49 protein-coding genes, 6 tRNA genes and 1 pseudogene (1 of these 56 running past the window's edge) are annotated in these 57671 nt (G+C 46.0%); 24 read left to right on the forward strand and 32 right to left on the reverse strand.

Annotation, left to right across the window (positions count from 1 at the left end):
- Window positions 1-2: 2 nt before the first annotated feature.
- The 13 genes from PY479_RS14260 to PY479_RS14320 form a co-directional block, all read right to left on the reverse strand.
- Window positions 3-75 (reverse strand) — tRNA-Lys (locus PY479_RS14260).
- Window positions 76-104: 29 nt separating this feature from the next.
- Window positions 105-180 (reverse strand) — tRNA-Lys (locus PY479_RS14265).
- A 36-nt stretch (window positions 181-216) separates the two neighbouring features.
- Window positions 217-292, reverse strand: a tRNA-Lys gene (locus tag PY479_RS14270).
- A 31-nt stretch (window positions 293-323) separates the two neighbouring features.
- A tRNA-Lys gene (locus PY479_RS14275) sits at window positions 324-399 on the reverse strand.
- 25 nt (window positions 400-424) lie between these two features.
- Window positions 425-500: transfer RNA gene (locus PY479_RS14280), tRNA-Lys, on the reverse strand.
- A gap of 150 nt (window positions 501-650) precedes the next feature.
- Entirely contained in the window at window positions 651-1403 is a 753-nt protein-coding gene (ybgF, locus tag PY479_RS14285) for a tol-pal system protein YbgF (protein WP_212596353.1), read from the reverse strand.
- A 12-nt stretch (window positions 1404-1415) separates the two neighbouring features.
- Entirely contained in the window at window positions 1416-1955 is a 540-nt protein-coding gene (pal, locus tag PY479_RS14290; RefSeq protein WP_212596352.1) for a peptidoglycan-associated lipoprotein Pal, read from the reverse strand.
- 23 nt (window positions 1956-1978) lie between these two features.
- Complete coding sequence (gene tolB, locus PY479_RS14295; protein WP_275484176.1) at window positions 1979-3304, reverse strand: Tol-Pal system beta propeller repeat protein TolB; 1326 nt, start codon at window positions 3302-3304, stop codon at window positions 1979-1981.
- A gap of 9 nt (window positions 3305-3313) precedes the next feature.
- The gene (gene tolA / locus PY479_RS14300) at window positions 3314-4276 is read right to left on the reverse strand and encodes a cell envelope integrity protein TolA (RefSeq protein ID WP_212596350.1); all 963 of its coding nucleotides are present in this window, start codon (window positions 4274-4276) and stop codon (window positions 3314-3316) included.
- Window positions 4277-4720 carry a protein TolR gene (gene tolR / locus PY479_RS14305; protein ID WP_189615354.1) on the reverse strand — a complete coding sequence of 148 codons (444 nt, stop codon included), beginning with the start codon at window positions 4718-4720 and terminating at the stop codon, window positions 4277-4279.
- Window positions 4717-5406 (reverse strand): protein TolQ, encoded by a 690-nt coding sequence (tolQ, locus tag PY479_RS14310; protein ID WP_212596349.1) that lies wholly within the window; start codon window positions 5404-5406, stop codon window positions 4717-4719. The genes tolR and tolQ overlap by 4 nt, the downstream gene beginning before the upstream one ends.
- Window positions 5396-5797, reverse strand: coding sequence for a tol-pal system-associated acyl-CoA thioesterase (ybgC, locus tag PY479_RS14315; protein ID WP_212596348.1), 402 nt, complete (start codon window positions 5795-5797; stop codon window positions 5396-5398). The genes tolQ and ybgC overlap by 11 nt, the downstream gene beginning before the upstream one ends.
- 1018 nt (window positions 5798-6815) lie before the next feature.
- The gene (locus PY479_RS14320; protein ID WP_275484177.1) at window positions 6816-7691 is read right to left on the reverse strand and encodes an OmpA family protein; all 876 of its coding nucleotides are present in this window, start codon (window positions 7689-7691) and stop codon (window positions 6816-6818) included.
- Between the two features lie 144 nt (window positions 7692-7835).
- Between PY479_RS14320 and rnt the strand changes: the two genes are divergently transcribed.
- A complete protein-coding gene (gene rnt / locus PY479_RS14325; protein ID WP_275484178.1) occupies window positions 7836-8504 on the forward strand; it encodes a ribonuclease T in 669 nt (222 codons plus the stop codon).
- Between the two features lie 54 nt (window positions 8505-8558).
- On the opposite strand, the gene PY479_RS14330 is transcribed toward rnt, so the two are convergent.
- The gene (locus tag PY479_RS14330) at window positions 8559-8993 is read right to left on the reverse strand and encodes a DUF4826 family protein (protein WP_212596345.1); all 435 of its coding nucleotides are present in this window, start codon (window positions 8991-8993) and stop codon (window positions 8559-8561) included.
- Between the two features lie 229 nt (window positions 8994-9222).
- Between PY479_RS14330 and PY479_RS14335 the strand changes: the two genes are divergently transcribed.
- Both PY479_RS14335 and PY479_RS14340 read left to right on the forward strand, forming a co-directional pair.
- Window positions 9223-10260, forward strand: a complete 1038-nt coding sequence (locus PY479_RS14335; RefSeq protein ID WP_275484179.1) for a Glu/Leu/Phe/Val dehydrogenase dimerization domain-containing protein — start codon at window positions 9223-9225, stop codon at window positions 10258-10260.
- Between the two features lie 185 nt (window positions 10261-10445).
- Window positions 10446-10778 carry a hypothetical protein gene (locus PY479_RS14340; protein WP_275484180.1) on the forward strand — a complete coding sequence of 111 codons (333 nt, stop codon included), beginning with the start codon at window positions 10446-10448 and terminating at the stop codon, window positions 10776-10778.
- Between the two features lie 38 nt (window positions 10779-10816).
- Here the strand turns inward: PY479_RS14340 and PY479_RS14345 are convergent, their stop codons facing one another.
- From PY479_RS14345 to ppsA, 3 genes are all read right to left on the reverse strand, one after another.
- Window positions 10817-11233, reverse strand: a complete 417-nt coding sequence (locus PY479_RS14345; RefSeq protein WP_212596342.1) for a MarR family transcriptional regulator — start codon at window positions 11231-11233, stop codon at window positions 10817-10819.
- Between the two features lie 202 nt (window positions 11234-11435).
- The gene (locus tag PY479_RS14350; RefSeq protein ID WP_275484181.1) at window positions 11436-14483 is read right to left on the reverse strand and encodes an FAD-binding and (Fe-S)-binding domain-containing protein; all 3048 of its coding nucleotides are present in this window, start codon (window positions 14481-14483) and stop codon (window positions 11436-11438) included.
- A gap of 98 nt (window positions 14484-14581) precedes the next feature.
- Window positions 14582-16951 carry a phosphoenolpyruvate synthase gene (gene ppsA, locus PY479_RS14355; RefSeq protein WP_212596340.1) on the reverse strand — a complete coding sequence of 790 codons (2370 nt, stop codon included), beginning with the start codon at window positions 16949-16951 and terminating at the stop codon, window positions 14582-14584.
- A gap of 123 nt (window positions 16952-17074) precedes the next feature.
- On the opposite strand from ppsA, the gene PY479_RS14360 reads away from it, so the two are divergent.
- From PY479_RS14360 to PY479_RS14370, 3 genes are all read left to right on the forward strand, one after another.
- Window positions 17075-17887, forward strand: a complete 813-nt coding sequence (locus PY479_RS14360; protein ID WP_212596339.1) for a pyruvate, water dikinase regulatory protein — start codon at window positions 17075-17077, stop codon at window positions 17885-17887.
- A 186-nt stretch (window positions 17888-18073) separates the two neighbouring features.
- A complete protein-coding gene (locus PY479_RS14365; protein ID WP_275484182.1) occupies window positions 18074-19138 on the forward strand; it encodes a 3-deoxy-7-phosphoheptulonate synthase in 1065 nt (354 codons plus the stop codon).
- Window positions 19139-19518: 380 nt separating this feature from the next.
- Complete coding sequence (locus tag PY479_RS14370) at window positions 19519-20184, forward strand: response regulator transcription factor (protein WP_275484183.1); 666 nt, start codon at window positions 19519-19521, stop codon at window positions 20182-20184.
- 56 nt (window positions 20185-20240) lie between these two features.
- Here the strand turns inward: PY479_RS14370 and fghA are convergent, their stop codons facing one another.
- Together fghA and PY479_RS14380 are read right to left on the reverse strand one after the other, a co-directional pair.
- Window positions 20241-21083, reverse strand: a complete 843-nt coding sequence (fghA, locus tag PY479_RS14375) for an S-formylglutathione hydrolase (RefSeq protein WP_275484199.1) — start codon at window positions 21081-21083, stop codon at window positions 20241-20243.
- 10 nt (window positions 21084-21093) lie between these two features.
- Window positions 21094-22218 carry an S-(hydroxymethyl)glutathione dehydrogenase/class III alcohol dehydrogenase gene (locus tag PY479_RS14380; protein ID WP_275484184.1) on the reverse strand — a complete coding sequence of 375 codons (1125 nt, stop codon included), beginning with the start codon at window positions 22216-22218 and terminating at the stop codon, window positions 21094-21096.
- Between the two features lie 111 nt (window positions 22219-22329).
- On the opposite strand from PY479_RS14380, the gene PY479_RS14385 reads away from it, so the two are divergent.
- Window positions 22330-23229: a LysR substrate-binding domain-containing protein gene (locus tag PY479_RS14385; protein ID WP_275484185.1), complete on the forward strand. Its 900-nt coding sequence runs from the start codon at window positions 22330-22332 to the stop codon at window positions 23227-23229.
- Between the two features lie 520 nt (window positions 23230-23749).
- Window positions 23750-24427 (forward strand): phosphatase PAP2 family protein, encoded by a 678-nt coding sequence (locus PY479_RS14390; RefSeq protein WP_275484186.1) that lies wholly within the window; start codon window positions 23750-23752, stop codon window positions 24425-24427.
- Here PY479_RS14390 and PY479_RS14395 read toward each other — a convergent pair.
- On the reverse strand, window positions 24414-27842 hold the full coding sequence (locus PY479_RS14395) for a PAS domain-containing hybrid sensor histidine kinase/response regulator (RefSeq protein WP_275484187.1): 3429 nt from the start codon (window positions 27840-27842) through the stop codon (window positions 24414-24416). The genes PY479_RS14390 and PY479_RS14395 overlap by 14 nt on opposite strands.
- Before the next feature lie 303 nt (window positions 27843-28145).
- Here PY479_RS14395 and acs point away from each other — a divergent pair, with 303 nt between their 5' ends.
- Both acs and PY479_RS14405 read left to right on the forward strand, forming a co-directional pair.
- Window positions 28146-30101: an acetate--CoA ligase gene (gene acs, locus PY479_RS14400; protein WP_275484188.1), complete on the forward strand. Its 1956-nt coding sequence runs from the start codon at window positions 28146-28148 to the stop codon at window positions 30099-30101.
- Window positions 30102-30243: 142 nt separating this feature from the next.
- On the forward strand, window positions 30244-32847 hold the full coding sequence (locus PY479_RS14405; RefSeq protein WP_275484189.1) for a PAS domain-containing protein: 2604 nt from the start codon (window positions 30244-30246) through the stop codon (window positions 32845-32847).
- A 15-nt stretch (window positions 32848-32862) separates the two neighbouring features.
- On the opposite strand, the gene PY479_RS14410 is transcribed toward PY479_RS14405, so the two are convergent.
- The 5 genes from PY479_RS14410 to speE all read right to left on the reverse strand — a co-directional run bounded on the left by PY479_RS14410 (window position 32863) and on the right by speE (window position 37813).
- Entirely contained in the window at window positions 32863-33210 is a 348-nt protein-coding gene (locus PY479_RS14410) for a DUF3802 family protein (protein WP_275484190.1), read from the reverse strand.
- Between the two features lie 162 nt (window positions 33211-33372).
- On the reverse strand, window positions 33373-34011 hold the full coding sequence (gene pdxH / locus PY479_RS14415; protein ID WP_275484191.1) for a pyridoxamine 5'-phosphate oxidase: 639 nt from the start codon (window positions 34009-34011) through the stop codon (window positions 33373-33375).
- A gap of 11 nt (window positions 34012-34022) precedes the next feature.
- The gene (locus PY479_RS14420; protein ID WP_212596576.1) at window positions 34023-34952 is read right to left on the reverse strand and encodes an adenosylmethionine decarboxylase; all 930 of its coding nucleotides are present in this window, start codon (window positions 34950-34952) and stop codon (window positions 34023-34025) included.
- 48 nt (window positions 34953-35000) lie between these two features.
- On the reverse strand, window positions 35001-36911 hold the full coding sequence (gene speA / locus PY479_RS14425; RefSeq protein WP_212596329.1) for a biosynthetic arginine decarboxylase: 1911 nt from the start codon (window positions 36909-36911) through the stop codon (window positions 35001-35003).
- Between the two features lie 26 nt (window positions 36912-36937).
- On the reverse strand, window positions 36938-37813 hold the full coding sequence (gene speE, locus PY479_RS14430; RefSeq protein ID WP_212596328.1) for a polyamine aminopropyltransferase: 876 nt from the start codon (window positions 37811-37813) through the stop codon (window positions 36938-36940).
- Window positions 37814-38485: 672 nt separating this feature from the next.
- On the opposite strand from speE, the gene PY479_RS14435 reads away from it, so the two are divergent.
- The 4 genes from PY479_RS14435 to PY479_RS14450 are packed head-to-tail and all read left to right on the forward strand — an operon-like array spanning window position 38486 to window position 41749.
- On the forward strand, window positions 38486-39316 hold the full coding sequence (locus tag PY479_RS14435) for a S1-like domain-containing RNA-binding protein (protein WP_212596327.1): 831 nt from the start codon (window positions 38486-38488) through the stop codon (window positions 39314-39316).
- Window positions 39317-39351: 35 nt separating this feature from the next.
- On the forward strand, window positions 39352-39978 hold the full coding sequence (locus PY479_RS14440) for a DUF480 domain-containing protein (RefSeq protein ID WP_275484192.1): 627 nt from the start codon (window positions 39352-39354) through the stop codon (window positions 39976-39978).
- A 35-nt stretch (window positions 39979-40013) separates the two neighbouring features.
- Window positions 40014-40853 (forward strand): ABC transporter permease subunit, encoded by an 840-nt coding sequence (locus PY479_RS14445; protein WP_275484193.1) that lies wholly within the window; start codon window positions 40014-40016, stop codon window positions 40851-40853.
- Complete coding sequence (locus PY479_RS14450) at window positions 40850-41749, forward strand: ABC transporter ATP-binding protein (RefSeq protein WP_275484194.1); 900 nt, start codon at window positions 40850-40852, stop codon at window positions 41747-41749. The genes PY479_RS14445 and PY479_RS14450 overlap by 4 nt, the downstream gene beginning before the upstream one ends.
- Window positions 41750-41758: 9 nt before the next feature.
- Here PY479_RS14450 and PY479_RS14455 read toward each other — a convergent pair.
- Both PY479_RS14455 and PY479_RS14460 read right to left on the reverse strand, forming a co-directional pair.
- Window positions 41759-43172, reverse strand: a pseudogene (locus PY479_RS14455) (MATE family efflux transporter).
- Window positions 43173-43239: 67 nt separating this feature from the next.
- Window positions 43240-44100, reverse strand: a complete 861-nt coding sequence (locus PY479_RS14460; protein WP_212596575.1) for an ion transporter — start codon at window positions 44098-44100, stop codon at window positions 43240-43242.
- Between the two features lie 134 nt (window positions 44101-44234).
- On the opposite strand from PY479_RS14460, the gene PY479_RS14465 reads away from it, so the two are divergent.
- The 3 genes from PY479_RS14465 (at window position 44235) to PY479_RS14475 (ending at window position 46854) form a co-directional block, all read left to right on the forward strand.
- Entirely contained in the window at window positions 44235-44729 is a 495-nt protein-coding gene (locus tag PY479_RS14465) for a L,D-transpeptidase family protein (protein WP_212596322.1), read from the forward strand.
- Window positions 44729-45307: a VOC family protein gene (locus PY479_RS14470; RefSeq protein ID WP_212596321.1), complete on the forward strand. Its 579-nt coding sequence runs from the start codon at window positions 44729-44731 to the stop codon at window positions 45305-45307. Before PY479_RS14465 ends, PY479_RS14470 begins: the two co-directional genes overlap by 1 nt.
- Window positions 45308-45573: 266 nt before the next feature.
- A complete protein-coding gene (locus tag PY479_RS14475; protein ID WP_275484195.1) occupies window positions 45574-46854 on the forward strand; it encodes an FAD/NAD(P)-binding oxidoreductase in 1281 nt (426 codons plus the stop codon).
- 86 nt (window positions 46855-46940) lie between these two features.
- On the opposite strand, the gene PY479_RS14480 is transcribed toward PY479_RS14475, so the two are convergent.
- The 3 genes from PY479_RS14480 to yejK all read right to left on the reverse strand — a co-directional run bounded on the left by PY479_RS14480 (window position 46941) and on the right by yejK (window position 50265).
- Window positions 46941-47762: a M23 family metallopeptidase gene (locus PY479_RS14480; protein ID WP_275484200.1), complete on the reverse strand. Its 822-nt coding sequence runs from the start codon at window positions 47760-47762 to the stop codon at window positions 46941-46943.
- 65 nt (window positions 47763-47827) lie between these two features.
- Window positions 47828-48712, reverse strand: coding sequence for a 6-carboxytetrahydropterin synthase (locus PY479_RS14485; protein WP_212596318.1), 885 nt, complete (start codon window positions 48710-48712; stop codon window positions 47828-47830).
- Window positions 48713-49236: 524 nt separating this feature from the next.
- Window positions 49237-50265 (reverse strand): nucleoid-associated protein YejK, encoded by a 1029-nt coding sequence (yejK, locus tag PY479_RS14490; protein ID WP_212596317.1) that lies wholly within the window; start codon window positions 50263-50265, stop codon window positions 49237-49239.
- A gap of 78 nt (window positions 50266-50343) precedes the next feature.
- On the opposite strand from yejK, the gene PY479_RS14495 reads away from it, so the two are divergent.
- The 3 genes from PY479_RS14495 (at window position 50344) to PY479_RS14505 (ending at window position 52640) form a co-directional block, all read left to right on the forward strand.
- On the forward strand, window positions 50344-50556 hold the full coding sequence (locus tag PY479_RS14495; RefSeq protein ID WP_212596316.1) for a YejL family protein: 213 nt from the start codon (window positions 50344-50346) through the stop codon (window positions 50554-50556).
- Window positions 50557-50631: 75 nt separating this feature from the next.
- Window positions 50632-52413: a DUF3413 domain-containing protein gene (locus tag PY479_RS14500; RefSeq protein WP_275484196.1), complete on the forward strand. Its 1782-nt coding sequence runs from the start codon at window positions 50632-50634 to the stop codon at window positions 52411-52413.
- A 150-nt stretch (window positions 52414-52563) separates the two neighbouring features.
- A tRNA-Pro gene (locus PY479_RS14505) sits at window positions 52564-52640 on the forward strand.
- Between the two features lie 42 nt (window positions 52641-52682).
- On the opposite strand, the gene PY479_RS14510 is transcribed toward PY479_RS14505, so the two are convergent.
- Entirely contained in the window at window positions 52683-52940 is a 258-nt protein-coding gene (locus tag PY479_RS14510; protein WP_212596314.1) for a hypothetical protein, read from the reverse strand.
- Between the two features lie 184 nt (window positions 52941-53124).
- Here PY479_RS14510 and PY479_RS14515 point away from each other — a divergent pair, with 184 nt between their 5' ends.
- A complete protein-coding gene (locus PY479_RS14515) occupies window positions 53125-53571 on the forward strand; it encodes a hypothetical protein (protein WP_212596313.1) in 447 nt (148 codons plus the stop codon).
- A gap of 40 nt (window positions 53572-53611) precedes the next feature.
- On the opposite strand, the gene nadE is transcribed toward PY479_RS14515, so the two are convergent.
- The gene (gene nadE, locus PY479_RS14520) at window positions 53612-54442 is read right to left on the reverse strand and encodes an ammonia-dependent NAD(+) synthetase (RefSeq protein ID WP_212596312.1); all 831 of its coding nucleotides are present in this window, start codon (window positions 54440-54442) and stop codon (window positions 53612-53614) included.
- Window positions 54443-54909: 467 nt separating this feature from the next.
- Here nadE and PY479_RS14525 point away from each other — a divergent pair, with 467 nt between their 5' ends.
- The 3 genes from PY479_RS14525 to PY479_RS14535 form a co-directional block, all read left to right on the forward strand.
- Window positions 54910-55584, forward strand: a complete 675-nt coding sequence (locus PY479_RS14525) for a response regulator (protein WP_212596311.1) — start codon at window positions 54910-54912, stop codon at window positions 55582-55584.
- Complete coding sequence (locus tag PY479_RS14530) at window positions 55575-56924, forward strand: sensor histidine kinase (protein ID WP_212596310.1); 1350 nt, start codon at window positions 55575-55577, stop codon at window positions 56922-56924. Before PY479_RS14525 ends, PY479_RS14530 begins: the two co-directional genes overlap by 10 nt.
- Before the next feature lie 300 nt (window positions 56925-57224).
- Window positions 57225-57671 carry the 5' portion of an HD-GYP domain-containing protein gene (locus PY479_RS14535; protein WP_212596309.1) on the forward strand. It continues 816 nt past the right edge of the window, so only the first 447 of its 1263 coding nucleotides appear in the window; it begins with the start codon at window positions 57225-57227; its stop codon lies off the right edge, out of view.

The raw sequence follows: 57671 nt of genomic DNA on the forward strand, positions 1-57671 counted from the left end.
GGTGGGTCGTATAGGATTCGAACCTATGACCAATTGGTTAAAAGCCAACTGCTCTACCGACTGAGCTAACGACCCAAAAATACGATACGCAATTAATATTTAGCTGGTGGGTCGTATAGGATTCGAACCTATGACCAATTGGTTAAAAGCCAACTGCTCTACCGACTGAGCTAACGACCCAACTTCGGAATATTAACTGTGTACCTGCTGATTTGATGGTGGGTCGTATAGGATTCGAACCTATGACCAATTGGTTAAAAGCCAACTGCTCTACCGACTGAGCTAACGACCCGCTACTGGATTTACAGCATGTATCAAATCAGTGGTGGGTCGTATAGGGCTCGAACCTATGACCAATTGATTAAGAGTCAACTGCTCTACCAACTGAGCTAACGACCCACTGCTTTGTTGTTGGTTAACTGAATGGTGGGTCGTATAGGATTTGAACCTATGACCAATTGGTTAAAAGCCAACTGCTCTACCGACTGAGCTAACGACCCTTTCAGTTAAAACACAGCGCAGTAAGCAAAAACTGCTGTCCCGCGCTGTGGGCGCCTATAATACCGCTTTCCGTTTCTCATGCAAGTCCAAATTCGGCTTTTTTTCCCGTTTGCCTGAAAAACAGTCTGGGTGAATGTTTTTTAGTTAAATCATGGTTTAATTGCCGCCAACTGCTGCTTTGCAATGCTTGCCGCAGCGCTGTTTGCATACTCTTTAACCACTTGTTGGTAACGGGATTTTGCAGTGGCTTTGTCATTGTTTTTTTCAGCAATCAGCCCCAGTTTGACTAGGCTGTCAGGCCGTTTATCAGACGCTTTGAAATTATTGACTACATTTTCAAAGGCCGTTTTGGCCTGCACATAATCTCCTTTATTATAAAGGAGTTGCCCAAGCCAGTAATTTGCATTGTCTGCAAAACCGGAATTAGGATACTGACTGATAAATTCCTTAAACGCCGGAATGGCGGCATCATACTGCCGCGCTTTTAACACCAGATCGACCGCACGTTGATAACTGTCGGTTTCCGATAAAGAGGAGCCGCTGCTCGCCGCTGCTGGTTGCGCTGGAACTGCATTAGCTACATTGCTCGTCTGCTGACTGCTAAGCTTGCTAATCTCATCATATAATTGCCGCTGACGTTGCAGCATTTGATTGATTTGATAGTTTTGCTGCTCTGTTGTTCCATGCAGATCTAACACTTCTTGCTGCAGTGCATCCAACCGTCGTTGCATATCAATCTCAGCTTCCTGCCTCGCTTTGATAATGCGCTCCAATCTTGCAATGCGGTCACTGTCACTGCCAGTAACACCGGTTCCCAAATCTTGTACCGGTGCAGGAGTTGCAGCCGTCGCGGCACAGAAGGGAAGCAACAGCGTTGCTGCTGCAATTAGCCTGATCTTCATTTACGCTTATCCTCAGTAAACCAATACTGCGCGACGATTCTTCGCTTCACCCTCTTCGGTGTGACTCATATCGGCAGGTTTTTCTTCACCATAGCTTACAATGCTCATCTGACTTGGCAATACGCCCAGACCTTGCAGATATTTGGCAACGGCTTTAGCTCGGCGCTCACCCAATGCGATATTGTATTCAGGCGTACCACGTTCGTCGGTGTGGCCTTCAATCAACACTTTTACGTTTGGATGACTCACTAGATAATCTGCATGAGCTTGCAGTATATCGGCAAAGTCTGCCCGGATTTCACTACGGTCAAAGTCAAAATAGATGATGCTATCTTTACGCAATTCTTCAAATTTCTGACGCTGTTGCTCTTCAGGGCTTAACATCTGAGAAGCGCCACCCATTTCCACGCCGCCATTAGCACCATATTGGCCACTACCTGAAGTAGTACCAGTACCGGCGGCTGTTTCGGAATCAGAAGTAGAGCTACAGGCGCCCAATGCCATTAGGGGCAGAGATATTGCCATAGCCTTAAGCAACTTTTGGAGTTCCATGATTAAATCCTTCTCTCATTCAATTATAAAAATGGGGACCAGGCTGGAGATTTAACTTCCCCCTGTCCCATCGGCAATCTAGCTTTAAATCGTCCGTCTACTGACACAGCCGCTAGCACCTGTTTATTGCCATAAGTTGTGCCATAAATCACCATAGTCCCGTTGGGAGCCACACTGGGTGATTCATCCAATCGGGTTGAGGTTAGGACCTGCATAAAACGGGTTTGTAGATCCATTCTGGCGATGTTGAACTTACCATTGGTACGATTGACAAAAATCAAACTGCGACCATCTGGCGTGACCTCGCCGCCTAAATTCCATTCACCATCAAATGTTAAACGAGTAATTTTTTTAGAAGCTAATTCAAACTGATATAGCTGTGGCCGCCCACCTCGTTCTGAGGTAAATACCAGCGATTTACCATCAGGAAACCATGATGGTTCGGTATCAATCGCGTAATGGTTTGTGATACGGGTTAACGCCCCAGTCGCGATATCGACAACGTAAATTTCTGGTTGTCCATCTTTTGATAAGGTGATCGCCAACTTACGTCCATCAGGTGAGAAACTCGGTGAACCGTTAATACCAGGGTAACTGGTGATCTTCTGACGAGTACGATTGTAGATATCCTGAATAAAGATCTCGGCTTTTTTGTTTTCAAAGCTGACATATGCCAATTTACGTCCATCAGGCGACCAAGCCGGTGACATCAACGGTTCTGGTGAACGCAGTAACATCTGCTCATTGTAACCGTCGTAATCAGCAATCATCAGTTGATAAGGATTTGGCTGGCTTCGGTCTATCACCACATAAGCAATACGTGTCAAAAACGCACCCCGAATACCGGTCAGTTTTTCATAGACGATATCGCTGATACGATGCCCATATTGGCGGAATTGTGCAGCACTAATCACCGTCTGGCGGCTATCTAACAGATAGTCGCTTTTAGGCTGTGGCCCTTTGGCCTGCATTTGGGCTTTGACTAAATCCACCAGATCAAAGCTCACCAGATACTGATCCTGACCATAAGGCTTGATGGTTCCCATCAATACCGCTTCTGCCGAAACATTACGCCAGTCGTCAATATTAAAATCACCGATCTGCCCAATGCTTCGTTGTCCGAGCCCGGTTTCATCCAACGGCTTAAAGGTACCGCTTCGCGTTAGATCAGACTCAACTACGTCAGATATTGAACTCGGTGGGGGTGTAACGCCTTGCCATACAAATGGGACGACCGCAATCGGCCTGGCTGCATCCACCCCTTCAGTAATCACAATGTCCAATGCCGCTCTTGCCGGTAATGTCAGCAGCGCTATTACAACCATCAGACCTTGAGCAAAATATTTCATGGGACTCCTCTAATTGAATTCCGGTCTAACTTCCAGGTTAATATCTTTCAGTAACTGATAGACATCCGGTTCTTGCGAAACTGGCAACCGCCCCGCTTTATTAATTGCGGCCTTAGCTGCACGGCAAACCACTGGATCGCCACCGGTCGTCTGCACACTGGTCACAAAGCCATCAGACGCGAGCTTAATTTCGACGTGACAACTCTTGCCGCGCATTGCTTCATCAAGTACCAGATTGCGCTGAATAGTAGATGTAATCATCGCTTTATATTTACTTAACTCGCTTTGTAACTGCTTGTTACGCGCCGCAGAAACGGCAGATTGTTCGGCAGCCATAGCGTCAGCCAGTTCCTGTTCTTGACGCCGACGTTCTGCTTCGGCCTTTGCTTTACGATCCGCTTCTGCTTTAGCCTTTCTGGCAGCGTCTTCACGAGCCTTGCGGTCGGCTTCGGCCTTTTTCGCCGCGACTTCTTCCGCTTTACGTTTTTCTTCAGCGGCTTTGGCGGCAGCTTCTGCCTGCTGACGTTGTTGTTCCTTGAGCTTACGATCAGCTTCAGCCTGTTGAGCCCGCTTTTGCTCTTGTTGCGCTTTTAGCTGTGCCGCTTTTGCCATATCGGCAGCTTGTTTGGCTTCAATTTCTTGCTGCTTACGCTCTTCAGCCAATTTCTGAATACGCGCCTGCTCTTGCTCACGGGCTTGTTTAGCCAAATCTGCTTGGCGTTCAAGTTCAGCCTGGCGTTCGTGTTCTTTACGCACAGCGGCTGCTTTATCCGCCTTCAATTTCTGCACATAATCATCAACTTTTTGTTGATCGACCACTACCGCTTGTACCGGCGGGGCTTTGGACTCTGACATCATGGTATCTGTTGGCTTCTTGTTGAAGTCTACATTCAATGCCAGTGCAGCAATCACACCGATATGCAATACCGCAGAAATAATCAGCGGTAGTTTAAAATCAGCTTGCCCGGCCACTTACTTCTTCTCCTCGTCCGGTGAATCTGTCATCAGACCCACTGAAGGCACGCCAGCCTTCTGCAACGTGACCATTAGCTGGATAACCTTCTCATACGGAATGGCTCTATCACCTTTGACGACAACAGGTCGATCTGGTTCCAGCTGAATGATTGCCGCCACCCGAGTCGCAACATCATCCAAATCTAGCGGTTCGTTACTTGGCGCACCACCGACATCCAGAAAGTATTCACCCTCAGCATCAATCGAGGCGATCACCGGCGGTTTGCTATCGGCAGGCAATGGCTCTGAAGTCGCTTGGGGCAAGTCTACTTTTACACCCTGTGACACAATCGGCGCGGTCACCATGAAAATGATTAGCAACACCAACATCACGTCGATGTAGGGAACCACGTTGATTTCAGCTACCGGGCGCCGGCGTTTACGCTGATATCCCTGATTCATGCGGGGTCCTTCTCGGTATATGCCTGGCGATGGAGAATATTAGAAAATTCCTCCATAAAGTTGGCGTAATGAGATTCCAACTTTTCTACCTTGGTGGAAAAACGGTTATAGGCGATGACCGCGGGGATCGCGGCAAACAAGCCCATGGCAGTCGCAATCAAGGCTTCTGCAATCCCGGGGGCGACCATTGCTAACGTAGCGTTTTGAACGGCACCAAGTGCAATGAAGGCATTCATGATCCCCCAAACGGTGCCAAACAAGCCGATATAAGGGCTCGTAGAGCCAATGGTTGCCAGTAATGGCAGATGTGTTTCCAGCTCTTCCAGTTCTTTTGATAACGCAATCCGCATGGCGCGATAGCTGCCATCCATCACTGCTTCTGGCGCTCGGCTACTGATTTTGCTAAGACGTGCGTATTCTTTGAACCCTGACACAAACATGATTTCCAGCCCAGTATTGCTGTCTTGGCGGGCGGCCAAATCATGATATAAGCGGTTGAGATCTACACCTGACCAGAATTTTTCTTCAAATTGTTCGGCCCTATGCTTTGCATCACTCAACACTTTTCGACGCTGTATGATAACGGCCCAAGAAACGATTGATAGCGATAACAAGGTGAGCATGACCAGTTTGACTAACAAACTTGCCTGTAAAAACAACCCTATAAAAGAAATATCAGCGTTCACCTATTTTAAACTCCTGCAAAATCGGTTCGGGAATAGCTTGTGGTTTCATCTTGCTCAACGAAACTGAAGCTATTTTAATTGAAGCCTTGCAATAACAGATACCATTTTCATCAACAAGTTGCTGTTCAAACACCAGCGATGCCCGTTTCAACTCCGAGATCCAGCTCTCTACGCAAAGTTGTTGTTCAAAACGAGCAGCATGGCAGAAATCGAGTTCTGCTTTACGTACAACAAATGCTAAATCCTGCTTCAGCAACTCACTCTGACAAATTCCCATTGCCCGCAGCCATTCACTGCGTGCGCGCTCAAAAAATTTGAGGTAATTGGAGTGATAAACCACCCCACCAGCATCGGTGTCTTCGTAATAGACGGTAATAGGCCAGCGAAACATAGATCCTACTGATTTCCTGCCATAAATGCCCACTACTATACCGATCCGGCTCACGCTTGTGAATGGCCGGCAAAGCAAACGGCTTCGACATCTCAATTTAATTTTTGGTAACTTAACCGCAGCTTAATCAGTTGCTTTTGTTGCCCCAATTGACGCGGAAGAACTTGACAAACCGCTAAGAAAAAATCGCATCAGCTGCAACGATCCAGGCATAGTCCCCGGTTTCCGTAAGTCTTTATTACCAAAAAAGTAAGCAGAGATCGGCAGATGACCGTAACAATAAAATGGCAAGGAGATTATGTTTTTTATTGGAGAGCAATTTAGATGATGTGTCAGATCTAGTCTGAACTAATACAGATGATGCTTAGCCTAGCGCCGCTAATTCATTGAGCCATCGCTCACAGTTTATTGCTAAACATTAACATTTATGTAAATTAACTCCATTGAAATAGAAACCAACGCTAATTTTTATCCTGATATTGATTTTTAAATTGAATATATTTTCTGATGTCCAAAAAGTTACACAGTTGTAAATAATACTTTTCAAAGTTAATTGCCGCATATTTACAGGTTATATAACATCACTCTGTTAACTCGTGTCTTACGATAATTTGTGGGCAAGGGAATTTCAGTGAAAATATATGCATCAGTTATGATTAAAACACCATTTTTATGGTTTCCATTATGATTTAGTGACAGGTATCACCTTCTGGTTATTAGTTTTTTTTATCTTAAACAGCAATTTTTCTCGCTTGCCGAAATTTCGACTTACCCCTAGAATAATTCACATGTTCTGGAAGCTTGTTTATTGAGTTACCGGACAAAAGGAGTTTTCAAACTGGTGTGTTTTCAGTGATATCAGTTTGGTTCTTATGCTTGACTTCCTTCCTTCAATTTGTTGATTGCAATACTGTACTTTTTTTGCCCATTCATTACGAATGGGCTTTTTATTTTTTATTGTCACTCCAAATAAAAAATCCGGCATTTAGCCAGATTTTTTATTCAGATAAATTGACCATTATTCTTCTGGCTTAGTTATTCTGATAACTACCCGACGGTTACGTTCACGCTCACTATCTGAGGTATTCAATGCAACATGCCGTCGTTCACCATGCCCTTCAGCTTTAATTCGATTGGCCGCGATCCCCTCTGAGACAAACAGTTGCTTTACTGCATCCGCGCGTTTTTCAGAAACCTTCTGGTTGATGCTACGCCCACCAAAACTGTCTGTGTATCCATCTATCAACACCAGCTCGACCTCTTGGTCATATTTCAGATACCGTTGCACTCTGGCTAATTGGGCTTTTGAACTGCGAGTAAGCTCTGCCCCACCGGATTCATACGTCAAGACAGTAAAGGCGATATCATCAAAACTGTAGGGCAACAAGTTCGCCAGACATTGTTTAAAGTCTGCATATTCTCCGCGAAAGTTCACCGATGACAAGCCGACAGCCACAGTACTGTCTTTATCGTTCCAGTCGGTGTAATAAAAAGTTGGTTCCATACCTCGCTCAAGTTCATTGAGCATCGTCCAGGCGGCTCTTTTGGGTACTTCACCATTAAAATACTTCTGATAATGCAAGTCAGTGATTGTACGAGACATTACCCCTGGTCGCCACATAGGCGCTTTACTCAATAAACGGGCATCGGTAACCGCGTCCGGCTTTTGCCACATATCCAAAGTAAATTGTAAATTGAGTTCTTTGCCGGCTCGACTGCTAAATACTGCTCGGCCATAGGATGGAATGTCGTGTTCTAAAGTGCAGGCCACGGGGGAATTCTGTAGTAACTTCCACTGAGATTGATCCAATGACGCCACATAATGCCGCAATTCAGCAGAAGTCGTCAGCGGCAACACCGAAAGTGATGATAGCAAAAGCATTCGATACCACATGGAAAAAACTCGTCAGTTCTTTGGTCATACTGATGTTATCGGTGAAGAATCAGAAACCTTTAGGCGATAAAATCAGCAATCAGACATGACACGCCTGTCACGATTGCGCATAATACCCGCCTTGCATTTGTATAGAGATATATCATGAGTCACCCTACCTCGAGTAACCAGCTCAAATATCGATTTCGAGGGTATTATCCGGTTGTGGTAGACGTCGAAACGGCGGGATTTAATGCCGCAACTGATGCCCTACTGGAAATTGCAGCCACCTTATTAAAAATGGACGAAAATGGGCAGTTAGTCGTGGATAAAACTGTACATTTCCATATAGCGCCATTTGAGGGCGCAAATCTTGAGCCAGAAGCACTGGCGTTTAACGGTATTGACCCATACAACCCGCTCCGCGGCGCTGTCGATGAAGCCGAAGCTTTTAAAGAAATTTTTAAGGCAATCCGTAAAGGGTTGAAAGACACCGGTTGCCATCGTGCAATCTTAGTCGGTCATAATGCAGCATTTGATCATGGCTTTGTCAGCAAAGCCATCGAACGCACCGGAATCAAACGTTCCCCCTTCCATCCGTTTGCAACATTCGATACCGCAACTCTTGCTGGATTGGCGTTAGGCCATACGGTATTGGCTAAAGCATGTTCTCTTGCAGGAATAGCTTTTGACAATAAAGAAGCACATTCAGCATTGTATGATACTGAACGTACTGCTGAATTATTTTGTAATATCGTAAATCGCTGGAAAGCCCTTGGTGGCTGGCCGGTCGAAAATGATGAACAGAGTGACGAAGACGAACACGCGGCATAATATCAGTTCAATAAAGTGAAAACACCCGCAATTGCGGGTGTTTTATTTGGCTAATCAGTTTTGTTGCCAGAAACTATCGTCATTTTGTAATTGATACAAACTTTCAGCGCGGGAGATTAATAGTTGTGCAAATTTTTCCTGCGTCGCATCTACAGTAGAGCTCTGTAGCAGACCTTCAGCTTGCATCTGCCACCTGAATGAGAAATGCCGCATTGCTTCTCTGGCATCCTTTGCCGCAGTAACTTCAATGAAGTCAGCCGGTAAATCGCCGCCTATCACCCAGTATGTTTTTTTACTGGGGATGCTTGATTCCAGTTTCCACAAGGCCACCAATGGCGCTAAATAGCGGCATTCTTCCGCAATCACTTTAGACGGGACAATACCTTTTTCCGCTAAAAAGCGATTAGCTTTCTGAAACTGCTCGCGGACCCACTGCGTGCGCATAGCTTCTTGGGCAGCAGCATCTGGTGTGGCGGATGGCTCAGTCATACTTCTTCCTTAACTTTTTCTGTTGCAGTTCAAAGAACGGATCATGCCATAAGGTGACAGTCCATTTTAAGTACCAACTTGGAAAGGTATATTTCCAGTCACTGATATAGTGTTCTGCTCGCCTACTTTGTTGGCTTAAGTAGTGGATGCTATCGTTCTGAATGCAATATCACAACAAAAGCCCTGCAACGATGGGGCATATATTCAAATATCACTTTGGAGAAGCACCTTGGCTGTATTTAATCATCCCGCTTATGACGGACATGAACAGGTGGTGTTCTGTCATGATGAAGCTAGTGGTCTAACGGCCATTATCGCCGTACACAACACCCACCTTGGCGCAGCCTTCGGTGGCTGTCGTATGTGGAACTATCACTCTGATGACGAAGCCCTTACCGACGTATTAAGGCTTTCGAAAGGCATGACTTATAAAAATGCGCTCGCCGGATTAGCTATGGGGGGGGGCAAAGCCGTTATTATTGCGGATCCCAGTCGTACGGATAACCGAGAAGCGTTGTTTCGTGCGTTCGGAAAGTTTGTTAACAAGCTTGGCGGCAGTTACTACTCTGCAGAAGATGTGGGTACATCACCAGCCGATATTAAAATTGCCAGCGAAGAAACGCCTTATGTCGCTGGATTGGAGGGGAAAAGCGGAGACCCATCTCCCTTTACGGCATTGGGGACATTTCTTGGCATTAAAGCCGCAGTTAAGCATCAGTTCAAACGCGACAATGTTAAAGGGCTAAAGGTGGCGGTTCAAGGGATAGGTCATGTTGGATATCATCTGTGCCGACATCTTTATCAGGAAGGCGCAGAACTTATCATTACTGATATTCACCAACAAGCTTTGGAGAAAGTGGCTCAAGAGTTCAATGCTATCAGCGTTGTTCCGCAAGAAATCTATGGTCAAGATGTGGATATTTATGCCCCCTGCGCCTTAGGTGCCACCATCAATGACGCTACGTTGCGATTACTGAAGGCCAAAATAGTCGCTGGATGTGCCAATAATCAGTTGGCAGAACCGCGGCACGGCGAGCAACTTAAGCAACAGGGCATTCTTTACGCTCCGGACTATGTGATCAATGCCGGCGGAATAATTAACGTTTCATTTGAACACAATTATGATGTTAAGCAGGCCACCGCTAAAGTCGAACAGATTTACGATACTTTATTGACGATTTTTCAAAAGGCGGACGAACAAAACCGCCCGACAGCTGAAATAGCGGATGAAATGGCGCGCAATATCATCAATCACGCTGCAGGTTAATGTCACTTTCTTAGATCCCGGCACACGTTCCACGCACGGTGCCGGATGCTGGTTTGACCAGAAAATTTTCCTATCCGTTCCAACCAGATAACACCATGCAATATAAAGTTCATTTGCTGTTAATGGCAAAGCTGTTTGTCGTCTGCTTCACTTAACACTATCGTCCCCCTGACGGAGCTATGAGGATGGTACGTTTCAGCTACGATGTGAACCAACATTTGGTCGAGCTACAAGCCAGCGACTGGACTGGATTGGAGCAGTTATGTGTAGATGGCCAGGTGGTATCACGAAAGTTCAGTTTTTCGCCCCAAAGCGAACACCGATTTCAACTCAGTAATGGTGAGTGTTGCCGTTGTCAGTTGATTTCTGATCCGACCTGCAATCAAACATTATGTCGTATCTATCGGCAAGAGCAGCTGATTGCCAGCCTTAAACACTCTGAAGCGAACAAGTATCTCTACGGTTATCAGTTGTTGTTACTAGCGGGACTATCTTGTTTGTTATTAGCTTATATCTAAGTGTCAACACAGCTCGGAACAGACCGGGATGATAAGTGTCATTCCCGGTGATTGATTTTGTTAAGCAATGCCATCAACATCGCTCTTTCCTGCTCGTCCAGCTTTTCCAAAAAACGCTCATTAACCCGCTCAGCTTCACGGATTAAATCCTGTTCCATCGCCTTAGCCTGATCGGTCAGATAGATCAGAAAGGTGCGACGGTTATCCTCCTCCTGATGACGAACAATCAAGCCAAGCCCCTGCAGTTGGTCAAGTAATCGTGTCATAGTGTAGTTTGCCACATCGCATCGCCGTGACAACTCTGTCTGACTGATCCCTTCTTCCTGCCACAGCGCAAACAACACAGGCCAGAGCTTGATATCAATCTGATAATACTTCAGGCGGCTATCCAGTTCGTTCTGCAAGTCAAGGTTAAGGTGCGATACCAGATAGGCCAAACTTTCATTGCGGTTCAAACAACACCTCCTGTACTTCGGGGTCGGTACTTTATTAATACTACCATCCGCGACATATTTCACTAGGGGTACAGATTAATTCGATGTCATGAACAGCAAAGCACTTTGTTTTATATACAAAAGAAAAATTTTGATGATATTCCAATAAAAAACCGGACGGAGAAAGCAAATGCTTCATCAGTCCGGCTTTAATGTTTTGATATTACTGTGCTTTCTGTTGAATAAGCAGTTCCAGTAACGCTTCTACCGGATGTTTAGCGCGGAATCCGGACAAACGCTTCACCTGACTGCGACATGAGTAGCCAGAAATCAAGATCTGTTCATGCGGAATACTGTTAATCGCCTCTTCCCATGACATTTCATACAAGGCCTTTGAACGTTCCAGGTTTTCGATTTCATGGCCGTAAGTACCCGCCATACCACAGCACCCAAGATTGATACTATCCATCTTGGCACCAAATCTGGCGAATAATGTCTGCCAATCCTTCGGGGTCGCGGGTTTCGCACTGGATTCAGTACAGTGGCTGAACCACGTATAGCTTTTGCTAGTTTCAGGCAATTTTGGCAATTTTTCCAGCTGTTGCAGCAGCCATTCATTAGACAGCAACACCTGGAAGTCTCCGCGATTTTTACCCAATTCTACTTTATATTCGTCGCGGTAAACCAACACCAATGCTGGATCAACTCCCACCATTGGAATGCCCAACGACGCTAACTGATTAAGAAAATCCGCAGCAGACTGTGCTGTTTTCGCAAATTTGTCTAAGAAACCTTTTATGTGAGCTGGCTTGCCGTTCGGTTTAAATGGCAACAACACTGGCTTGAATCCCAATTGTTCAACTAACCGAATAAAGTGGTAGACCAATTCAGCATCATAGAATGTCGTAAAAGGATCCTGCACAACTAACACATAGTTTTGTCTTTGCTCATGAGGAATAGCCGACAACGCATTAAGGTCATAACCCCGGCAAGAATGCCCGTCCAGCAGCTCTTTCAGCGTAGGGACCGATAATGCAGGCGCATCCACATAACCCAACGCCTTTTTTATCACCCACTTGCTAAGCGGATTCTGCGCTGCGAAGTTCGATAATTTAGGTACCTTCGCCATTAATTGCACAGAGTCTTCTATGCTGCCCACTAAATAATCTTTTGCTGGGCGCATATAGCGCTGGTAATAAATACTAAAAAACTGCGCACGGAACTTGGGGACATCCACTTTCACGGGGCACTGGCCGGAACAAGCTTTACATGCCAAGCAGCCTTTCATTGATTCCATAACTTCGTGGGAATAATCATATTCGCGATCTTTTGACAAGGTGTTTTGCAACCGTTGTAGCACACTCTGCGGTTTAGCCTTGACCAGCGCAGGAATATCAACACCTTCCGCTTCCAGCAATCGTAACCACTCCCGCATCAAACTTGAGCGGCCCTTTGGTGAATGAATACGGTCACCTGTAACTTTGAATGAAGGACACATAGGTGAAAAACGACTGTAGTTGAAGCACAAGCCGTTACCATTGCAATCCATCACATCGGGAAAAGCGTCACGTACGTTAACCGGGATCTGCCGATCAAAACTCCCGCGCTTAGTACTATCAACGTTATACAGCATAGGGCCACTATCTTTGGGAGCCACTAATTTGCCTGGATTAAGGCGATTATGCGGATCAAAGAGTCCCTTAATATCCTGCAACTCACCATACAATTCGTCACCAAATACCGCTGGCCCATATTCACCGCGCACCCCCTTACCGTGTTCGCCCCACATCAAGCCGCCATACTTGCGCGTCAGTGCAGCGACTTCATCAGAAACTTGTCGCAGCAGTTGCTCATCATGTGGATCGCACATATCTAACGCTGGCCGCACATGCAGCACACCGGCATCAACATGGCCAAACATGCCATATTGCAGATGGTGACTGTCTAGCAATGCACGGAATTCCATAATGTAATCCGCGAGCTTTTCCGGAGGGACCGCCGTATCTTCAGCAAAGGCGATTGGCTTACGGCGACCTTTAGTCGCACCTAACAAGCCGACAGCCTTTTTACGCATCGCGTAAACCTTATTAATTGACGGCAGATCTTTGGTTAACTGGAACCCTAAGACCCCTTTTTCACCAGATGCAATTTGTTGTTCAAGGATTTGAGTCAGGGCATCTGCCCGCTGCTGAACGCTAGCTTCATCACCAGCGAACTCCACCATATTCAGACCGTCAATCACCTTTCCAGGAACGTCCTGAATGAGAGATGAAACTGAGTGCCAGATAATGTCTTCGCGAGCCAGATTTAATACTTTGGAATCGACTGTTTCTACAACTGTTGCGTTTGCCTTCACCAGATCAGGGGCATGCCGCAAAGCTGATTGAAAACTATCGTACTTTACATTTACCAGTAACCGACTGGACGGCAACGGGGTTACGTCAAGCTTAGCTTCGGTGACGACCGCTAAAGTGCCTTCGGCACCAGTAAGAATACGAGACAGATTGAATTGTGTAAGATCTTCATTCCAGACATTTTTCAGATCATAGCCAGTCAGGAAGCGATTCAACTTGGGAAAACGCGCTTCAATCAATGAGCGCTTTGCACGGCAACGATGAGCGACTTCGGCAATGACTTTTTCACCTAATGAAGCCGTATCAGTAACTTCAGGAATGTCTTCGGCATTTAGCGGATCAGTTTCCAACAAACTACCGTCAATCAACACGCTTTTGAGAGAGAGCACATGGTCTGAGGTCTTTCCGTACACTAATGAACCTGCCCCTGAAGCGTCAGTGCTGATCATTCCGCCTAAGGTTGCACGATTGGACGTAGATAGATCCGGACTAAAAAACAACCCATGTGGTCGTAATGCATCATTGAGTGCATCTTTTATGACACCCGCCTCGACACGTACCCAGCCTTCTTCAGCATTCACTTCCAGAATGCGGTTCATATAACGAGACAGATCCATCACAATGCCATGAGTGAGCGCCTGGCCGTTGGTCCCGGTTCCGCCCCCACGAGCACTGAATACCACCTGTTGAAATTCCGGTTTTGATGCAACTTTTAACGCCAATTGCACATCTACTGTGTGCCGTGGATATATCACAGCTTGCGGCAAAAACTGGTATACAGAGTTGTCTGTCGCCTGCGCCAGTCGTGCACTGTATCGTTTATCAATATCACCGGTAAAACCGGCTTGTTCCAGTGCTGCCAGATAATCCAGATAAACAGGTTCCAGTGCTTGCTGGTGGGATAACAGGGGTAACATTCCTTCTCTCACTTTTTTATGTGTTTTCGAGCCATTATAAACAAAAAGAAGCCGCTAAAAAGCGGCTTCTTCTAGGCTGTTATAGATTTGTGAAGCGGTTAACTTTGAGCTTCAGCCAGATATAACCAAGTATCGATTACTGTATCGGGGTTCAGAGATACGGTATCAATACCCTGCTCTACCAGCCAAGCAGCAAAATCGGCATGGTCTGAAGGACCCTGACCACAAATACCAACATAAGCACCTTTCTTCTTCGCGGCTTTTATTGCCAGTGCCAGTAAGGCTTTCACAGCTTCGTTACGTTCATCAAACAGATGACTGATGATGCCGGAGTCACGATCCAGACCCAGAGTCAACTGAGTCAAGTCATTAGAACCAATTGAGAAACCGTCAAAAATTTCCAGGAATTGGTCAGCCAGAATCGCATTTGATGGTACTTCACACATCATAATAACGCGCAAACCATCTTTACCACGTTCCAAACCTTGTTCTTTCAACAGTTCAACAACCTTGCGGCCTTCATCCAGTGTACGAACAAATGGGATCATCACTTCTACGTTTTTCAATCCCATATCGTTACGAACACGCTTGATGGCGTCACATTCCAGTGCAAAACAATCGCGGAAAGATTCTGACACGTAACGGCTAGCACCACGGAAACCTAACATTGGGTTTTCTTCGTCAGGTTCATAAAGGTCACCACCGATCAAGTTGGCATATTCGTTAGACTTGAAGTCAGACATACGCACAATCACTTTCTTCGGATAGAACGCTGCAGCAATAGAAGCGATACCTTCAGTCAGACGGGCCACATAATATTCAACCGGAGAACCATAACCGGCAATCATCTCTTCGATTTCGGCTTTCAGTGCAGCATCTTGCTGATCGAATTCCAACAATGCTTTTGGATGGATACCAATCATACGGTTGATGATAAATTCCAAACGTGCCAAGCCAACACCTGCGTTAGGCAAGCGCGCAAAATCAAATGCACGGTCGGGGTTACCTACGTTCATCATAATCTTCATTGGCAGTTCAGGCATGGCATCTACACGACTAGAAACCATGTCAAATTCCAGTTTGCCTTTGTAGATGTAACCGGTATCACCTTCAGCACAGGAGACAGTGACTTCTTCACCATTTTTGATTCTGTCAGTTACATCACCACAACCAACAACAGCAGGCACGCCAAGTTCACGAGCGATAATTGCTGCGTGACAAGTACGGCCACCACGGTTAGTCACAATCGCACTGGCGCGTTTCATGATTGGTTCCCAATCTGGGTCAGTCATGTCGGTTACCAAAACATCGCCAGGCTGGATTTTATCCATCTCGTCCAGTGAATGCAGCACTTTAGCGACACCGGCACCGACCTTGTGACCGATAGCGCGACCTTCACAGATCACTTCACCACGAGTCTTCAGGTGGTAGCGCTCAATGGTCTGCACATCTTCACGAGAACGAACAGTTTCGGGGCGAGCTTGCACAATATATAGCTTGCCATCGTTACCATCTTTCGCCCATTCGATGTCCATTGGACGGCCATAGTGATCGCCGATAATCAGTGCTTGTTTAGCTAACTCCATCACTTCTTCATCGGTGATAGAGAACTGACGGCGTTTTTCTGGCGCAACATCTTCGATTTTCACCTGCTTACCATGAGACTGGTCATCGGAGTAAACCATCTGGATCAGTTTGCTACCAATATTACGGCGAACCACCGCCTGATGACCGGCCTTCAAAGTTGGCTTGTGAACATAAAACTCATCAGGGTTAACCGCGCCCTGTACTACCATTTCACCCAGACCAAATGCGGAGGTCACAAATACCACATCATCGTTACCGGATTCGGTATCGATGGTAAACATTACACCTGAAGCTGCTTTGTCAGAACGCACCATGCGCTGTACGCCAGCTGACAGAGCAACACCGCGATGGTCATAGCCCTGATGCACACGGTAAGAAATTGCACGATCGTTAAATAAAGAAGCATAAACGTGTTTAATTGCTACCAGTACAGCATCAAAACCTTTAACGTTCAGGAAGGTTTCCTGCTGACCAGCAAAAGATGCGTCGGGCATGTCTTCTGCAGTAGCTGATGAACGAACGGCAAAAGACGCTTCAGTTGTTTCAGCGGCCAATTTGTCATAGGCATCCCGGATAGCCTGTTCCAACTCAGGTTGGAAAGGTGTTTCTATGACCCATTGTCTTATTTGTGCACCAACTTTTGCCAATGCATTGACATCATCAACGTCCAATGTGTCCAGAATGTCATATATCTTTTGGTTGACTCCGCTTTGCTCGAGAAATTGATTGAAAGCGTAAGAGGTGGTCGCAAAGCCGCCGGGTACCTGAACACCGGCGTTGGCCAGGTTACTTATCATTTCACCAAGGGAAGCGTTTTTACCGCCAACCTTGCTGACATCCTCCATGCCTAATTCCTGATACCAGAGTACATATTGCTGCACAGTTCTATCTCCGCAAGTTTATTTAAGTGGCCCTTCAAAATGGGGCCCAAGCATTTTACACTTCAGAGAAAAGAGCGTAAATGTATAATTTTGTTTGTAATTTAATTACTACATGAGGTAGGTATGGCACCAAAAGTGTATTATATTTCGGATGGTACTGCCATCACGGCAGAGGTGTTTGGACATGCGGTGCTTTCCCAATTTCCCCTTAAATTTGATTCAGTTACGATTCCATTTGTGGAAACAATTGTCAAAGCTGAGGCTGTAAAAAAACTTATTAATGATAGTTTTATTACAACAGGACAGCGTCCTTTAGTCTTCCATTCAATTGTTAAATCGGAGATCCGCGACATCATTTATTCCAGCGAGGGGCTGGATTATGATTTTTTGAATACCTTTGTGGCGCCACTGGAAAGTCAGCTAGGAGTGCAGGCCATGCCAAGCATGCACCGAACTCATAGTATGTTAAATGCAAGTTATGATGCCCGTATTGAGGCAATTAATTTCGCTATGGAGAACGATGACGGCCAAACGCTGAAACATATGGATGAGGCCGATATTATTCTGGTGGGAGTGTCACGCTGTGGGAAAACACCCTCTAGCTTATATCTCTCTATGCAGTTTGGGGTTAAAGCAGCAAATTATCCTTTTATTCAAGAGGATATGGATAATCTTAAGTTACCAGAAGTGCTAAAAAGAAATAAACATAAGCTATTTGGATTAACCATAGATCCCGCTCGCTTACATGAAATCCGTGAAAGTCGACTAGAAAACAGCCGTTATGCTTCGTTGAGACAATGTCGTGTAGAAGTCAAGGAAGTCGAAATGTTGTTTCGTAAAGAGAAAATTCCTTACATTGATACCACCCACCAGTCCGTTGAAGAAATTGCGACAAAGATCCTCGATACGATAGGATTAGAACGCCATATGTTTTAAGGATTTATCATAAATTTGGCCAAAATGATCGGGATATTGTTAAAAACTAGCCATCTTTTATAACTGTTATTTAGTTACAACTTTGAATTTATCTGTCATTATGCAAAAAATAGACGTTAACGACTTACAAGTCGTTAACGTCCAATAATAAGATCCATAATCACGTTTAGTTCTGTGGTAGTACCTATGACAATTAAAACAGACGAATTACGCTCATCCTTATTATGTAAGGTGATTTCACCTTCGCAACTCGCCTCTGAGTACCCTCTCACTCAGGAAGCCGCGGATTACCTTTTACAACAACGCAATGAAGTTGCCGCCATCATTGAAGGTAATGACCCTCGGTTATTGGTAATTATTGGACCTTGTTCAATCCATGATACCGATGCCGCCTTGGATTATGCTCAGCGTTTAGCGAAATTACATCACGAACTCAAAGAGGATCTTTGTATCCTGATGCGAGTATATTTTGAAAAACCCAGAACAATTGTAGGCTGGAAAGGGCTTATCTCCGACCCAGACCTGGATGGCAGTTTTAGTCCTAATAAAGGGCTACGCATGGCCCGACAGATACTGCAGCGTATCACTGAATTGAAACTACCTATCGCTACCGAGTTTCTTGATATGGTGAACGGGCAATATATTGCCGATCTTATTACCTGGGGTGCCATTGGTGCCAGAACCACCGAGAGTCAAATCCATCGTGAGATGGCATCAGCCCTCTCCTGTCCTGTGGGTTTTAAAAACGGCACCGATGGTAATGTTAAAATAGCGGTAGATGCAGTACGTGCATCAAGAGTTCCACATATATTTTACTCACCCGATAAAGATGGTTATATGTCGGTATACCGTACCCACGGTAATCCATATGGCCATCTCATTTTACGGGGTGGCAAGTCGCCCAATTATACTGAAGAGTACGTTAACGAAGCCAAAGCTAAGCTTGAAGAAGTGGGGATCCACTCAGGTATTATTATCGATTTCAGTCATGGCAACAGCCAAAAGCAGTACCGTAAACAACTTGAAGTGGCTGATAATATCATGCAGCAGTTGTGTTCAGGTTCAACGGCCATTGCAGGCGTGATGATCGAAAGCTTTATTGAAGAAGGCAGTCAACAGGTAATACCTGGCCAGGCATTAGTTTATGGCAAAAGTATCACCGATGCTTGTCTCAACTGGGAAGATTCGGAGCACTTGATAATGGCGTTAGCCGATGCAGCCAGAACCCGGCGTTTAAAGTTGCAGAAATAAAAGAATACCGCGTTTCACCAAGAGCCTGGCGTTAATGTCAGGCTTTTATCTTTATTTTTCAATTTCGAAATAATGCTGCCACTCAGGTTAATTCATCTGTTTATCAATCGCATCGATTAATTGCATAGCCATGATGATGCGGTTGTCGATTACTGAACCCGGTTTCAAAGGTATTTTTCTTCAGTAACCGTTATCGCGATATTTCAGTCATCCTCAAACAGTGTGCTCAATTCATAAAAACCTTTCTTTAAAGAACAAACTCAACTAAAGTCTAAGTTGTTGTTACAGACTCTTACTGCTTGATAAAGCAATAGGAAATACTTTTCGTTTTCTGTTACAGTGGTTGCACTTACATGTGCGCACACTAAAGAATAACTGCCATGAAGCCAGAAAATCTGAACATCATCATTGCCGACGATCATCCGTTATTTCGTAACGCATTAAGACAAGCACTGACTCCAGGATTCAGCAATACTCAATGGTTTGAAGCCGACAGTGCCGATGCATTACAACAACTATTAGATGCCGAACAGCCCAATTACGATCTGGTATTGCTGGATTTGCAGATGCCAGGTTCACACGGCTATTCCACACTGATTCATTTACGATCTCACTACCCTGAACTCCCCGTCATTATTATTTCTGCGCACGAAGATAACGCGACGATTAGTCGGGCATTGCATTATGGAAGTGCCGGATTTATTCCCAAGTCAGCCTCTATGGAAACATTCACGGCCGCCATTACTGATGTAATGATGGGAGATATCTGGCTACCTGCTGGTATCGAGCTGATAGAAATCAACGACGACAACGATACAGAAAAAATGGCCGGCAAGTTGTCTGAATTGACGCCGCAGCAATACCGCGTGCTACAGATGTTTGCTGAAGGTCTGTTGAATAAACAGATTGCCTACGATCTGGGGGTGTCAGAAGCGACTATCAAAGCACATGCCACGGCAATTTTCCGTAAGCTTGGGGTACGTAATCGCACCCAAGCCGTTATTGCGCTGCAGCAGCTAGATATGGAAAAAGTTGAGTTAAATTAGTAATCCATTTCAGTAAAAAAGGCTCCCTTGGGGAGCCTTTTTGCAATTAATATTCGCTACTTAGCAAGATATTGTGCGTGAAATTGCAGATGTGACTCTATAAAGGTCGCAATAAAGTAGTAGCTATGGTCGTACCCCGCATGGCTCTGATAATCGAGGACAATTCCAGCCTTATGGGCTGCCATCACCAAACTTTCTGGCAATAACTGCTCGGCTAAGAAGCTATCATTTTCGCCTTGATCAACTTTTAACGGCAATTCTGCTGTGCTTTGTTTAAGCAATTCGACAGTATCGTACTGCTTCCACAGTTCACGATCGTCACCAAGATAAGCGGTAAATGCTTTTTGTCCCCAAGGGCAAGCAATCGGATGACAAATCGGCGCAAATGCGCTGGCACTGGTGTAACGTTGCGGATTTTTCAAGGCGATAGTCAGTGCACCGTGGCCCCCCATAGAGTGTCCGGCGATTGCCCGTTTGTCACTTACAGGGAAGTGTTGTTCAATCAGTTCCGGTAACTCCGACACCACATAATCGTACATGCGATAATGACTGGACCAAGGCAATTGTGTAGCATTGACATAAAAACCCGCCCCAAGTCCTAAATCATATGCGCCATCCTTAGCATCTGCGACAGCTTCACCTCTGGGACTGGTATCTGGACAAACAATTGCGATACCCAAGCTCGCTGCAATACGCTGCGCCCCTGCTTTCTGCATGAAGTTCTCATCCGTACAGGTGAGTCCAGAGAGCCAATACAATACCGGAACGGACTTTTCATTCGCCTGAGGTGGTAAGTAGATCGCAAAGCGCATGTCACAATTTAACGCGCGCGAATGATGGCGATATTGTTTGTGCCACCCTGAAAACGACTTATTACTGCTGATATGTTCCAGCATAATGCCTCCGATATCAGTAGTGGATGACGCTGCGGATACTCTTACCCTCATGCATCAAGTCAAATGCATCGTTGATCTGCTCAAGTGGCATGGTATGAGTGATAAAGTCATCCAACTTAAACTCACCAGCAAGATATCTTTCAACTATACCAGGCAGTTCTGAACGCCCTTTTACGCCGCCAAATGCCGAGCCTTTCCAGACACGACCAGTAACCAGTTGAAACGGTCGGGTCGAAATTTCCTGGCCAGCCCCGGCGACACCGATGATCACTGACTGCCCCCAACCTTTATGACAACACTCTAAAGCGGAACGCATCACGTTAACGTTACCAATACATTCAAAAGAGTAATCAACACCGCCATCGGTCAGTTCTACAATCACTTGCTGAATGGGTTTGTCGTAGTTTTTCGGGTTAATGCAATCAGTTGCCCCGAGCTTTTTCGCCAGTTCAAATTTACTTTCATTGATATCAATACCAATGATCCGGCTGGCTTTCGCCATCGTAGCGCCAATAATGGCTGACAGACCGATACCACCCAGGCCAAAAATGGCAACAGTTGCCCCTGCTTCCACTTTTGCGGTGTTCATCACCGCCCCCATGCCCGTGGTGACACCACAACCGAGCAAACAGATCTCTTCCAGCGGCGCAGTCTTATTCACTTTGGCCAATGAAATTTCCGGTAGCACGGTATATTCAGAAAACGTTGAACAACCCATATAATGGAAAATTGGTTTTCCGTCTTTATAAAAGCGAGTCGTACCATCAGGCATCAAGCCTTTGCCCTGTGTTTCCCTTACCGCCTGACACAAATTCGTTTTACCGGATTTACAGAACTTGCATTCACCACATTCGGCGGTGTACAACGGGATGACATGATCTCCGACAGCTACACTGGTAACCCCTTCCCCCACCATTTCTACAATACCGCCACCTTCGTGGCCGAGAATCGCCGGGAAAACCCCCTCTGGATCGTCACCACTTAACGTAAAAGCATCGGTATGGCAGACACCGGTGGCGACAATCCGCACTAACACTTCACCTTTTTTGGGCAACATCACGTCCACTTCTTCGATTTTTAACGGTTTGCCAGGCCCCCACGCGACTGCTGCTTTAGATTTGATAAATTGTGCGCTCATCATTGCTCCTCTGTTGTTGCACCAAATTTCCGTAGTGGTTTTTGATTTTATTTATTTCAGATAACAAGATAATCTAGTCAAACTACAAATCACTTTTACTTATACGTAATAATGAATCATTGGGAAGGTATCTGCGAATTCATCGCCGTCGCAGAAAGTCAGAGTTTTACTCAGGCAGCGACCCGGCTAAATGTTTCAACGGCACAGGTCAGTCGTCAGGTAAGCGCGCTCGAAAAGCGATTAGCAACAAAACTGTTTTATCGTACCACCCGTAAAGTGACGCTGAGCGAAGAAGGAACACTTTACTATCGCCATTGCCGTGCATTGCAAGATGGCATTGAAAAAGCTGAACGCACCTTAGGAAGCTTAAAACAGGAACCGCAAGGCTTGTTACGGCTCACCGCGCCGGTCACATACGGCGAGCAATTTGTGTTACCGCTACTCAATGATTTTTTGTTGAAATATCATAAATTACAATTAGATTTAGAGTTAACCAACAAGACCTTAGATCTCATTGAGGGAGGTTTTGATCTGGCGATTCGGTTAGGAAACTTGACCGACTCCAGCTTAATGGCACGAAAACTCGCCACTCGCTGTAATTATGTCTGCGCAAGTCCCAACTATTTGTCTCAGTATGGTGTCCCGCACAGTTTATCCGAGCTGCAACAACATCAATGTCTGGTGGGAAATCATCCATATTGGCGCTTTAAAGAACAGGGACAAGAACGTACCTGGCGGGTAAATGGACGATTACAATGCAATTCCGGGATTGGGTTGCGTGATGCAGCCCGTAAAGGCCTCGGACTGGTGCAATTGCCGGATTATTATGTGCATGCTGATCTGCAACACGGTACGCTCGTGACTGTTTTAGAACATTATCGGGCCGAACCTGAGGGTGTCTGGGGGCTCTATCCGCAAAATCGTCATCTTTCGCCAAAAGTGAGTTTGTTGCTCGATTGGTTGCAACAAGGCTTGAGTAAGGATACAGCTACTCCAGCGACGTTTGCCTAAGCTAAAGCGGGGGTTAATAACTGAATAACTCCGACATTACTTGACCCATTGTTAATATGGTTTATTTATCGTTCCACCACTTTCTATCTAATGAAAACTGATGTCACCGCCTAATTAATGTGCTTCAAATGCAAGGGTAATTTTTTAACCCGGATACCGCATAAATTTTAACTGTTTGATACTTAAATATTTACCATTCATACCCACGGCAAATAAATCCGTTTCCGCAAGACTACTCGATTGTGCAATGTCATTGGGCACGACTTGGAAACATGACTGATTGAGAATAATTTCAACAACCTTAAATAATCTCGGCGTGAATGTAGCGAGGCATGCGTATTCGACGTAATTATAACGCTGACGCTTTTGTAACCTAGTCTTAAGCAATTGTTAAGCTATAACACTAATAATCGTCAGCGCTTTATCACTCCAATCTGTTGAAAATATGCCTCCATATGCTCTGCCTTTTCATAGCTGGTTATACCGACATCTTTTACTGCCTTTAGCCTGCGGTTTGTTGGTGTTGATTGTGTTACATCTCACCAAAGCAGATTTATATATCGCGGAATGGCTGTTTCGTGAGGAAGGAAGTCAACCCGGTTGGGCATTAAGACATAACTTCTTTTTAGAACATATCTTGCATAACGGTGGACGACATGTGGTTACGCTTTTGTCGTTAACGCTGATAGTGACATTGATCGCCAGCTTTTTTAAAGCGTCGATCAAACCATGGCGCAAAGACTTGATACTGTTGTTCGCCAATGTTGCCATTTCAATTCTGTTGGTACGCTTTGGCAAAGAATACAGTAATGTCAGCTGTCCATGGGATGTGCTGCAGTTTGGTGGAAGCAAACCTTGGATCCCATTTCCGGACAGCGTGTTTTCGTCACTGGACTTAGGACAATGTTTCCCTGGCGGTCATAGTAGTGGCGCTTTTGCTTGGGTAGCTTTGTACTATTTTGCTGTGCAGCATATGCCCAGAATGAAAATGAAATTCCTGAGTTTTGCCATCATCCTGGGCACCCTTTTTGCCATCTGCCAGGAGCTGCGTGGAGCCCACTTTCTGACCCATGATCTCACCAGTCTTTTACTGTGCTGGATGATCTGTACCATTAGTTACGGTTTAGTTTATAAACCTTGGCGCCATCGCCAAGCATCTCAGAGCAACACAGCAGATGCCATCTCTATGAACGTTTAACCAGTCCCGAGATCAATGCTCTTAGCGCTGCCGGTTTGATCATCTTCGACATATAGTGATAACCGCGGCGCTCCACATCTTCAATCAGCGCTTTGTTGGTATTGGCAGTGATCAGAATACCCGGCAACTTGTCACCATATAGCGTCCGAATTTCATCCATAGCATCGACACCATTGCGGTCATTATCCAGATGATAATCGGCCAGCACGATATCAGGCGCCATCCCTTTCAGTCCTAACTTGATGCGCGCATCGCTGATATCACTGGCACAAACGACTTCACATTGCCAACGGGTCAACAAACTTTCCAGTCCGGCCAGAATACTTTCTTCATTATCGATGCAGAGAACCTTAACCCCGGTGAGAGTGCGAAAGGCGTTAGTAATACTGCGAGGTTTAGGAATGCTGCGGCTATTACCTAATGGCACCAAAATAGAGAATACCGATCCTTTGCCCTGAATGGAGAATACTTTAATCTCATGCTGCAACACTTTACTGATACGATCAGCAATCGCTAAACCTAAACCTAGCCCGTTAACACTCTTACTCTGTGGATTATTGAGTCGTTTAAATTCGTGAAAAATTTCCCTTAACTGGCTCGCCTCGATACCACACCCGGTGTCGAGCACTTGGATTTCCAGATTTTGCGCACGGTGGCGGCAACCGAGCAAGACTTTGCCACCTTTCGCATATCGAAATGCATTGGTCAGGAAATTTTGAATAATTCGTCTCAGCAGTGCTGGATCGGAATTAACTGTCACATTACTGGCTACAGCCGCAAACCGGATATGACTATCTTTGGACATGGCGTCAAATTCTACCGCCAAACCATTCAAAATTTCGGATATCGCAAAATCCTTACGATTAACATCCACCTTGCCTGAGTCCAGACGAGAGATATCCAGCAGATCGGTGAGCAATTCCCCGGCTGTTTTCAGAGAGCTATTGATGTGTTCCAACGTCATGCTCACATCCTGCTCCAGTTTCGGATGCTGGCTCAGCGATGCGGTAAATAACCGCGCAGCATTGAGTGGCTGCATCAAGTCATGGCCCACCGCCGCTAAGAATCGGCTTTTTGACGCATTGGCCATCTCTTCATGTGCTTTTGCTTCCAGCAGCTGGCTATTCAGCAATGCCAGCTCGTAAGTACGTTCCCGGACTCTCGCCTCAAGATTTTCGTTGGCTTCCTGTAAGGCTTTTTGCTGTTGTCGATATTGGGTGATGTCGGTGAATGTCATAACGAAACCGCCATCGGGCATCGGGTTGCCTTGAATTTTGATCACTTTGCCATCTTTGCGCTGACGTTCCGACATATGCGCTGTTCCATTGCGCATATGCTGCATACGTCGTTCAACATGTTCATCAATATTGCCTGGGCCGCAATAACCGCGCGCCGCATTAAACCGGATCACTTTCGCAATTGACATTCCTGGCTGCAGGAAATCCTGCGGGTAACGATATAAATCCTCATAACGATGGTTCCAGGCCACTAGATTGAGGTCTTTATCAACAACACTCATTCCTTCATTGGCATGCTCAATTGCGGCCCGCAACATATCCTGGCTAAGCAGCACCTGTGATGAGGCATCGTCCACCAAGCTGAACACTTCATCCAAGGCCAAGTCTCGACCTTCCAGCACTGAATCCATAACCACCGAAGCACTAGACGCCCCCAGCACCCCTGCCAACAGATGTTCGGTATGGTTGATTAAGTTGGTCGATGCCGATTTATTCCAGCTATCGCTGCGCACCGCCTCGGGAGAAAACCGGGAAAAACTTTCATAGGCACGGGTGGGACTAACAAAGCGACTGGCCAGAATTAACAGATCCTGTTGACTTATCTGCACTGCACGTCGATTACCACTGCTCCGCATCAGTCCGGGGGTAACAAATGCACTGGCCTGGATACGCTCAACCACCCCGGCGCGAAACCACATAGAACCCAAGACATAACAGGCCAGATTAGCTGCTAAGGCGATAAGAATATCCACTACGTCTGGAGAAACGTTAGTAAATGCATGTAAGCCGGTAGTAAATAAATCGCCGGTAATAGCTGCATCTCGGAATAACAGAACGCCCCAAACACCGAAGCCAACCGCCATGCCCAACATCACCCCAGAACGATTACCGCGCTTCCAGTAAAGCCCCCCCACTAATGCTGGTGCCAATTGCGCAAAAGCGCCAAAAGCCAGCATTCCCATATGTGACAGAGATTCGTTGTCGGAGAAGCTTAAGTATGCGGTATAACCGAAAGCGACAATTAATACGATGGCAATACGCCTGACGTACAATAGCTGGGTGGAAAACTTACTGAAGTTACTCCGTTTTATCTGCCCGGTGCGCAACAATACTGGCACCAACCATTCATTAGAGATCATCACACTGATGGTGACGACAGCCACGATCACCATACCGGTAGCAGCTGACATTGTGCCCAACATGGCGATCACGGCTAACCAATCACTTCCCATGGATAAAGGCAGATTGATCACATAGGTATCGGGCGCGACCGAATCGCCCAGCATTAACTTACCCGCCAACGCCATCGGGCCAACAAATAGGCCAAACACCAACAGATATAATGGAAATACCCAGCGGGCACGACGCAGACTCTTATCACCGTGAGCTTCAACGACCATTACGTGAAATTGCCGAGGCATACACAAAAAAGCCGCCATCCCGACCAACAACTCCGGCACAATATACTCAAGCCTCATGTTGGGCTCTTGGATCACGCCCGCTAGGCTGGCTTTTTCCCACAACGGACCAAAACCGCCGAATACGCCAAAGACGACTACACCACCGATGATCAGAAATGCGGTTAATTTTACAAACGACTCAAAGGCGATCGCCAACATCATGCCGGGATTATGTTCTGTCGCATCCAGCTTACGAGTACCGAACAAAATCGCGAATAACGCTAGCCAGCAACTGATCAGCAATGCCAACCAGGTACCATCAAATTCCGCTTGTTTGGGTTGAAACAGGTTCAGGCCATAAACCATGGCTTTTAGTTGCAGAGCGATATAAGGCATGATGCCGAATAAGGCAATCAAGGTGACAACAACCGCGAGTGGCTGAGATTTGCCATATCGCGCGGCGATAAAGTCGGCCACAGAGGTGATATTTTGTTCTTTTGAAACCATCACCATTTTACGCAATAAGCCGAACCCCAGAATAAACACCAATATGGGACCCAGAAAAATCGGTAAGAAAGACCAAAAATCTTTAGCTGATTGACCGACTGTGCCTAAAAAACTCCATGAAGAGCAATAAACTGCCAAACTGAAAGCGTAAATCCAGTTTTGTAATTTTTTAGTGAGGTTACTAAACCAGCGTTCAGCCCCCCACGCCAGCACACACAGCAGGCACACGTAACAAATGGCGATAACCGCCACTAACATTGTCAGATTCATGGTAGTTCTCTTACGGCCGTTAACTACAGACCTCGATACATTCAGCCTGCACTAGCCTACCCCAGTCCCTCAAAAACACCAACATCGCTACAACTGCTTGTTTACTTTTATATTTGCCTCGTCATTCAGAAGTCATGAAGACAACATCTAAAAATGTTACGTAACAGACTAACCGCGTTTTAATTAGATAATTAACATGATGATTTTTAACGTTTTTATTTATCTAGACCAATGTCTAATAGAGGCGTAACAAGGTTGCATCCCATACTTTGCGTCAAGTCACAAAAACAACGGGAAGTATCCATGAGCAATCAACAAGCCATTTATAAAGTGCCCGCAGCAATTGCTTCCAGTGCGCTGGTCAATGATGAGCAGTATAAAAAGATGTATCAGGAATCCGTCGTTAATCCAGATGGATTTTGGCGTGAACACGGAAAGCGTATCGACTGGATAAAGCCCTACACCCAAATTAAGCAAACCTCTTTTGATGATCACAATTTATCCATCAATTGGTTCTATGACGGCACGCTGAATGCTTGTGTCAACTGCGTTGATCGTCATCTGGAGCAGAACGCCGACCGCATTGCCATTATCTGGGAAGGTGATGATGCCAAACAGCAGAAAACACTGACCTATGCACAATTGCATGTCGAAGTCTGTAAATTTGCTAACGCGTTACGTAGCCAAGGCGTACGCCGCGGTGATGTCGTTACCATGTACATGCCTATGGTACCCGAAGCGGCAATTGCGATGCTCGCCTGTGCCCGAATTGGTGCGGTTCATTCGGTAGTTTTCGGCGGATTTTCACCGGATTCCATTGCATCACGAATTAAAGATGGCCGCTCCAAAGTGATACTTACTGCCGACGAAGGTGTCAGAGCGGGCCGCACCATCCCGCTTAAGCGCAATATTGATGAAGCATTAGCAAAACCTGACGTGACGACTGTTGAAAAAGTTATTGTATTAAAGCGCACAGGCAAAGATGTTGCGTGGCACGAAGGACGTGACGTCTGGTGGCATTCACTGACCGAAACCGCATCTGAATTTTGCGAACCCGAAGAGATGGGGGCAGAAGATCCGTTATTCTTGCTGTACACCTCAGGTTCAACGGGCAATCCGAAAGGTGTGTTGCACACCACGGGTGGCTATCTGGTGTACGCTTCGATGACCCATGAATACGTGTTTGACTATAAACCGGGTGAAATCTATTGGTGTACTGCTGACGTAGGTTGGATTACGGGCCACAGCTACATGGTTTACGGTCCTCTGGCAAACTGCGCCACAGTGCTTATCCATGAAGGCGTCCCCAACTGGCCGTCTCCTGCCAGACTCGGCGAAATTATTGATCGGCATAAAGTTAATATTCTTTACACTGCGCCGACCCTCATTCGTGCGTTAATGGCTGAAGGGAAAGAACAGTTTGATGGTTATAAAGGCGATTCCTTGCGCATCATGGGTTCGGTGGGTGAACCTATCAATCCAGAAGCATGGCGCTGGTATCATGAAGTTATTGGTCATGAGCACTGCCCTATCGTTGATACCTGGTGGCAGACGGAAACTGGCGGTGTTTTGATTACGCCGTTGCCTGGTGCAACAGATACCAAACCCGGTTCAGCCACTCGTCCATTCTTCGGCGTGCAACCAGCATTGGTAGATAACAATGGCACAATCCTGGAAGGGGCGACCGAAGGAAACCTAGTGATACTCGATTCATGGCCAGGTCAGATGCGCACCGTCTATGGAGATCACGAACGTTTTGTTCTGACTTACTTTAAAACTTTCCGCGGCATGTACTTTACCGGCGACGGCGCTCGTCGTGATGAGGATGGTTATTACTGGATTACTGGCCGGGTTGACGATGTGATCAACGTTTCAGGTCACAGACTGGGAACCGCTGAAATCGAAAGTGCGTTAGTGGCTCATGACTTAGTGGCTGAGGCTGCGGTAGTTGGTTATCCCCATGATATTAAAGGTCAAGGTATCTATGCCTACGTAACGCTTACCAAAGATACCGAACCTTCCGAGGCGCTACGTCAGGAACTCCGTCAATGGGTACGCAAAGAGATTGGCGCGTTAGCCACACCAGATTTGATCCAGTGGGCAACAGGCTTGCCAAAAACGCGTTCAGGAAAAATTATGCGGCGATTCCTGCGTAAAATTGCTGCAAACGAAATTACCAACCTTGGTGATGCTTCAACCTTGGCTGACCCAGCCGTGATTGATACTCTGATTGAAACCCGACTCAATCGACCCGAGTAATTCTTCTTCCTGTTTTAGCCCCTCCTAGTGAGGGGCTTTTTTCTGTGCAAACAAATTGAATTTGTTCAAATAATGACAATTCAATTGGTCAAGCGCTATGATGAATATGTCGATTGTTGCTGCCGCTAAAACGGATTTTTACATGACACAGCTGCCTACCTTCAAATCTAGTGGGAATACCAGACACCTCTGGCATAACAGCTTGTCTGCCAAATTTGTTTGGGTACAGTTGTTTATCGCCTTCATCATTATTGCCAGCACTATAGGCGTATTTTGGCTTATCCAAAGAGATCAATTATTACAGCAACAACAAGAATTAAACCGAACCTACGGGCAGGTAGTAATATCCCGTCTGCAAGAGATCAGTGGAATATATGAAGCTATTGCGGTTTCGATGGCAGGCGTCGCCGGACAGTATTTGCAACAACCACAACAGCTGCAGGAATTACAAAAAGTCATTCCAGCATTACTCGATAGAAAACACCCTAACGACCTATTGGCCGGTGGCGGGATCTGGCCAGAACCTCGAGATGAAAATACGCTGTCATCAAAAAGTTTGTTCTGGTTTCGCGATACCAATAACACCTTAATACAAACCACAGATTACAACCGCAATGCGGTAACTCCCTACCATAATGAAAAATGGTATCGCCCTACTCACCTATATCCTGCCAATGTGGCGTTCTGGTCCCCTGCCTACAGAGACCCGGTGACCGGTACTGCGATGGTGACTGCATCAGTTCCCATCCGCGCAGAACACAGATTTATTGGTGCAGCCACCATAGATATCAGTCTTGCCGGCATCAACGAACTCTTTCATGGCCTTTCGCGAGATCTCAGTGGCTATATTATTGCGTTAGATTACCGTAACCAATTGTTATCGCTGCCTCAGGGTTTGCAGCAGCACCTCCAAATCACTCCGTCACAGGTAAATGATATCCAAATCCTGAGTGCTAAAATTCCAGCATTTACTGTATTTAAATCGGCATTACAAACTGCAGACGATGCCATCATAGTACAAGCACAAAAGCATCCTTTGTTCACTGAGCAACAACTACGAAAATTGCCGTCGCTGATCAATGATCCGAATAAGCTGATGCAAGCGATTGTGCAGAATGGACCTCAGCACTGGCCTAAAGCGGCAGAATTAGTGGATTTAGTCGAGATCCAACATGATCCATTACTCGGCGAAGATGCCTTAGTATCCGTATTTTTGATGCCAGATACTTTCTGGAAAATTCTCGTGGTCACGCCGTTATCACAACTACATCACAACGCCTATCTGTTAGCCGGTAAAGTCGGTTTGTTTCTGGTTATCATTCAGTTATTAGCAATGCTGTTATTATCCCTGATACAAAAACGCATCTTCATTGCCCCCATCACCAAAATGGCCAGTACCCTAAAAATGCAGAACTTAGCGGAACTGGAGTTATTACAAAACACACGGCATGATGAATTTGGTGAATTAGCCGGTAGTTTTCTGGAGAGAGTCAGGCAATTAGAAACCGAAATGTCCGGCCTCTATGCCGAGAACCTTGCCTTAGAACAACAGTTGCAAGTACAAGAATCAGCACAAATTAAGTTACTGAATCTTACCGAACAGCTTGGTGCCCTGCAGAAATTCTCGCAGCATATTATTCATATGAAAGACCTGAATGGTGGCTACATCTGGGTAAATGATAAATATTGTGAATTATTGGGGCGTGAGCGTGAACAGTTGTTAGGCCACACCGATCAGCAGATATTTCCCGCATTAGAATTTCCGCTAACAGTACAACACGAACAACGCGTATTACAATCACGAGCACCGTTTAGCGCCGAAGAACCTTTGCATATACATCATGGCGGCAACCGACCATTTTTTGTTACCCGTTTTCCGCTTAAAAATGAGTTGGGTGAAATTAATGGAATTGGCGCTATCGGTTTTGATCTCAGTGGCGTCAAGCGTAGCGAAGTACAGCTACAAGGAGAAATCGATAAACTACAGCAGCAGTTAGACGCTTTGCTCCAACAAATACAACAGCAAAAAATGCAACAGCGCTCTTTTGCCAAAGAGAAACAGCTGGCAAATCAGCAGGAGCACCAGTTACAACAAGAAATTGAGCGATTACATCATCTCGAGCAACCCCTGCCACGTTTACTGACTTTATTAATATCGACCTTGAGTAAACGTTTAGATCAACTTTCTGCTGCGCTATACCATCACGCTTCAGACGAAGCGATCCCATTGGCATTGCAACAGGCAGAAGCCTTGCGGCATCTTTTGCCATTGGTAAATTATCAACGAAATGAAATTCAAGCCTTAGCGATAGACGAATTTTTTGATGATTTACTGATCTTTATGGCGCCAGAACTGGCGACTGTGGAGGTTCTTATTGAAGTTGATAAAGATTTGCGCCTACTGGCAGCAGGCAAGAGTTGGCAACATTTAATTATTTTTTATAGACTAATCAGCAACATAGCTAACGACGCTTTCCCCACTTCGCAACATGATAAACAATTACGTATTGCGCTGACAGAAAACAATGGTCACGTGCTTATCCGTCTGACAGACAATGGCAACGGGATGACGCAATCACAAGTTGCGGCCATCCAGCAACAGTGGCAACAGCATTCGACCAACGGTACGCTAGCGACCGTATATCACTATCTTAACACCCAACTGAACGGCGCGCTCTCTCTCGCATGTGCGCCAACGAAAGGATGCTGTATCACTATTCAATTGCCAGCAATCCAACCTGAATAACCACCAGCCGGATGCTTAACGGACTAATTGAGCAATCTCATGATCAAACAGATTTTTAACCAATCCGGTAAACTCTGTAATGAAATAACTTTGTTCGCGATTTACCTGCTGAAGCCCACAACCTGCAAGGATCTCTTCCAAATCATACATAATGGCATCCACTTCGCGAATGATGGTATTACGCTGTGAGAACGATAACTCTGGATTTTGACCACAGACCACAATGATTTGCGCAGCAAGTAAATCTTCAAACAGTTCCATCACTGTGCTGCCATCAAAACCGCTACCGGCGTTTTCAAACAGTCCAAGATGTTCTGTCAGGTATTGAATAAGCTGAGCATAGCCTTCTTTGTCGGTTACCATTGAACTACCTGCTGTTGCTACTCAGATGTATGATTATTATTAGCAGCGCTAAGATTAACCATAGCTAGCCGATTATGAAACTGTCAGCTGCTAAGAATTTGCGCTAAATGTTATTTCCGCTTCATTATAACCATTTTGCAACAACCTTACTGGTAGTTTTGCTTATGGTGCAAGTCGATCAATATCCCAACCTAGCCCATTTCTTGTGTATAAAAAGCGGTCATGCAATCTGTGTTCACCACCTTGCCAAAACTCCACGCTGGAAGGTGTTACGCGGTATCCACCCCAAAACTTTGGCAGTGGTACCTCTCCACGTGAAAATTTAGCTTTCATCTCAGCAAACTTTGACTCCAGTGCCTGCCTGGCGGAAATTTTACTGGATTGTTGAGAAACCCACGCAGCAATCTGGCTTTCTTTCGGACGCGTCAGGAAATACTTTAATACTTCAGCGGCTGACAATGGTTCTGCTTTGCCGGTAACTGCGACCTGACGCTCCAATGGATGCCACGGAAATAACAGACTCACGTGGGCATTACCCGCTATCTGCGTAGCTTTACGGCTTTCTAGGTTGGTAAAAAATACAAAACCTTTTTCATCAAAACGTTTCAATAGCACAATTCGTTGAAACGGCTGACCGTTTTCATCAACGGTTGCAACAACCATCGCAGTCGGATCCGTTAACTGGGCGTCTTTGGCTTGCTGCATCCACAATTCAAACTGAACCATCGGATCGGCAGCAAGATCAGCCCGGCGGAGTCCACCTAATGTGTATTCACGACGGATATCGCTTAAATCAGACACGCAAATTCTCCTTAGATGGCTTCTGGCAACAGCTTTTCATGATATAGCTGTTGATAATGGCTGAAGTGCAACTGATAACCATGTTCTAACTGAATATTGGCACTTCCGAGGCAGATATGTGCCGGAAAACCACAACTGCTATGAGGTGCATTAAAATGGATGACATCCCAACTACCGGGATCAAGCGTTCCCAATAAGCGGGCGAAAATATCCAGTGGTTGCTGTGACATATCCAAATTAGTCTCAAAACTCACATAAGAGCTGTTTTCCTGAGGCGTTACATGAATAGTGATATATTCACGCCCACGAATACCGTTAACTGAGTAGCCAAACGGTTCAAACAGAAAATCGTCAAAGCTGAACCCAGGCAACATCTCTGCTAACGCCAAGGTGGCCCGCACACCAGCAATATCTTGTTTATCTGAACGCAAGTAATCTGCAGCATCACCACTAATATGATACATCAGCAGTTCATTGGTGATATCTGAGGTGTCGGCTTCATAGGGTTTGTCGGTGTAAAAAATATAATGGTGATGAGAATCAAGATGGCCAATTCGAAACGCTTTACCCGATATTTTTTTACGCAATAGCTGCAGATCATCTGTAAAACTGGTGGCTTGCAGATGAGACAGATATTCGTTCTTACGTTGATAACTGGCAAAAGCAATCGCTTGTTCACCAAGCTCATCAATAAAATGTGTTGCGGCATTCACTAGAGTTGTGGTGCCGCAAGTTAACATCAGAAATCGATTATCCCAAACAAACAGGCTGGATTCGCTCAACAGATACGCATCACAATAATCATTACTGACTGATGACAGAATTTCCGCATGAGCCTTAGCAACCATTCCTTCCCAGAACGGCCGGCCCAGTGATCGCAGCGAAGGCGTAGCTGGCGTCACTATGACTTCGATTTTTTTTTCTGAACCTTCAAAAAACATCTTTGCTAACCTGATGCAGGCACTCAGGCCTGCTGTCATTCGTCCTGCTTATGAGAAATCTTCCAGATAGGTATACCCTTTAATCCCCAACTGTAGTTCTTCCAAAATAGAAGCACGCTCATCTTCGTCGATATGGGTATTTACCAGTTCTTCGTAAGTACGCATAAAGGAAACCGCATCCAAATTCACGTAGCGTAATACGTCCGCTACTGTATCACCGGCTAAAACGGTTTCAATATTTGGCAAACCATTTTCATCAACTCGCACCACCGCAGAATTGGTGTCACCAAACAGATTATGCAGGTCGCCCAGGATCTCCTGATAGGCGCCGACCAAAAAGAAACCGATCAGATAAGGACTCTCAGCACTCCAGGCAGGCACAGGCAACGTAGTTTCAATCCCCTGTCCATCCACATACTGATCCACTGTCCCGTCCGAGTCACAGGTAATGTCGAGCATAATGGCTCGACGTTCAGGTTGTTTGTCTAAACCACTCAACGGCAAGACTGGGAAAACCTGATCAATCCCCCAAGCATCGGGCAATGACTGGAAAAGAGAAAAGTTAACGAAGAACTTGTCGGCCAATTTCTCGTTGAGTTCATCAATAATCGGGCGATGATAGCGATTTTTAGCACTCATCATTCCCTGTAACTCATAGCAAACACGCAGATTGGTTTGTTCCGCCCAGGCACGCTGCTCAAGGCTCAGCTGTCCCAGGGCAAACAATGAATGTGCCTCTGCCAAATCCGACTGTGTATCGTGGAAAATTTCGATTAAGGCTCGGGAATCGCCACGTTCGCTGATCTCACACCAGGATTGCCACATATTTAGCAACAGTTGCGGCGCATCTTCTTCTGGCTCAACGATTTCTTCTGGTACGTAAGCTTCTGTACCGATTACGTCGGAGATCAGCACCGCATGGTGTGCAGTTAAGTAACGACCAGATTCAGAAATAATCCGCGGTACGGGCTGATCATATTCCTGGCACACATCGTTAAGCGCACTGACAATATTGTTTGCGTACTCGGTTAAGCCGTAGTTCATGGAGTTATTACTCTGACTACGAGTACCGTCATAATCCACCGCCAGGCCGCCACCGACGTCAAAGCAGTTGATACCACAACCTAACTGTCTTAATTCACAGTAAAAACGTGCGGCTTCACCGACACCATGGCGAATATCACGGATATTGGCGATCTGCGAACCGAGATGGAAATGCAATAACTGCAGTGAATCGAGCATCTCATTTTGTTGCAGCTCATCCACAACTTTCAGCACCTGTGCGGCGGACAAGCCGAATTTAGATTTTTCGCCACCACTAGCCTGCCATTTGCCTTTGCCCTGAAATGCCAAACGAGCACGCAGCCCGAGACGAGGCTTTACGCCCAGTTCTTTTGATTCCCGCAGCACAATTTTCAGCTCGGACATCTTTTCTAGCACGATGTAAACTTTGTGGCCAAGTTTTTCACCAATCAATGCCAGCCGGATATATTCTTTGTCTTTATATCCATTACAAATAATCACAGAACTGGCCTTCTGTGCCATTGCCAGTACCGCCATCAACTCAGGTTTACTACCCGCTTCTAGACCAAGTTGCGGTACAGTTTTGCTCACCTGACTGGCGAGGATCTCTTCCACCACCGCCTGTTGCTGATTCACCTTAATCGGATAGACCAACAGGTAGTCAGCACTATATTCGTAACGCTCAATAGCCTGATTGAACGCCTGACACAGGTTATCCACCCGATGGCAGAGAATTTGCGGGAAACGAACCAGTACTGGCAGGCTTACACCCGCCTTGACCATGTCTTTCGCCAGTTCATTAAGACTAATACGGTTGCCACTTGCCGGATCAGGGGAAACTGTCACTTCACCCTGATCATTCACACCGTAGAAACCTTGGCTCCAGTACGCAACGTTATAACCGTTACGAGCATCATCAATGGACCAATCACTCATTCTATTATCAGCCTTACAAAAATGGGTTATCGGGCAACCGTCATTGCTGACGCCACCGCCTGTTCAACATACGCAGGCAAGGCGAAACTTGCCTGATGTAGTGCTGGGGTGTAATAACGAGTGCTGATCGCGGCCCGTTGAAAACGCTCCTGCAATACCGCCAGCGGTAACTGACGGGCTTCCTGATCATCTGTGGCCCAGGCAAATGCCATATTGCCGCCGACATAAGTAGGCACAGCGGCTTGATAGAACCAACAGTCTTTCACATATGCGCTCATGCGGCGCACAGTATTTTGTACTTCCGCTAACTGCATGAACGGCACGCCGTTTTGCGCGACAAATATGCCTTTATCCGCAAGACAGCGTTTACAATTCTTATAAAATTCCGAACTGAACAACACTTCACCCGGCCCCACCGGATCAGTGCAATCAGAAATAATCACATCAAATAATTCCTGACAATCCCGCACAAAAGCCAAACCATCACCGATGATTAATTGCACGCGCGGATCGTCAAATGCCCCGGAAGAATGCTTCGGTAAATATTGACGGCACATCTCCACCACATCGCCATCAATTTCGACCATGGTTATCGATTCCAGACTGTGATGCTTCACTACTTCCCGAAGCATCCCGCCATCACCGCCACCGATAATCAGCACTTTTTTGGCATCGCCATGAGCCAGTATTGGCACATGGGTCATCATCTCATGGTAGACAAACTCATCGCGTTCGGTAGTCTGAATCACGCCATTAAGCGCCATCACCCGTCCCATCTGACGGTTTTCAAAAATACTCAGATGCCACTGTGGTGTTTTCTGTTCATACAGCACTTTATCGATCTCAAAATATTGACCATAAGCGGTATGCAGTGTTTCAAAATATTGTTGTTTCCCTTGCATCTAACCTAATCCAGCACAACGGGTTTAATGAGACAAATAAGCTTTCCCAGCCACTTCCGCCGTGGAATGCCGGGTAAATCCAGTCGCAGACTAAGCGACGAAATCAGTTGGGATTGTTGGCCTCTTCACGGCCAGAATTAATGCGGATAAGCGTAAGGTGTTTCAGCCCCAAATCATCATAATTGAAGCTAATTGGAAACAGGTTCTCCGGCACCTTCCGGAAAGATGCGGCAAGTAAATGGTTGTGCATTAGCTAAAGACCCTCTTAACCCCGTGTTAGTCGAAACACTAAGTCACGGTTAATGACTCATAAACCATAAAACCTAACTACCCACGCTATGCAAATGCATGAATGGTTCATACCTGCAAAACGGCGCAATTAAACCCTGCTACGTATGAGAATGCAAGCAGGAATATCAGTTTCTTGCTCGATTTTTAACACAGTAACAATTTACTGCTGATGGTTCAACTAAATCAGATTAAAATTTCTATTTGAATTCATAATGTTACATGTTTATTCACCGTCAAACAATTACCCAAATATGACGGTTCATCAGAGGGTTACCAACGATTATCTGCTGACGAATTCGCCAACGCAGTGATACATCCGCGCACAATGCACTGGCTTACGGTATAATTCTGCCGTTTATTGCCAACTAGATGACAAAATTCATGGCCGAGTTAGGAAAGCGCTGCACGCTACAAGTAATCAAGCAGGTAGATTTTGGGGTGTATTTAAATGCAGGAGAGCTAGGCCAAGTGCTGCTCCCGAGAAAATATGTGCCTAAAGATTGTCAAGTCGACGACCAGTTGGAAGTATTTCTTTACCTGGACTCTGATGACACCCCGATTGCGACCACCCAAATCCCGTTCGCGCAGGTTGGAGAATTTGCGTACCTCAAAACAGTCGCGACCGGACGCTATGGTGCCTTCCTTGATTGGGGACTAGATAAAGATCTATTACTGCCTTTTGGCGAGCAACGAAAACCGGCGGAAGAAGGCCACAGTTATCTGGTATATGTGCATCTTAATCATGCTGATGAGCGGATTGTCGCTTCTGCAAAAGTGGATAAGTTTATTGATCAAGCTCCGGCACGATATAAAGAAGGTCAGGAAGTTGATCTGATTATCGCCGGAACCTCAGATTTGGGTTACAAGGCGATAGTGAATAACCGCCACTGGGGGGTGATATATCAAAATGAAGTCTTTCGTAAATTACGGTTTGGCCAAAAGCTGAAAGGTTTTATTAAACGGGTACGCGCCGATAACAAGCTGGATCTGACGCTACAAAAAGGTGATCGTCAAGAGCTCGACAAACAAGCACAGGTAATCCTGCGCAAACTCGAAGCCGCTGGCGGATATCTGCCATTTGGTGATAAAACTGCCCCCGAAGTGATATACGCTGAACTGGGAATGAGCAAAAAGGCCTTTAAAAAATCGATCGGTGGTTTATTCAAGGCTGGCAAACTAACAATCGATGATGACGGTATTCGGTCAGTCTGAATTTCTTCACTTAGCCAATTAATCAAGGATAGCGAATGACGTTGGATAGTATTGAAGCGCGTATTATTGGGTGCTTATTGGAAAAAGAGATTACCACACCAGAGCAGTACCCGTTATCACTGAACGCACTGACACTCGCCTGCAACCAGAAAACGTCTAGAGAGCCGGTGATGAACCTCGCCGATAGTGAGGTATTGGACGGATTGGTGCGCTTGCAACAAAAACGACTCATCACCGAAGAAAGTGGTTTTGGCAGCAGAGTCAGCAAATATCGCCACCGTTTTTGTAATACTGAATTTTCGGATCTGCAATTTCCCGCATCACAGCTTGCCATTGTATGTCTGCTGTTGCTGCGAGGGCCGCAAACCGCAGGCGAGCTAAGAGCTCGCGCTCAGCGCTTGTATGAATTTCGGGATATCGAAGAAGTTGAAGCTAATCTGCAATCGTTACTCGACAAGTCGCTATTGCAGCAACTGCCGCGGGAAGCTGGTAAGCGTGAAGTACGATTTACTGAACTGTTCAGTGATACAGTCGAAGCTTTACCCCAAGCGGTAACCAGTGCGGCAAGTGGTGATCCACTTGAGCTCCGGGTGCGGCAACTGGAACAACAAGTCGCGTCACTCGAACAACTGGTTGCACAGCTGCAACAAGCTATCAGCTGAGCCAACTCGCTTCCAACCTAATTTTAAGGGTTCTCATGGCGCGCACCTCGCAACATACACATCCAGGACAATGGCATAATACCCGTCAGCTGGCAGTGTTTGAGTTACAAAGATTACTGTTACAACGTCGCGGACTGATGGCGCTGCTAACGTTTGCATTGTTGTGGTTGTTAATCCTGGCCTATCCAGTAAAAAGCGCGGCACAATGGATTACCGATCCCAATATCCGCAATCTCGCCGCTTCAATTGACAGCAAAATTTTAACGCAGCTATTTAACTGGTCGGTCCCGGAACTGGCAGTATATTGGAGTGCATCGCTCTATCTCTTTCCGATGTTCTGCATTTTACTGGCGGCAGGTCAATTTGCCGCAGATCGTCAACGGGGCACACTGCGCTTTCTAACACTGCACTGTAGCCGTGAAGCATTGTTCTTCGGACGTTTTCTCGGAATGATGCTCATCCAATTGTTATTAGTGTTGTTGACAGTCGTTGCCACCATTGTGCTGGCGTCTTTACGTGACCCGACGCTTGCAGCGCACTCCATGACCGATGCGTTCTGGGTTTCTGTCAACTTGTTGATTATTTTGCTGCCATATACCGCCTTGATGTCAGTATTGTCGCTGGTAGCAACCTCGAACCGCCAAGCGACCATCTATGCAGTGCTGTTTTTTACGGTGTCAGCGATTGTTCTTCCGCTACTGGATTACGCTATGCCCGCCTTAGGGTTTCTGCAGTATTTAGTTCCGGGCATGCAAACTGATGGTTTAGTCACCGCCAGTCCAATGGCAGCCAGCAGCAGTGCACCATTACCGGTTATTCAATGTGTTGCATATCTGGCATTGGGTTTACTGATCATCAAGCGGAGCGATTTATGAACCTGTTGCGATGTAGTGGTCTGAGTAAACGTTACGGTAATAAACTCGCACTGGATAATGTTGATCTGACCTTAGAGACGGGTAGTCCTATTGCACTGGTTGGTCCCAACGGCGCGGGGAAAACCACACTTATGAGCCTGTTACTTGGGTTTATTAAGCCCTCCAGTGGCAAGATTAGTGTTTTTGGTGAACAACCCGGTAGTTCCACCTTATTAGGTAAAGTGGCAGCATTGCCTCAGGATGCAGTACTGGATCCAGATTTCAGTTTATTAACTCAACTGGCTTTATATGCGCGGTTACATGGGTTTTCTGGTAAATCGGCCGACGCAGAAGCGCTACGCGTTCTGGCGCTGGTGGGGTTAAGTGACGCCATTTATTCACTGCCCAAAGCCTTAAGCCATGGCATGGGCAAACGTGCAGCCATTGCTCAAGCGCTTATCGGTAACCCTAAACTGGTGTTGTTAGACGAGCCTACCGCAGGACTAGACCCAGTCAACGCCCGGAATATTCGGGAACTGGTCGCGGATCTATCACCTGATATCACCTTCCTAATCAGTTCCCATAATCTGGAAGAACTGGAAAAACTCTGTGGCAAAGTGTTATATCTGGACCACGGTAAACTCAGCCAAGCTGTGGATCTTAGCGCGCCAGATCAACAAGCTTACCTGACATTACAGATGCACCCGTGCGATATGTCAGCGCTTCAGGCTCATTTGCAGCATTTACCTGGAGTAGAGGCCATCCAATTCAGCGGCAAACACACTCTGGTATTGCAATATTTACCGGAAAAAGCGACTGAACTGGACATTCAGTTACTGCAGTTACTTAAGCAGCAGCGTCTACAATATCGTATGTTGCTCAATGGCAGAACGCTCGAAGATCAGCTGTTCTCTTAACCGATCTGCTCATTCATTTCGCCGCTCCTCAGCGGCAACTTCAGCTTCTTCTGCCAATAATGCCATTGGCACACGCGATGAAGACATTGGGGTTGCCGCGACAGGCGCTAATCCGGCTTCGTCTAAAATGGTCCCCGGTTGTTTTCTACCTGCTGCAGTCACTTTCGCCACTAATTTGTAGGCGGTTATTACCCCCAAGACGCCGAACAGCACGGCGCCAACAGCCTGACCAATCAACACACCGTATACACCGCCCCAGCCCCCCCCCCAACCAAACAAAAGGGATGGTGCCAAGTGTCGCTTTGCCAATATTAAATACGGTCGAATATTTGGCTTTTCCGAGATTATTGAACGACGCATTCGCAACAAATAAGGCGCCATTAAACAAGAAAAATACGGCCATGTATTGGCAAAAAAAGCGGATAAGATCGGCAGCCTGGCCTTCCATAGCGAACAGGGAAACAATCCAATCTTTCAGCAGCAGCAATATCAGGGACATGATTACCACATAACTACAGCAAAACTGCAGCGCCCGCGTCAGACTTTCGCGCAAACGCTCATAGGCACCGGCACCAAAATTTTGTCCCACAATGGGGCCGATTGCCCCGCTGAGCGCGAAGATCATACCAAAAGTCACCGGGATCAAGCGGCCAATGACGGCCCATCCCGCCACAAAACTGTCGCCAAAATCTGCCACCGCTCGGGTTACGAATGCGTTACCGATCGGCGTCGCCACATTGGTCAACATCGCCGGCCCGGCAATGGCGAAGATAACAGGTAAATCCTGTCGCAATGCGTGCCATTCAAATCCGCCCCATAACTGGTGTTTGCCAAATACGCCTCTGGCAGCAATAACCAACGCAGTCAGGCGCGCCAGTACCGATGCCAAGGCCGCCCCTTCGATATTTAATCCCAACACAAAAATGAACAGAGGATCTAGCGCCGCATTGACAGCGCCGCCCGCCAGGGTCGACCACATAGAGAGTTTGGCATCGCCGACCGCGCGTAATGCGCCGCCAAATGCCATGGCTAAACAGATGATGGGTAACGACGGCACCAAAATATACAAATAACTTGCGGCGAGTTCTGCGGTATGGCCGCTTGCTCCCACCAACGAGAGTAATTCAGGGATAAAACTGGTGACTATCGCCGCGGTCAGTGCCGACATCACCAATGTCACCGCCGCCGCATTAATCAGAAGTCGCTTGGCTTTGTCAATCTCGCGGGCACCAATTGCTCTGGAGACTAATGCTCCTAAGGCGATAGAGAGCCCGATACCAATCGACGTGGTAAAGAATGAAATTGTCCCAGCGTAGCCAACGGCAGCAGCCAACTCCTGTTCGCCAAGCATACTGAGGAAAAACATATCCAGCAGATCCACTAAGAACAGCGCTGACACGCCAATAGCCGCAGTGGAACTCATTACGAGGATATGCCTGAGGATGTTCCCCTCAACAAACTTGGCCCGAGTGGTGGGTATCGAAGCAGCTTTACTCACGAGAATCCTTTTTTACGACCGTGGAAGCTTCCAGTTCACTTCCGCAATGGCTGCAATAATTAGCATAATGATCATGACCAGTTTTCAAGCAGTTAGCACAACGGCGTAAGTCGCGTACCCGCCCTATTTCCTGGCCGATTTCGGCAGTTAAAATGCCTGTGGGAATCGCAATAATTGAGTAACCCAGTAACATGGTAAAAGCGGCGATGGCCTGACCAAGTGGAGTTTTTGGCGTGATATCGCCATAACCCACAGTGGTTATTGTCACGATGGTCCAGTACACCGATTTAGGAATGGAGCTAAAGCCATTAGCAGGGCCCTCAACAACATACATCACGGCGCTGAGTACCATAATAATCAGGCTAACAGAAAAGAAAAAAATGAATACCTTGCGACTAGACTGCATCATTGCCCGCAACAACATGTTGCCTTCGCTGAGATAACGCAACAGCTTCAGCACTCGAAATATACGGAATAGCCTCAATACACGGATAACCAGCGTTAAATTGGCGCCGGGCACGAACAACGCTAAATAACTGGGTAAGACACTGAGCAGATCCACCAGCCCATAAAAACTGTAGGCATATTTCAGAGGGTTAGCGGAACTGTAGAGTCGAACACCATATTCAATGGTAAACACTATGGTAAAAAACCATTCAAATCCGAGAATGATTTGTCCGTATTGCCGATGAACTGGCTGCACAGTATCCAAAAACACCAACGCAACGCTAAGGATAATGCAGACAATCAGTGCAATATCAAATGCCCTACCAGCCGGGGTATCTGTGCCAAAAATGATAGTACGCAGCTTTAGTCGTAATGGAGAAGTACTATCCTGATGTTCCTGAGTCATCTACAAACTCCCTAGGTTATCGTCCAACACACGCCAGCGGATCATACATTCTTCAGCCAGTGCTTCAATAGTTACCGAGTTTTCGGTTATGATGCGAACATTAGTTCGAAGCCGTTAAAAATAACAATTAATCCATGGTAAAGCGCATTCAATTGCTGTTAATTGCAGCACTCAGTTTCTGTAGTTTCTCGTTGTTAGCCCAACCACAGGTCGATCTGGTCGTTGTCAAAAAATCATTATCACAACTACGGTTGATGAGTCATGGAAAAATCCTTCACGAATACCATATTGCCATGGGTGATATGCCACGGGGACATAAGCTAAAAGAAGGCGATCAGCGTACCCCCGAGGGCCGTTATATTCTCGATTACAAAAAGCCGAACAGTAGTTACTACCGCGCTATCCATATCTCTTATCCTAACGATGAAGATCTGTTCCGCGCCAAAGCACTCGGCATAAATCCCGGAGGCCAGATCATGATCCATGGCCAGAATCCGCATACCGATTTAACGCCCGAAGAAGCGCAGCAGTATAACTGGACCAACGGTTGTATTGCGGTTACTAACAAAGACATGGATGAGATCTGGAAGTTAGTTGAGCCAGGAACACCGATCGAGATTTGGCCATAATGGACAAGGTCATCGACTATAAGACGCTAATGGCGTCATATTCGGACTTTTCCCGTGACATTCTGAGCTTCGTCAAGCAACTGGGGCTTAATGTTTTGCATGAATGTGATCACCTCGCGTTACGGGTCAACTCAGTAGCTTTGGCTGATGAATTGCGGGACCATTTTCTCCAACATGGCACCTTGATATCAGATAAGCAGATTAATGGCCGTCCTATCCTGCTCATCCGTCTGCAACAGCCAATGTCGATAGGTCATTATCAAATTCCCTACCTGGAACTGCCCTATCCCAAAGAGACAAATGATCGTAATCAAGGCTGGGAACACATAGAGCTGGTGTTGCCTTGTCACGCCGAAACCTGCGAAGCATTACAACAGGTACTGTTCGCGACAGTACCGAACCTAGAAACGTCACTCAATAAGAATCCGCAAATTTCGATAAAATTCAGCAGTCCTGCCGGGGCAGATGAACGGCTAGCGAATCCAACTATTGCCTTTAAGTTCAAGCATCTATGTGTCAAGGTGCATCCACACAGCATTGAAACGATCATTAACAGCGAAAAAGCAGATATCGACTGATCTGCTCCCAACTCGATACCAAGCACATTGCTAATTACCAGTATTCACCTTTCCAATGCAGTGCCAGCGAATAGTCCCGCTGATGCTGGCATTCAAAGACGCATTTCTCCCATTCAGCCTACGACTTTAGTACAACAAACTAACAAAATGACTTGCATAGCGTCATCCATCCGCTAATCTGTATCTAATCCATTAGATTTTTCTTATGGATAAGTCATCCAGCCCTGTCGCTATACCCTCAGGGCAATAAAAAAGAGAGGATAATAATGACCAAAGTCGTGGTAATTGGTGCCGGGCTCGGGGGCGTATCGGCAGCGTTTGAACTTAAACAGCGGCTCCCTGCCAATAGTGAAGTGATGGTGATCAATGAAAGACCAGATTTTCAATTTGTACCATCGAATCCATGGGTTGCGCTGGGTGAACGTAAAACCAAGGATATTTGCCTGCCTTTGGAGACTTATCTCGGCAAGCGCAAAATCGCCTTTTCAGCCGCCGGAGTGTCTGAAATTGATCCTGAGAATAAACAGCTAACCTTGGGCGATGGTTCTCAGCAATCCTACGATTACCTGGTGATATGTACGGGTCCTAAACTGAACTTTGATGCCATTCCCGGCAGCGGTCCGCATAACTTTACTCAATCAATCTGTACTGCTGAACATGCTGAAAAAGCCTTTGATGCCTACCAAAAATTACAGCAAGAACCTGGACAGGTAATCGTCGGTGCTTTTCAGGGGGCCAGTTGTTTTGGCCCGGCCTATGAGTACCTGTTCTCGTTAGACAGTGCTCTGCGCGCAGCCAAAATCCGACAAAAAGTACCGCTGCTGTTCGTCACCAGTGAACCTTACATTGGTCACATGGGGCTTGGCGGGGTTGGTGACTCCAAGGGCTTAATGGAACATGAATGCCGCAAACGTGACATTAAGTGGATTTGTAATGCTAAAACCGTCAGTGTTGAAGATGGTCTGATGCATGTTGAAGAATTGAACCGCAAAGGGGAAGTGGAATTTACTCACGAACTACCCTTTAAAATGTCCATGATGTTGCCACCGTTTAAAGGTAGCCCAGCCATTGCGGCGGTACCTAAACTATGTAACGACAAAGGGTTTGTGTTAACTGATAAATTCCAACGTTCTGTGGCCTACCCTGAAATCTATGCTGCTGGCGTTTGCGTGGCATTGCCTCCGATGGAGTCAACCCCTGTCCCTGTTGGCGTCCCGAAAACTGGCTTTATGATTGAATCCATGACAACCGCCATTGTCGATAACATGTTGTCGGCCATTAAAGGCGAAGAGCCCTCCACCATTCCAACGCTGAATGCTATCTGCCTGGCAGACATGGGAGACAAAGGTGCCGCATTCGTCGCACTGCCGCAAAATCCACCGCGAAACGCCAACTGGACCTCTTTGGGTAAATGGGTACACCTGGCCAAAATCGCTTTTGAGAAGTACTTTATGTACAAAGTACGCCGAGGTACTAGCGAACCGATTTATGAGAAATATGTGTTAGGTGCCGTTGGTATTCACCGCACCGATAAGCACGAAGACTGATTGAAGCACCTAAGGCCCACATCGACGGTTAAATCGCAATGGGCCTTTTTCATCAAGAGACTTAAATGTTCAGTGGATGAAGTCTTTCAGTTTTGCGCGGTTTTCAATGCATCCTTCATCGCTGGCACTACCGTGGCAGCATCTAAACGCATTTGGTACCAGTTAATTCGCCAGTCAAGATGAGGGCCGTTGGCACGCCCTGTAGCACCGACTTCTGCGACAGGCTGGCCCTGCTTCACGCGAGTACCGGGTTTCAAGTAAAGTTTACTTAAATGTAAAAAGGTAGAACTGACACCATAGCCATGATCGATAATCATGGTACCCCCAGAGTAAAACATATCGGGTACTGCCAGCGATACCACGCCAGCAGCCGGAGCAACGACAACTGTGCCTGTTTTTGCTGCAATATCAACCCCATAATGCGGGTTACCTGCCTTACCATTATAAATTCGCTGACTGCCATACACACCCGAAATTCTGCCCGTAAGCGGCCAGATAAAATCGGAAGCAAAGCCAGTTTCCTCTGAAGTTATTGCCCTCGCGGCCTTGACCATCTTGCTATCTTCAGCCGCACGAGCCACATCTTTGGGATCTGGCTCCATAATTTTCTTGCTGATCCCATTCACTGAGGAGATACGGTATTGTCTCTCAGCGATATTGAGTTGCTGGGTCGCAACATGGCCATCTGGATACGTGACGCTCAGCGTATGATTGAGCGGCGATTCTCGTTCAAAGCCAAAGGCAAAATTTCCCTCAGCACTCACCTGAATCGCACGACCATCCAGCATCAGTTGACTACCAGGCGTTACCGATCCCCGGAGCAGTGCCCCCTGCTCCATTTTTCCTATCAATTTGATAGCAGGCTGTGAGATGTTTTGAGCCTGAGCCAGAACCGGCAGACTTAGCATGATTGCGCTAACTAAGCCGCGACGTATTGTTGATAAAACCTGCACTCGAAACCCCATACTGTCTTTTAATGTTTTTCAGTTCCCGCGACCGCGATAGCACCTTTACCGATACCTTCAAATGCCATGACACGGTACTGCCGACCAGGCATTTTTGCCGAAAGCGTATCAGCCATAAATTGTGCTAGCAGCTCTATGGTAGTGTCATGCGGGATCAGATCACAACAGCCCTTCGGCATCGCCAGTTGAAACTCTCCCTGAGGTGCGGTGTAACAAAATCCATAATGGGAATCATCAGTCACACGACACTGCGGAGACATAGTCAATTGTTCAATCGGCACCATATCGGACTCGCTGCCGAGATACACATCTTTCCAACGCTCAGCCCAGTACCGATCCCATTCTGGTGCAGCAACACCATCTTCAAATACCTTTACCGGGCTGCGATGCCCATGGGCAATACGCTGACAATTACCGTCGTGTTTTTTTAAGCCATGGCTGTAATGATAAAATGGGCCGTCAAGCAATTCGCTACGTAATGTGAGGCTGATGTTATCGACGTTTTCTGGCAGTACATCACGTAATGCATTGATAAGAAAATCATTCACACTATCAAAGTCAATCAGTTCATTTGGGACCAACGCGAACGCTTCCGCAGGACATCCCAGATGAATAGTCCCTTTACGACTGGCAAAATCGATCCAAACGGTATCATTCTGTTGCTGCCAACGTAAATCACCGCAAGCAGTAGGAATGAGCAGCCGGTGATCTGCTACTTGATCAATCACTTGTTTAATTGTGCGTTTTACCTTGCCGAAATCGAGTACCATATTTTGCTGATCTAGCACGCCTTCCAGCAAAACATCGACGATCCAGCTTTCACCGACCATGCCACGCAAAGGACATAGATAAGAAAAATCGATCACCGTTAAATCTTTTACAAAGAGTTGCATTGATTCTCCCGAGCAGAAATACAGTCCACCCTGATTTTAAAGAATATAGTCGCGGCAGACCGCAACGCTAGCGTCTGCCTTGCCCACATGTTTCTCGATGTCTTTAGCCAACAGCTGCTGAATTTATCAGCCGTTATTACGTCTATTTCATCGATGACCATTATTAACGTATCTCGGTACCCGATGAAACCCTTTATATGCTTACACAATTGGTTAGATAGCGAACTAAACAGCTGACTGACTGAAAAAGGCACCAATATTAACACGCAAGTCTGTTCACATCATCGGCGCGTAAATGACAGTGATGATGAACACCTTGCAAGTCAATTCACATGTCATCTGACCATCAAAACTTGCATGAACCAACGTGCATGACAGCCATCGGCCAACGACATCCAGCGATTGGGTGGAGATCATATTATCGAAAACACATGGGTGATCGCTTGCCGTTTAATTGCGGCCATTAAGTTGCCGCCCACTAGGTAAAAATAAAGCGCCTTCACAGCGCTTTATTTTTCAGTCTGTTAATTACTTTTCAAACGACGATCAAGCTGATCTTTCAAGTTTGCTGGCACACCTTTTATCAAAATGGTGTCAGATACCGGATCGTATATCACTCGCTCACCGAGATGGGTGCTATCAAAACTCAATGATACCCCACCGCCAGTCCCGGAAAACTTCTTCAGTTGACGCAACGTTGACTTATCTGCAGGGAAATTCTCTTCCAGCTCATATTCGCCTTGCACGGCAAAGTCATAGAACGACTCCATCCCGGATTCTGCCAATTCGTCTGCCAGATCTTTCAGTTGCACATCAATGCCGGTTTCCACCTGTTCCTGACAATATTCAAAGACCCGATTGCGACATTCCTGACGTTCATCCTTGGTCAAATCACCTTCAGCAACATAATCTTCTACTGCCTGCATCAATTGCTTGCTTTGCTGCTTGGCATTTATCCCCTCAACACATCCCATAAAATCCAGGAAGAAATCCGCAACTTTACGGCCGGCGCGACCGCGAACAAATGAGATATATTTGCGGGACTCACTATCGCGCTGCCATTCAGTTAAATCAATACGGGCAGCCAACTGCAAATTCGCCAGATCCAGATGGTCATTTTGCGTAAGTTCCATATCATCCAGCACGGTCATCGACGATTTAGCATTTAGCAACGCCACAAACAGATAATCAGTCGCCATGTGCTGATACAGCGCCAATAATAGAAAACCGCCTTGACTGAAGTCATATTTAGATAACTCTTCTTGCAGTAACTTACCAGCAGATGCCGAGAATTCGACAAAGCCCAACTCATTGCTCAGATAAGACTGCAAGGCATCCTTGAATGCGGGATTCGCCTCACCGTCATCGCCATTAACGCCGAAAAAACCAAATCCCTTACCGGCTTTTGATGAGTAAGTCTGGTGCAACTCATCCACCATGGCTTCTACTGCAGTACCGTTTAACAAGGGCTGAGGCCGTAATCGGCAGCTTAACTGGCCTTCTTTATTCTGGGTGATAGCGTGAATAATGGCTTGTTCGACGTGAATACTCATGGGGCTTCGTAGTGCTACTCTGTGGTAAATCCGGTATTATATGCCGCTATTCTATCCTTGAGTGAAACATTTTTTGATATGCCTATTCAATCCAAATACAGCAATGCCGAAGTTGAAACCCTAATTGCCGAACTGCTGGCAGTGCTGGAAAAACATCAGGCCCCCACAGATTTAAGCCTTATGGCGTTGGGCAATGCCGTTTCCCATTTGCTGTCAACTCAGGTCAGCAAAGAGTCGCGTCAGCCACTTGCTGAACAATTTGCCAAGGCATTAACACAATCCCTACGCTAACTTACGGTAAATACTGGTATCTTTTACTCAAAAAAACGTAAGATATACAAGCAACTCGAAACAAGCGGAAGCTGAATGGTGGAGCAGAAAATACAACGTGGAAGAGATCGGGTATCCCGCTTAATCAACTGGGGACACTGGTTTGCTTTCTTCAACGGTATCTTGGCGATGATCGTCGGGATCCGTTATTTAAAGTCTCCCGGTTTCCCCGACTCCTTGATTGGGTGGGGCTATTTGACCATTAGTACCATCGGCCACTTCAGTTTTCTGGCATTTATCGTTTATCTGGTGTTGTTGTTCCCAATAACACTATTGTTGCCTTATTCCAGGATTTTGCGTGGTTATGCGGCGGTTATTGCCAGCATCGGTTTATGCACCTTACTTTATGATACCGTTGTCTACCAGGACTACGGTATGCATCTCAATCCGTTTGCTTTTGATTTAGCATGGGCCGATCTCAATGGGTTGTTACAGGGCCCATATTTTGTAGTTACTCCGATCGTGATTCTGGTAGTGGAATTGATTGCCGCGAACTGGTTATGGAAGCGCATTGAACGTATCCAGCGCCGGAATTGGGGTAATAAATTAGTGATGTTTATCGGGCTTTGCTTTGTGAGCAGTCATCTGATCCATATCTGGGCAGACGCGGCTGATGTCACTGAAATTACCCGCTTTGATGATACTTATCCAATATCCTATCCAGCAACGGCCAGAACGTTTATGGAAAGCCATGGTATTGATGGCAGTAATACACCTGATATCAAGGTAGAACGTAATCTGAATTACCCACAACAACCATTACAGTGCCATATTGATCAGCATCCTAATGTTTTGTTAGTCGCTATTGATAGCTTCCGTGCCGACTTAGTAGATGAGCAGACAATGCCATTTTTCTATCACTATAGTCAGCAGAATCAATTGTTTACCCATCATCTTAGTGGCGGAAATCAATATAGTAGCGGTATGTTTTCATTGCTGTATGGATTACAGGGTAGCTACATTGATGCAGTGGATCTGAATTTCACCAGCCCACTTCTCACCCAAACGCTGAAACAACAAGGATATCAATTAGGGTTGTTTACCACTATCTCAGGAATGAATGACGCAAAACCTAAAGCAATTTTTAATGATTTCCAACCCTATCTGGCGGCGGACGATACCGGCAAAGCACAGAGTGACATTAAGACTATCAGTAGCTTCGAAAAATGGCGCACTCAGCAGCAAGGGCCTTGGTTTGCGCTATTGAATCTGAAATCACCTGAGGACTACGATACTCCAGTTGGATTTCTTGGCATCCAAACCGTTAAACCGGCAGAACCACTAAAACCTGCTGAAAAAGTGCTATTCAACCAGTATCGTCAGTCTTTAAATTTTGTGGATCAACAGTTACAAGCATTACTGCAAACACTGCCAACTAATACCATCATTGTGGTGACAGGTGTCAGTGGCAAGTTATTCACCAGCAATACAGATGAAGCCCGGCGCAACGTATCTCCAGAAAATGTGCAGGTACCCTTGGTGATTCATTGGCCAGTGACTATCAGAACTAAAGTTAATTACCGTACTAGCCATTACGGGATAGTACCCACATTAATGACTCAGGTACTGGGTTGTACTAACCCAGCAACAGACTACAGTGCTGGCCGACACCTACTCCAACCCGATGACCAGACTTGGCTCTATATTGGGGATAACCGAGTATTCGCGATCTATCAGCAACATGAAATTACCGTGATAGACCGGCATGGTAAGTATCGTATTTATGACGAGAATTACCGTCATCGATTGCGTAAAAAAATGAGCGTTCCAGAGATGATTGAAGTTATGCGAGAAGGCCGCAGGCTATATAGCCACTAGCGTCATTTTCGGTTCTGTAACAATAAAGTGCACAAACTAGGCAGTTGAATCCTCGCTACCAATTTGTTGCTTGCACTGTCACTTGGCTCTTGGTAAAGTTCTGCCTCGTTGACGCGACCCTTGCGCTGTTCGCGGTAAAAACAACACATTCGGTATGTAGCGCAGCCCGGTAGCGCACTGTCATGGGGTGTCAGGGGTCGGAGGTTCGAATCCTCTCATACCGACCAAATACAACAAAACCCAATCATTTTGATTGGGTTTTCGTTTTTTTAAGCATCAAACATTACTAGTTCAAACTCTGCAATATCGGCTAAGCGAATATAGGTCAAACCTTCTATTTTGGCGGTTGGACGAGTGTGTTTAGCAAGGAGTCCGTTGGTAGCTGCATAAAAATAGCCTTTTTCATCAACAAAGCCTTGAGCGGTTCCATGGTTAGCGGCACGTTCATAAAATAACCCGTTAAGAAAATACCCCAGCGGCACCTTACAACCTTTAGCCATCAAACCGTATTTGATGTTGCGCTTCATAAAAATGCTCCTTATCTTTGCCAAGCTTCCCCCAATCAAGCTTAGCCGGAACATCTAGATTAAGGAGTAATGGTTGCGCTTTTATGAAACTTTTCTATCAGAAAATGTGGTAGAAATGATGCAATGTTTAATTGGGTTTCTGTCTTATAAGACGTGACCGCAAATTATAACTGAGTTAATTCACATGTTACTTGGTGATCCACAAGCCCCCAACATCATCTATTTACCACACTCTCCTGTTGTGCCGGAACAGTGGCACTGGCAACAACGGGATGCTGCCACGGAGATTATCGGTGTTAATTCGAATCACTGGCGTAAAATCCTGGTGATAGCCGCTAAAATTTTTGCGCCGACTGATGACTGGAAGTCATTTTTACAGAACAACTTGTTTAACATTGTGTGTCTGGTAACTGAACCTATCGCGTGGTATCCATCGACTGGGACCCAGTTAATAAGTGGCAAGGAAGTTTGTGCAAGTTTAGGTGTAAAAGTAGATACCGCCGTACCGCTGGCTAATGCCGCGTGCTTACGTCAATTACGTCAAAATATTTGGCTGGTTCCTTACCTGGACTATCGGCAGTTTTCAAATCAAACAGTTGAGCAACTTCGGCTTCAGCTTTTCAATAGGTGATGTAAAAATGCCACCCCTTGAAGGATGGCATTGCTTTTACTTAATCATAAATAGTCGGAATTGGCTGACGTTTGTGCTGGGTCGCTTTGTAGATATTAATGATGCGCTCTTCGGCTTCGGGGGCGACTTCTTTACCTTCAAGGAAATCATCAATCTGTTCGTAACTCAGCCCCAATGCAACTTCATCTTCCAGACCCGGACGATTGGTCTCCAAGTCAGCTGTAGGTGTCTTATTAACCAAAGACTCTGGAGCTCCAAGGAAGGCCGCGACTTGTCGAACCTGACGTTTATTCAACCCAAACAAAGGTGCAATATCACAAGCCCCATCACCCCATTTGGTGTAAAAACCAGTGACGTTTTCAGCGCTATGATCGGTACCGACCACTAACCCACCAACGACAGCAGCCACTTCATATTGGGCAATCATACGCATACGCGCTTTAACATTACCTTTTACAAAGTCCACTTTTGCATCATCAGGTTCAAGAATTGAGGCAGACTCTAACCCGGCTAACACCTGATGATGGATACCTTCTACCCCATCGTGAATATTCACCGTGACTTGGTGGGACGGGTTGATAAATGACAGTGCCAACTGGGCTTCATCTTCATCCCGCTGTTCGAGATAAGGCAACCGCATGGCAACAAAACGGTAGTCATCGCTGTTGGTTTCTTGGTTTAAAGATTCTATCGCTAACTGGCACAATCTGCCGGCAGTGGATGAATCAACGCCACCGCTAATACCTAGCACCAGCGCCTTACATTTTGCTTCTTTTAATTTGGCTTTGAGAAATGCTACTCGACGATCCACTTCAAACCCGGGTTCTATGGTTTTAAGTACTTTTTCTTCTCGAATGATTTGTCCTTTCACAGCGGGCTCCGTCTAAAATTCATGTACATTGCAATACAGGCAGTATCCGTTGATCCTGCCACCCGGCCTGATATCTGGGAGTTGTTATGACAGGCCTTTGCTTCAGGAGATTACGATACCACAAATTCATCTTCAGAAAAGTCATCAGAACGAAAGGCAAAATCAGCTGTGATTGACTTTTTTCTCTGCACTCTAAGCATGAAATACAACTATCATAATGATTTAAATATACTTTTTATTTTATGATCTTTGGGTTGGTTTTTTATAACGTACAACATCTAGCAACGTAGCTTCTTAAAAGTGGTACAAGTCGCGCCCTTCTTTACCGTGTTAATAGCCAGTAATTTTTATCCAGATGTGACAGCGTCAGCCACGGTTAAGTAATTTTGCAGTACACTGGCTGGCATTGGCATATGTTGATGTAATGAATACACTGACTAATTGATATCACAAAGGATATGGTTGTTATGAGAATACTGGTAGTTGAAGACGACCCTTTACTGTCTCATCACCTGAAAGTACAGCTGAGTGAGTTGGGTAACCAAGTCCAGGTTGCGGGGACAGCCAAAGAAGGATTCTATCAAGCAACAAATTACCCTATTGATGTTGCTATCGTTGACCTAGGCTTACCAGATCAGGATGGCATTTCACTGATCAAGCAACTGCGCGAAGCTGATCTCAAGGCTCCAGTGTTAATCCTTACCGCGCGAGTTAACTGGCAGGATAAAGTGCAAGGGCTCAACGCTGGTGCAGATGATTACCTTGTTAAGCCTTTCCAAAAAGAAGAATTAGTCGCTAGGCTTGATGCGCTAGTGCGCCGCAGTGCTGGCTTTGTCAAACCTGTCATCCAAAGTGGAGAGTTGTCTTTAGATCTTGCGGCCAAGCAGGTAATGATGGGCGACGAACTCATGGACATTACCGCTTTTGAATATCAGATTTTAGAATATCTAATGCGCCATAATCATGAAGTGGTTGCCAAGCAGCGATTGCTTGATGTGATATATGGTGACAAAGAAGGCGACCCGAACACTATAGAAGTTATGGTCAGCCGTTTACGGAAAAAACTGAGTCGTGATGGGATAGAGAATCCCATTATCACCATTCGCGGCCAAGGTTATAAGTTTAATCTTCCATGCAACTAAGATTGAAACCTAAAAAGCGACTTCTCACTCGTATGTTTTTGACTTCATTGTCAATTATTGCATTGGTGGGGTTCGGTCTGGCCTGGATGGTTAATATACTTCATGCCCAAAATAGCTATAACGAAGAAACCGCTCAATTAATTGCGGAGATCCCGCAGGTCGCTGCGGAGTTGCGCGAGCATGACCTGATTCCAGACACCAGCGCCTGGCTTGAGGAAAATAACAAGCAAGAACGTTACGTCATGGCTTCTTGTGATACCAACTTTAAACAAGTTTGGACTTCCTCGCTTGCTGTTGATCGTGGTTTATTTGATATCTGCGAACGCTTTAATGATATTCGTAATGGGACACCGCCCTATTACCTCAATATGGCGGACAAACGAGGTTATTTCGCTTACTTGCTATCTGTTGATATCGCGGGTGTTCACTACAATCTTTTGGTCCTCAAAGATGCCGAAAAAATCGAACTGGAAGCCACTAAATTTGCTAAACGCACCTATCTAAGACTGGCTTTAGTCCTGGTGCTGGCGTTGTTATTACTCATTAGTGCGGCCTATTGGGGAATGCAACCATTAGCCCGCATGAGAGCTGAGTTGCAGTCCATCATAAAAGGAAAAACCAAATCCTTGTCAGCAGGTTATCCTGTGGAACTTGAAGGTGTCACACAGGCACTGAATCAACTGCTAAGACAATCCAGCTCACAGCAACAACGCTATCAGAATGCAATGAATGACCTGGCCCACAGTTTAAAAACGCGGTTGGCGGCGGTACATGCCATTACCGACGATAACTCGCTGGACCGTCAGGCGATTTGTGAAAAAATCATGGATCAGGTCAGTCAGATGGATCTGTTAGTCAAGTATCAACTGAAACGAGCAATGCTGGGGCGTAAGGGATTAAAACAGATCAAAACGCCGGTTAGACCCTTAGTGGATCAGCTGACGCAAATGTTGTTTAAAGTCTATCAGGATAAAAAGGTACACCTTACAGTTAATGTCGCTGACGATTTAAGTTTTCCTGGTGATGAAGGTGACCTGATGGAGTTATGCGGAAACCTGATGGAAAACGCATTTCGTCTCTGTATCGCTGAGGTGCGCATCAGCGCTAGCATGGATAAAACCCACTTTATGTTAGTGGTTGAAGATGATGGACCAGGGGTAGAAGAAGGTCTTAAGCAAAAAATAATTGAACGTGGCGTACGGGCGGATACTCAATCCCCTGGACAAGGGATTGGTCTGGCGGTGTGCAATGAAATCGTCAGTAGCTATGGTGGTACACTGAGTATTGAAGATTCTGATCTTGAAGGTGCCCGATTCAGTATCAATATCCCATTAAGTTAACCTCCCCCAAGCAATTTGTTACACATTAACGTCCAACCTAAACTGTGCAGGTTTCTGCGCTGATACTTGACCCGTGCCTCGGCATTAGGTCGCAGCACTCGTTATAATCCCTGTTGTATCATCAGCGCCGTATTGACGATTCGTTAAAATGTTCGCTAACTCATGCTATTGATATAACTTCAACTGAAGAGCTATTGTCTCCTAACGCATCTGTTGTCAATATATCTTGGTAGTTAAGTAAGCATTCGATAAATTAACCATTTCCGGGCATTTGACAGGTAACCAAACAGTAGTTGTCTTATGGGTAAAAGCCGCTTTGTATCAGTCCAACAATTACAAGTTGGCAATTATGTACGATTACCAGTGTCATGGAAGGATCACCCCTTTTTATTCAGTAGCTTCAAACTGAAACAACAAGCACAAATTGAGCTGATTAAAAAGCTCGGTATTGACGCTGTATATGTAGATCTTGGTCGCAGTGATACTGAACCATTAGCTGCAGAACAGTTAAAGGAAACTCCCGAACAATCCGCGGAAGAACTGGAAAAGCTCCAGGGGCAAATGGAGCAGTACAAAAAAGAGCGCATCGAGATCTTGCAGCGTATGCGCAGAGATTTGCAAAAGACCGAAGAGCACTTTTCGCGTTCATTAGCACGCATGCGTAATTTGATTGGTAAATTGCGTAATCGGCCCCTAAATGCAGTAAATGAAGCGAAAGAGTTAATCACAGATATCACCGAGGAATTG

The organism is Shewanella sp. A32 (assembly GCF_029167175.1).
Lineage (GTDB): Bacteria > Pseudomonadota > Gammaproteobacteria > Enterobacterales > Shewanellaceae > Shewanella > Shewanella yunxiaonensis.

Excerpts from the sequence above, each read along its gene's own strand:
- ybgF (WP_212596353.1), bottom strand. The coding sequence starts at position 1,403 with ATGAAGATCAGGCTAATTGCAGCAGCAACGCTGTTGCTTCCCTTCTGT.
- pal (WP_212596352.1), bottom strand. The coding sequence starts at position 1,955 with ATGGAACTCCAAAAGTTGCTTAAGGCTATGGCAATATCTCTGCCCCTA.
- tolB (WP_275484176.1), bottom strand. The coding sequence starts at position 3,304 with ATGAAATATTTTGCTCAAGGTCTGATGGTTGTAATAGCGCTGCTGACA.
- tolR (WP_189615354.1), bottom strand. The coding sequence starts at position 4,720 with ATGAATCAGGGATATCAGCGTAAACGCCGGCGCCCGGTAGCTGAAATC.
- ybgC (WP_212596348.1), bottom strand. The coding sequence starts at position 5,797 with ATGTTTCGCTGGCCTATTACCGTCTATTACGAAGACACCGATGCTGGT.
- PY479_RS14320 (WP_275484177.1), bottom strand. The coding sequence starts at position 7,691 with ATGTGGTATCGAATGCTTTTGCTATCATCACTTTCGGTGTTGCCGCTG.
- rnt (WP_275484178.1), top strand. The coding sequence starts at position 7,836 with ATGAGTCACCCTACCTCGAGTAACCAGCTCAAATATCGATTTCGAGGG.
- PY479_RS14330 (WP_212596345.1), bottom strand. The coding sequence starts at position 8,993 with ATGACTGAGCCATCCGCCACACCAGATGCTGCTGCCCAAGAAGCTATG.
- PY479_RS14340 (WP_275484180.1), top strand. The coding sequence starts at position 10,446 with ATGGTACGTTTCAGCTACGATGTGAACCAACATTTGGTCGAGCTACAA.
- PY479_RS14350 (WP_275484181.1), bottom strand. The coding sequence starts at position 14,483 with ATGTTACCCCTGTTATCCCACCAGCAAGCACTGGAACCTGTTTATCTG.
- PY479_RS14360 (WP_212596339.1), top strand. The coding sequence starts at position 17,075 with ATGGCACCAAAAGTGTATTATATTTCGGATGGTACTGCCATCACGGCA.
- PY479_RS14365 (WP_275484182.1), top strand. The coding sequence starts at position 18,074 with ATGACAATTAAAACAGACGAATTACGCTCATCCTTATTATGTAAGGTG.
- PY479_RS14370 (WP_275484183.1), top strand. The coding sequence starts at position 19,519 with ATGAAGCCAGAAAATCTGAACATCATCATTGCCGACGATCATCCGTTA.
- PY479_RS14380 (WP_275484184.1), bottom strand. The coding sequence starts at position 22,218 with ATGAGCGCACAATTTATCAAATCTAAAGCAGCAGTCGCGTGGGGGCCT.
- PY479_RS14385 (WP_275484185.1), top strand. The coding sequence starts at position 22,330 with ATGAATCATTGGGAAGGTATCTGCGAATTCATCGCCGTCGCAGAAAGT.
- PY479_RS14395 (WP_275484187.1), bottom strand. The coding sequence starts at position 27,842 with ATGAATCTGACAATGTTAGTGGCGGTTATCGCCATTTGTTACGTGTGC.
- acs (WP_275484188.1), top strand. The coding sequence starts at position 28,146 with ATGAGCAATCAACAAGCCATTTATAAAGTGCCCGCAGCAATTGCTTCC.
- PY479_RS14405 (WP_275484189.1), top strand. The coding sequence starts at position 30,244 with ATGACACAGCTGCCTACCTTCAAATCTAGTGGGAATACCAGACACCTC.
- PY479_RS14410 (WP_275484190.1), bottom strand. The coding sequence starts at position 33,210 with ATGGTAACCGACAAAGAAGGCTATGCTCAGCTTATTCAATACCTGACA.
- PY479_RS14420 (WP_212596576.1), bottom strand. The coding sequence starts at position 34,952 with ATGTTTTTTGAAGGTTCAGAAAAAAAAATCGAAGTCATAGTGACGCCA.
- speA (WP_212596329.1), bottom strand. The coding sequence starts at position 36,911 with ATGAGTGATTGGTCCATTGATGATGCTCGTAACGGTTATAACGTTGCG.
- speE (WP_212596328.1), bottom strand. The coding sequence starts at position 37,813 with ATGCAAGGGAAACAACAATATTTTGAAACACTGCATACCGCTTATGGT.
- PY479_RS14435 (WP_212596327.1), top strand. The coding sequence starts at position 38,486 with ATGGCCGAGTTAGGAAAGCGCTGCACGCTACAAGTAATCAAGCAGGTA.
- PY479_RS14440 (WP_275484192.1), top strand. The coding sequence starts at position 39,352 with ATGACGTTGGATAGTATTGAAGCGCGTATTATTGGGTGCTTATTGGAA.
- PY479_RS14445 (WP_275484193.1), top strand. The coding sequence starts at position 40,014 with ATGGCGCGCACCTCGCAACATACACATCCAGGACAATGGCATAATACC.
- PY479_RS14450 (WP_275484194.1), top strand. The coding sequence starts at position 40,850 with ATGAACCTGTTGCGATGTAGTGGTCTGAGTAAACGTTACGGTAATAAA.
- PY479_RS14460 (WP_212596575.1), bottom strand. The coding sequence starts at position 44,100 with ATGACTCAGGAACATCAGGATAGTACTTCTCCATTACGACTAAAGCTG.
- PY479_RS14465 (WP_212596322.1), top strand. The coding sequence starts at position 44,235 with ATGGTAAAGCGCATTCAATTGCTGTTAATTGCAGCACTCAGTTTCTGT.
- PY479_RS14470 (WP_212596321.1), top strand. The coding sequence starts at position 44,729 with ATGGACAAGGTCATCGACTATAAGACGCTAATGGCGTCATATTCGGAC.
- PY479_RS14475 (WP_275484195.1), top strand. The coding sequence starts at position 45,574 with ATGACCAAAGTCGTGGTAATTGGTGCCGGGCTCGGGGGCGTATCGGCA.
- PY479_RS14480 (WP_275484200.1), bottom strand. The coding sequence starts at position 47,762 with ATGCTAAGTCTGCCGGTTCTGGCTCAGGCTCAAAACATCTCACAGCCT.
- PY479_RS14485 (WP_212596318.1), bottom strand. The coding sequence starts at position 48,712 with ATGCAACTCTTTGTAAAAGATTTAACGGTGATCGATTTTTCTTATCTA.
- yejK (WP_212596317.1), bottom strand. The coding sequence starts at position 50,265 with ATGAGTATTCACGTCGAACAAGCCATTATTCACGCTATCACCCAGAAT.
- PY479_RS14495 (WP_212596316.1), top strand. The coding sequence starts at position 50,344 with ATGCCTATTCAATCCAAATACAGCAATGCCGAAGTTGAAACCCTAATT.
- PY479_RS14500 (WP_275484196.1), top strand. The coding sequence starts at position 50,632 with ATGGTGGAGCAGAAAATACAACGTGGAAGAGATCGGGTATCCCGCTTA.
- PY479_RS14510 (WP_212596314.1), bottom strand. The coding sequence starts at position 52,940 with ATGAAGCGCAACATCAAATACGGTTTGATGGCTAAAGGTTGTAAGGTG.
- PY479_RS14515 (WP_212596313.1), top strand. The coding sequence starts at position 53,125 with ATGTTACTTGGTGATCCACAAGCCCCCAACATCATCTATTTACCACAC.
- PY479_RS14525 (WP_212596311.1), top strand. The coding sequence starts at position 54,910 with ATGAGAATACTGGTAGTTGAAGACGACCCTTTACTGTCTCATCACCTG.
- PY479_RS14530 (WP_212596310.1), top strand. The coding sequence starts at position 55,575 with ATGCAACTAAGATTGAAACCTAAAAAGCGACTTCTCACTCGTATGTTT.